52 protein-coding genes, 1 pseudogene and 1 riboswitch (1 of these 54 only partly in view) are annotated in these 56838 nt (G+C 62.0%); of the genes and pseudogenes, 23 read left to right on the forward strand and 30 right to left on the reverse strand.

Annotated features, from left to right (window positions below; genetic code table 11):
• Window positions 1-963 precede the first annotated feature (963 nt).
• The 11 genes from ACVW0Y_RS10870 to ACVW0Y_RS10920 all read left to right on the forward strand — a co-directional run bounded on the left by ACVW0Y_RS10870 (window position 964) and on the right by ACVW0Y_RS10920 (window position 11735).
• Window positions 964-1632: a trypsin-like serine protease gene (locus ACVW0Y_RS10870; protein ID WP_457438478.1), complete on the forward strand. Its 669-nt coding sequence runs from the start codon at window positions 964-966 to the stop codon at window positions 1630-1632.
• 293 nt (window positions 1633-1925) lie between these two features.
• Window positions 1926-2141, forward strand: a riboswitch (cobalamin riboswitch).
• 252 nt (window positions 2142-2393) lie between these two features.
• Entirely contained in the window at window positions 2394-3005 is a 612-nt protein-coding gene (gene cobO / locus ACVW0Y_RS10875) for a cob(I)yrinic acid a,c-diamide adenosyltransferase (RefSeq protein WP_457438208.1), read from the forward strand.
• A complete protein-coding gene (locus ACVW0Y_RS10880; RefSeq protein WP_457438210.1) occupies window positions 3002-4360 on the forward strand; it encodes a cobyrinate a,c-diamide synthase in 1359 nt (452 codons plus the stop codon). The genes cobO and ACVW0Y_RS10880 overlap by 4 nt, the downstream gene beginning before the upstream one ends.
• Window positions 4357-5007, forward strand: coding sequence for a 5,6-dimethylbenzimidazole synthase (gene bluB / locus ACVW0Y_RS10885; protein WP_457438212.1), 651 nt, complete (start codon window positions 4357-4359; stop codon window positions 5005-5007). Before ACVW0Y_RS10880 ends, bluB begins: the two co-directional genes overlap by 4 nt.
• A complete protein-coding gene (gene cbiB / locus ACVW0Y_RS10890) occupies window positions 5004-5936 on the forward strand; it encodes an adenosylcobinamide-phosphate synthase CbiB (RefSeq protein ID WP_457438214.1) in 933 nt (310 codons plus the stop codon). Before bluB ends, cbiB begins: the two co-directional genes overlap by 4 nt.
• Complete coding sequence (gene cobD / locus ACVW0Y_RS10895) at window positions 5929-6942, forward strand: threonine-phosphate decarboxylase CobD (RefSeq protein ID WP_457438216.1); 1014 nt, start codon at window positions 5929-5931, stop codon at window positions 6940-6942. The genes cbiB and cobD overlap by 8 nt, the downstream gene beginning before the upstream one ends.
• Window positions 6939-8390, forward strand: coding sequence for a cobyric acid synthase (locus tag ACVW0Y_RS10900; RefSeq protein ID WP_457438218.1), 1452 nt, complete (start codon window positions 6939-6941; stop codon window positions 8388-8390). Before cobD ends, ACVW0Y_RS10900 begins: the two co-directional genes overlap by 4 nt.
• A gap of 471 nt (window positions 8391-8861) precedes the next feature.
• Window positions 8862-9383, forward strand: coding sequence for a bifunctional adenosylcobinamide kinase/adenosylcobinamide-phosphate guanylyltransferase (cobU, locus tag ACVW0Y_RS10905; protein ID WP_457438220.1), 522 nt, complete (start codon window positions 8862-8864; stop codon window positions 9381-9383).
• Entirely contained in the window at window positions 9380-10435 is a 1056-nt protein-coding gene (cobT, locus tag ACVW0Y_RS10910) for a nicotinate-nucleotide--dimethylbenzimidazole phosphoribosyltransferase (protein WP_457438221.1), read from the forward strand. The genes cobU and cobT overlap by 4 nt, the downstream gene beginning before the upstream one ends.
• Window positions 10432-11004, forward strand: a complete 573-nt coding sequence (gene cobC, locus ACVW0Y_RS10915) for an alpha-ribazole phosphatase family protein (RefSeq protein WP_457438222.1) — start codon at window positions 10432-10434, stop codon at window positions 11002-11004. The genes cobT and cobC overlap by 4 nt, the downstream gene beginning before the upstream one ends.
• Window positions 11004-11735 (forward strand): adenosylcobinamide-GDP ribazoletransferase, encoded by a 732-nt coding sequence (locus ACVW0Y_RS10920; RefSeq protein WP_457438223.1) that lies wholly within the window; start codon window positions 11004-11006, stop codon window positions 11733-11735. The genes cobC and ACVW0Y_RS10920 overlap by 1 nt, the downstream gene beginning before the upstream one ends.
• Before the next feature lie 137 nt (window positions 11736-11872).
• Here ACVW0Y_RS10920 and ACVW0Y_RS10925 read toward each other — a convergent pair whose 3' ends face one another.
• Window positions 11873-12271 carry a helix-turn-helix domain-containing protein gene (locus tag ACVW0Y_RS10925; RefSeq protein ID WP_457438479.1) on the reverse strand — a complete coding sequence of 133 codons (399 nt, stop codon included), beginning with the start codon at window positions 12269-12271 and terminating at the stop codon, window positions 11873-11875.
• A 140-nt stretch (window positions 12272-12411) separates the two neighbouring features.
• Window positions 12412-13362 carry a GlxA family transcriptional regulator gene (locus ACVW0Y_RS10930; protein ID WP_457438225.1) on the reverse strand — a complete coding sequence of 317 codons (951 nt, stop codon included), beginning with the start codon at window positions 13360-13362 and terminating at the stop codon, window positions 12412-12414.
• A 218-nt stretch (window positions 13363-13580) separates the two neighbouring features.
• Here ACVW0Y_RS10930 and ACVW0Y_RS10935 point away from each other — a divergent pair, with 218 nt between their 5' ends.
• A complete protein-coding gene (locus tag ACVW0Y_RS10935; protein ID WP_457438227.1) occupies window positions 13581-13811 on the forward strand; it encodes a hypothetical protein in 231 nt (76 codons plus the stop codon).
• A 9-nt stretch (window positions 13812-13820) separates the two neighbouring features.
• Here the strand turns inward: ACVW0Y_RS10935 and ACVW0Y_RS10940 are convergent, their stop codons facing one another.
• The 16 genes from ACVW0Y_RS10940 to ACVW0Y_RS11015 form a co-directional block, all read right to left on the reverse strand.
• Window positions 13821-14540: a S1 family peptidase gene (locus ACVW0Y_RS10940; protein ID WP_457438228.1), complete on the reverse strand. Its 720-nt coding sequence runs from the start codon at window positions 14538-14540 to the stop codon at window positions 13821-13823.
• A gap of 117 nt (window positions 14541-14657) precedes the next feature.
• Window positions 14658-15284, reverse strand: a complete 627-nt coding sequence (locus ACVW0Y_RS10945) for a flavin reductase family protein (RefSeq protein ID WP_457438230.1) — start codon at window positions 15282-15284, stop codon at window positions 14658-14660.
• Between the two features lie 61 nt (window positions 15285-15345).
• Window positions 15346-16722: a nucleotide 5'-monophosphate nucleosidase PpnN gene (ppnN, locus tag ACVW0Y_RS10950; protein WP_457438231.1), complete on the reverse strand. Its 1377-nt coding sequence runs from the start codon at window positions 16720-16722 to the stop codon at window positions 15346-15348.
• 241 nt (window positions 16723-16963) lie between these two features.
• Complete coding sequence (locus ACVW0Y_RS10955; protein ID WP_457438232.1) at window positions 16964-18346, reverse strand: heavy metal sensor histidine kinase; 1383 nt, start codon at window positions 18344-18346, stop codon at window positions 16964-16966.
• The gene (locus ACVW0Y_RS10960; RefSeq protein ID WP_457438234.1) at window positions 18336-19016 is read right to left on the reverse strand and encodes a heavy metal response regulator transcription factor; all 681 of its coding nucleotides are present in this window, start codon (window positions 19014-19016) and stop codon (window positions 18336-18338) included. The genes ACVW0Y_RS10955 and ACVW0Y_RS10960 overlap by 11 nt, the downstream gene beginning before the upstream one ends.
• 9 nt (window positions 19017-19025) lie before the next feature.
• Entirely contained in the window at window positions 19026-22121 is a 3096-nt protein-coding gene (locus ACVW0Y_RS10965; RefSeq protein WP_457438236.1) for a multidrug efflux RND transporter permease subunit, read from the reverse strand.
• The gene (locus tag ACVW0Y_RS10970; RefSeq protein WP_457438237.1) at window positions 22118-23290 is read right to left on the reverse strand and encodes an efflux RND transporter periplasmic adaptor subunit; all 1173 of its coding nucleotides are present in this window, start codon (window positions 23288-23290) and stop codon (window positions 22118-22120) included. The genes ACVW0Y_RS10965 and ACVW0Y_RS10970 overlap by 4 nt, the downstream gene beginning before the upstream one ends.
• Window positions 23291-23496: 206 nt before the next feature.
• Window positions 23497-24291: an ABC transporter ATP-binding protein gene (locus tag ACVW0Y_RS10975; protein ID WP_457438239.1), complete on the reverse strand. Its 795-nt coding sequence runs from the start codon at window positions 24289-24291 to the stop codon at window positions 23497-23499.
• 9 nt (window positions 24292-24300) lie between these two features.
• Entirely contained in the window at window positions 24301-25071 is a 771-nt protein-coding gene (locus tag ACVW0Y_RS10980; RefSeq protein ID WP_457438240.1) for an ABC transporter permease, read from the reverse strand.
• A gap of 9 nt (window positions 25072-25080) precedes the next feature.
• Entirely contained in the window at window positions 25081-25848 is a 768-nt protein-coding gene (locus tag ACVW0Y_RS10985; RefSeq protein WP_457438242.1) for an ABC transporter permease, read from the reverse strand.
• A gap of 1 nt (window position 25849) precedes the next feature.
• Window positions 25850-27040: an MFS transporter gene (locus ACVW0Y_RS10990; protein WP_457438243.1), complete on the reverse strand. Its 1191-nt coding sequence runs from the start codon at window positions 27038-27040 to the stop codon at window positions 25850-25852.
• Window positions 27041-27043: 3 nt separating this feature from the next.
• Complete coding sequence (gene msuE, locus ACVW0Y_RS10995; protein WP_457438244.1) at window positions 27044-27619, reverse strand: FMN reductase; 576 nt, start codon at window positions 27617-27619, stop codon at window positions 27044-27046.
• A 372-nt stretch (window positions 27620-27991) separates the two neighbouring features.
• The gene (locus ACVW0Y_RS11000; RefSeq protein WP_457438245.1) at window positions 27992-30262 is read right to left on the reverse strand and encodes a TonB-dependent receptor; all 2271 of its coding nucleotides are present in this window, start codon (window positions 30260-30262) and stop codon (window positions 27992-27994) included.
• Window positions 30263-30613: 351 nt separating this feature from the next.
• Window positions 30614-31669 carry an ABC transporter substrate-binding protein gene (locus ACVW0Y_RS11005; protein ID WP_457438247.1) on the reverse strand — a complete coding sequence of 352 codons (1056 nt, stop codon included), beginning with the start codon at window positions 31667-31669 and terminating at the stop codon, window positions 30614-30616.
• Between the two features lie 26 nt (window positions 31670-31695).
• Window positions 31696-32760 carry an ABC transporter substrate-binding protein gene (locus ACVW0Y_RS11010; RefSeq protein ID WP_457438249.1) on the reverse strand — a complete coding sequence of 355 codons (1065 nt, stop codon included), beginning with the start codon at window positions 32758-32760 and terminating at the stop codon, window positions 31696-31698.
• A 23-nt stretch (window positions 32761-32783) separates the two neighbouring features.
• The gene (locus tag ACVW0Y_RS11015; protein ID WP_457438251.1) at window positions 32784-33950 is read right to left on the reverse strand and encodes an LLM class flavin-dependent oxidoreductase; all 1167 of its coding nucleotides are present in this window, start codon (window positions 33948-33950) and stop codon (window positions 32784-32786) included.
• Between the two features lie 299 nt (window positions 33951-34249).
• Here ACVW0Y_RS11015 and ACVW0Y_RS11020 point away from each other — a divergent pair, with 299 nt between their 5' ends.
• From ACVW0Y_RS11020 to ACVW0Y_RS11030, 3 genes are all read left to right on the forward strand, one after another.
• On the forward strand, window positions 34250-34990 hold the full coding sequence (locus ACVW0Y_RS11020) for a class II aldolase/adducin family protein (RefSeq protein ID WP_457438253.1): 741 nt from the start codon (window positions 34250-34252) through the stop codon (window positions 34988-34990).
• A gap of 310 nt (window positions 34991-35300) precedes the next feature.
• Entirely contained in the window at window positions 35301-35477 is a 177-nt protein-coding gene (locus tag ACVW0Y_RS11025; protein ID WP_457438255.1) for a type II toxin-antitoxin system HicA family toxin, read from the forward strand.
• A 49-nt stretch (window positions 35478-35526) separates the two neighbouring features.
• The gene (locus ACVW0Y_RS11030; RefSeq protein ID WP_457438257.1) at window positions 35527-35931 is read left to right on the forward strand and encodes a type II toxin-antitoxin system HicB family antitoxin; all 405 of its coding nucleotides are present in this window, start codon (window positions 35527-35529) and stop codon (window positions 35929-35931) included.
• Between the two features lie 64 nt (window positions 35932-35995).
• Here ACVW0Y_RS11030 and ACVW0Y_RS11035 read toward each other — a convergent pair whose 3' ends face one another.
• Window positions 35996-37240, reverse strand: coding sequence for an acyl-CoA dehydrogenase family protein (locus ACVW0Y_RS11035; protein WP_457438259.1), 1245 nt, complete (start codon window positions 37238-37240; stop codon window positions 35996-35998).
• Between the two features lie 296 nt (window positions 37241-37536).
• On the opposite strand from ACVW0Y_RS11035, the gene ACVW0Y_RS11040 reads away from it, so the two are divergent.
• A complete protein-coding gene (locus ACVW0Y_RS11040) occupies window positions 37537-38586 on the forward strand; it encodes an ABC transporter substrate-binding protein (protein WP_457438261.1) in 1050 nt (349 codons plus the stop codon).
• Window positions 38587-38701: 115 nt separating this feature from the next.
• On the opposite strand, the gene ACVW0Y_RS11045 is transcribed toward ACVW0Y_RS11040, so the two are convergent.
• The 7 genes from ACVW0Y_RS11045 to ACVW0Y_RS11075 all read right to left on the reverse strand — a co-directional run bounded on the left by ACVW0Y_RS11045 (window position 38702) and on the right by ACVW0Y_RS11075 (window position 46762).
• Entirely contained in the window at window positions 38702-41671 is a 2970-nt protein-coding gene (locus ACVW0Y_RS11045) for an HD domain-containing phosphohydrolase (protein WP_457438262.1), read from the reverse strand.
• 170 nt (window positions 41672-41841) lie between these two features.
• The gene (locus ACVW0Y_RS11050; protein ID WP_457438264.1) at window positions 41842-42927 is read right to left on the reverse strand and encodes an FUSC family protein; all 1086 of its coding nucleotides are present in this window, start codon (window positions 42925-42927) and stop codon (window positions 41842-41844) included.
• Window positions 42928-42949: 22 nt separating this feature from the next.
• Complete coding sequence (locus ACVW0Y_RS11055) at window positions 42950-44281, reverse strand: deoxyguanosinetriphosphate triphosphohydrolase (protein ID WP_457438266.1); 1332 nt, start codon at window positions 44279-44281, stop codon at window positions 42950-42952.
• A gap of 171 nt (window positions 44282-44452) precedes the next feature.
• Complete coding sequence (locus tag ACVW0Y_RS11060) at window positions 44453-45616, reverse strand: EAL domain-containing protein (protein ID WP_457438267.1); 1164 nt, start codon at window positions 45614-45616, stop codon at window positions 44453-44455.
• Between the two features lie 122 nt (window positions 45617-45738).
• Window positions 45739-46050: a hypothetical protein gene (locus tag ACVW0Y_RS11065; RefSeq protein ID WP_457438268.1), complete on the reverse strand. Its 312-nt coding sequence runs from the start codon at window positions 46048-46050 to the stop codon at window positions 45739-45741.
• Window positions 46047-46433: a phage holin family protein gene (locus ACVW0Y_RS11070; protein ID WP_457438269.1), complete on the reverse strand. Its 387-nt coding sequence runs from the start codon at window positions 46431-46433 to the stop codon at window positions 46047-46049. Before ACVW0Y_RS11070 ends, ACVW0Y_RS11065 begins: the two co-directional genes overlap by 4 nt.
• Before the next feature lie 14 nt (window positions 46434-46447).
• A complete protein-coding gene (locus tag ACVW0Y_RS11075) occupies window positions 46448-46762 on the reverse strand; it encodes a DUF883 family protein (protein ID WP_457438271.1) in 315 nt (104 codons plus the stop codon).
• 373 nt (window positions 46763-47135) lie between these two features.
• Here ACVW0Y_RS11075 and ACVW0Y_RS11080 point away from each other — a divergent pair, with 373 nt between their 5' ends.
• A complete protein-coding gene (locus tag ACVW0Y_RS11080; RefSeq protein ID WP_457438273.1) occupies window positions 47136-48344 on the forward strand; it encodes an ammonium transporter in 1209 nt (402 codons plus the stop codon).
• Window positions 48345-48425: 81 nt separating this feature from the next.
• On the opposite strand, the gene ACVW0Y_RS11085 is transcribed toward ACVW0Y_RS11080, so the two are convergent.
• From ACVW0Y_RS11085 to ACVW0Y_RS11095, 3 genes and pseudogenes are all read right to left on the reverse strand, one after another.
• Complete coding sequence (locus tag ACVW0Y_RS11085) at window positions 48426-49040, reverse strand: hypothetical protein (protein WP_457438274.1); 615 nt, start codon at window positions 49038-49040, stop codon at window positions 48426-48428.
• 7 nt (window positions 49041-49047) lie between these two features.
• The gene (locus ACVW0Y_RS11090) at window positions 49048-49878 is read right to left on the reverse strand and encodes a methyl-accepting chemotaxis protein (RefSeq protein ID WP_457438480.1); all 831 of its coding nucleotides are present in this window, start codon (window positions 49876-49878) and stop codon (window positions 49048-49050) included.
• A 27-nt stretch (window positions 49879-49905) separates the two neighbouring features.
• Window positions 49906-50682, reverse strand: a pseudogene (locus ACVW0Y_RS11095) (cache domain-containing protein); the annotation flags it as partial.
• 261 nt (window positions 50683-50943) lie between these two features.
• Between ACVW0Y_RS11095 and ACVW0Y_RS11100 the strand changes: the two are divergent.
• The 6 genes from ACVW0Y_RS11100 (at window position 50944) to ACVW0Y_RS11125 (ending at window position 56559) form a co-directional block, all read left to right on the forward strand.
• Window positions 50944-51774 (forward strand): undecaprenyl-diphosphate phosphatase, encoded by an 831-nt coding sequence (locus ACVW0Y_RS11100; RefSeq protein WP_457438276.1) that lies wholly within the window; start codon window positions 50944-50946, stop codon window positions 51772-51774.
• A 42-nt stretch (window positions 51775-51816) separates the two neighbouring features.
• Complete coding sequence (locus ACVW0Y_RS11105) at window positions 51817-52698, forward strand: helix-turn-helix domain-containing protein (protein ID WP_457438278.1); 882 nt, start codon at window positions 51817-51819, stop codon at window positions 52696-52698.
• Window positions 52699-52747: 49 nt separating this feature from the next.
• A complete protein-coding gene (locus ACVW0Y_RS11110; RefSeq protein ID WP_457438280.1) occupies window positions 52748-54157 on the forward strand; it encodes an NAD(P)/FAD-dependent oxidoreductase in 1410 nt (469 codons plus the stop codon).
• A 63-nt stretch (window positions 54158-54220) separates the two neighbouring features.
• Window positions 54221-54565, forward strand: a complete 345-nt coding sequence (locus ACVW0Y_RS11115) for a cupin domain-containing protein (RefSeq protein ID WP_457438282.1) — start codon at window positions 54221-54223, stop codon at window positions 54563-54565.
• Between the two features lie 81 nt (window positions 54566-54646).
• Window positions 54647-55720, forward strand: a complete 1074-nt coding sequence (locus ACVW0Y_RS11120) for a polyamine ABC transporter substrate-binding protein (RefSeq protein WP_457438283.1) — start codon at window positions 54647-54649, stop codon at window positions 55718-55720.
• A gap of 137 nt (window positions 55721-55857) precedes the next feature.
• Window positions 55858-56559: a DUF1294 domain-containing protein gene (locus ACVW0Y_RS11125; RefSeq protein ID WP_457438285.1), complete on the forward strand. Its 702-nt coding sequence runs from the start codon at window positions 55858-55860 to the stop codon at window positions 56557-56559.
• A gap of 37 nt (window positions 56560-56596) precedes the next feature.
• Here ACVW0Y_RS11125 and ACVW0Y_RS11130 read toward each other — a convergent pair whose 3' ends face one another.
• Window positions 56597-56838: the final stretch of a carbonic anhydrase gene (locus ACVW0Y_RS11130; protein ID WP_457438287.1), read on the reverse strand. It continues 505 nt past the right edge of the window; the window shows 242 of its 747 coding nt (coding positions 506-747); its start codon lies beyond the right edge, outside the window — the gene reads right to left on this strand; it ends in the stop codon at window positions 56597-56599.

A 56838-nucleotide genomic window follows, 5' to 3' on the forward strand; every position in this document is an offset into this window, starting at 1 on the left:
TGGTGGTGTTGAGCGCGCCAGCGTCTGAGGAGTGGTTGGCCATGAAACCGCCAGGCTTTAACCCCCGTCATTAACCCCATCATCCGTCGTCCCAGGAAGGCTGGGACCCAGAATGCGGCGTCGTGCGTATTTCCCTGAGCCAGCCTGGATCCCAGCCTGCGCTGGGATGACGATGCTTGCTGGGATGCTGGTGGTGTTGAGCGCGCCAGCGTCTGAGGAGTGGTTGGCCATGAAACCGCCAGGCTTTAACCCCCGTCATTAACCCCATCATCCGTCGTCCCAGCGAAGGCTGGGACCCAGAATGCTGCGTCATGCGTATTTCCCTGAGCCAGCCTGGATCCCAGCCTGCGCTGGGATGACAGTGCTTGCTGGGGGGCGGTGGTGTTGCGCGAGCCAGCGTCCGTGGTCGGGGTCGACGATGCCTTCTCGTACGGCGCAACCCCAACCCCGCCACAGCATTCAACGCCTGGTGCAGTTCGTCGGTTGCGGCGTCCTTTTGTGGATAACCGCGTGCGCCTTTTTTCATGGCGACGAAAGTCGGAATACCACATCGTCTACATATGAAGCTTTATGTTTAGCAGGCCTGAAAAGCAATTGTTTTAGGTGTTTTCCTTGCCAAATTTAAGTGGTCCTAAATTTAATAATTTATTTTGCTGATTAGTAGGTGTGGAGTAATAATTTTTGCTCGTAGGTTGCTTCTGAATGCACTGAAATTGTATTGATTATTTAACTGTGTTGGTTAAGTTTTGGTCGTCGGTGTTATGAGTGGGTCGTGAGCGAAGTTTGGATCAGGTCAGGAAAGATCGATAAAAACTCCAATGCAAAGTCAGACACGAGGTTTACGCGATGACGTCATTAATAAATTTTCGGCAGGGGTGGGTGCTTGCAATAGATAACTTGCCTAGGTCGTATCCGATCACGTGGTTAAGGCTGCGCGAGAACTTGCAGAGCAGGCTCTTGGCCGTGCTGACCAGCGCATTGTCGATTGTGGCATTGCTGGCTTGCAACGATGCGCTGGCCATCCGTGGAGGTTCGCCTTCAGCGCAGTCATGGGTCGTGCGGGTGATCAATGTGGTCGATAACCAACAAACGGAAGGGTGCACAGGCGCAGCCGTCACACCGCAGATCGTCGTTACTGCTCAGCATTGCAACGCTAAAGCAGTTGTTTTTAAGGAGCGCTCCGTCTTGCTTGAGAGCGTCCACGATGTTCCTGGGACCCAAGCGAGACTGTTGGTGTTGGCTACACCGATAGCGCTTGATCAATACGCCCGATTGGGGCGCAACTTTATGGCAGCGGGGGCCACCGTCGGCGCTAACACGATAGGCATCGCTTACGGGTATGGCCCGCGAGCGGATGGGGTACAGCGAAGTATTGGTGTGAAGGTACGGTCTCATCGCAACACTAAAGATGGGGAGGTTTTTAATGTGGCGTCTATTGACGGGGCATTTGAGCGCGGCGATTCAGGTGGGCCATTAATTATCGACGGAGAGGTTGTAGGTGTTTTGTGGGGGGCTGAAGCCGGTGGCGATGCTACTTCAGTTATCTTTGACGGTCTCTCATTGGCCCTGGAACCAATTGTTGCTATGGGTCTTAATATCCGGGCGCAAGCTTTTATTGCTTCGGAACTGTGAGTAGAAGTGCATGCGCTGCATGCTGGCTGTATTAATAGAGGGCTACATCACCCTGAGGTGAAAGGCGGTTATAAGCCTGGCTGGCGATGGCAAGAGTTGCAAAGTCAAAAGTAGGTTTAACTACGATTTGAGCGGAATTCAAGGTTCAGCGCACAGTAAGCCAACACAGGCGAGATTCCCGGCAAGGTTCAAGTCCGGGGAACTTTAGGGAGGGGGCAGAGCGGAAAATCGGGGTGCCCCGATAAAGTTTTGCTGAGCGCTGTCGATTTGACGCTCAACCCCCAACCCTCTACCCTGCCTGCCTTGCTTCAGGTGGCCTTTTTTAGGCTGAAACTGGGAAGTCGGTTAAAGCACTTCAGGTGCCTCCAATCCGACGCTGCCCCCGCAACGGTAATTGAGCTGAAAACCCGCAACGCCACTGTGACCTGTCATGGGAAGGCGCGATTTTCTGTTGGCCGCATCCGGCCACGCTCATAAGCCCGGAGACCGGCCTGTCGCAGTTCCATGGCATTGCGGAGGGCTTTGCTTGGCGTCGGGTGGTTCTTCCTATCCCCGTGCGTCCGCCATTCTCCGCTAGCCTCAACCAAACCGTGTGAAAACTACTGCGCTCGGCTAAGCGGCGTTAAAAACAGACTCACAATGCTCATTGGCTACAGCCAACTCCGCTTGTTCGCCTGTCTTTGATATTGAAAGCGCCTTGCCTATCCTTCGCTCGCTACGTTTTCAAACGGTTTGGATCAACCGAGTTGCCGAGGTAAGCAATGAGCGAATCCGCAGAGCGCGACGCCCGCCACAAAGCGCGCATGGCCCGCAAAAAAGCCTTGATCGATGAAAAGATCGCCCTAGCCCAGGACGAATACGGTCTGCTGCTGGTGCACACCGGCAATGGCAAGGGTAAAAGCAGCTCGGCATTCGGCATGGTCGCCCGGGCCCTGGGTCACGGCATGAAGGTCGGCGTAGTGCAGTTCATCAAAGGTGCCGCGAGCACGGGTGAGGAAAAGTTCTTCCGCCGCTTTCCTGAAGAAGTCAGCTACCACGTGATGGGCGAGGGCTACACCTGGGATACCCAGGACCGCCAGCGCGATATCGACAAAGCCGTGGCCGCCTGGGCGGTGGCCAAGCAGTTGCTCAATGACCCGGGCATTGGCCTGGTGGTGCTCGATGAGCTGAATATCGCCCTCAAACACAACTACCTCGACCTCGACAGCGTACTTGCCGATATCGGCGGTCGTCCCGAGTTTCAGCATGTGGTCGCCACCGGCCGTGGCGCGCCGCCTGCGCTGATTGACGCGGCCGATACCGTCACCGAAATGGGCATGCTCAAGCACGCGTTCAAATCCGGCGTCAAAGCCCAGGCCGGGGTGGAGTTTTGAGCCACGCCACTGCCCATGCCTGCCCGGCGCTGTTGATTGCCGCGCCAGCCTCCGGCCAGGGCAAAACCACGGTCACCGCCGCCCTGGCGCGCTTGCATAGCCGCCAAGGCAAACGGGTGCGGGTATTCAAATGCGGGCCGGATTTTCTCGACCCGATGATTCTCGCCCGCGCCAGCGCTGCGCCGGTGTACCAACTGGATCTGTGGATGGTTGGTGCCGAGGAAAGCCGTCGTCTGCTCTGGGAAGCGGCGGCCGAGGCTGATCTGATTCTGATCGAGGGGGTGATGGGCCTGTTTGACGGCACGCCGTCGGCGGCCGATCTGGCGCGGCATTTCGGTGTGCCGGTGCTGGCCCTGATCGATGGCTCGGGCATGGCCCAGACCTTCGGTGCCATGGCCCATGGCATGGCCACCTACCAGGCCGACCTGCCATTCTCCGGGGTGTTGGCCAACCGCACCGGCAGCGCCCGCCATGGCGAAATCCTGCGTGATTGCCTGCCGGCCAGCATCCGCTGGTATGGCGCCTTGCCGCGCAGCGCCAGCATTGAACTGCCGAGCCGCCATCTGGGCCTGGTGCAGGCTGAAGAGCTGGAGGATCTGGATGCCCGTCTGGATGCCGCCGCCGACGCCCTGGCCGCCAGCGCCGATACCCGCCTGCCGCCGCCAGTCAGCTTTGCCGCGCCGGAGCAGAGCCGGCAGATTCCGCCGTTGCTGGCCGGCATCCGCATCGGTGTGGCCCGCGACACCTCGTTTGCCTTTCTCTACCAGGCCAACCTCGACCTGCTGCGCGAGCTGGGTGCCGAGCTGATCGAGTTTTCGCCCCTGCGCGACAGCGTGCTGCCGCAAGTCGACAGCCTGTACCTGCCCGGCGGTTACCCCGAGCTGCATCTGGCACCGCTGCAGGCCAACCAGGCGATGCGCGCCGCCGTTCACGCCCACCACGCGGCCGGCAAACCGATCCACGCCGAATGCGGCGGCATGCTCTATCTGCTCGACGCGCTGAGCGACAAGGAGGGCACCCGTGGCGAATTGCTCGGCCTGCTGCCGGGTAGCGCGCAGATGCACAAGAAGCTCAAGGCCCTGGCCTTGCAGGAAGTCGACCTGCCGGAAGGGCGGCTGCGTGGCCACACCTATCACTACTCGGAGCTGGACTGCGCCCTCGCGCCCCTGGCCCGTGGTGTCTGCCCGACCTACCAGCGCACCGCGGAAGCGGTGTACCGCATCGGCCGTCTGACGGCTTCGTATATCCACCTGTATATGCCGTCCAATCCGCAGGCCGCCGCTGCTTTGTTTGTACCCGGCGCGGCGTCGCTGGCCGCGCTTGCTAATACCAGCGGGGAAGCGCAACCGGCATGAGCGAGCACGCTTACAGTTGCGCCGAGCGCGCGGCGATCTACCGCGCCATCGCCGAGCGCCGCGATATGCGCCATTTCAGCGGCGGCACGGTGGCACCCGAGGTACTCGTGCGCTTGCTGGAAGCCGCGCATCACGCCCCCAGTGTCGGTTTGATGCAGCCGTGGCGGTTTATCCGCATCACCCGTGGCGAGCTGCGCGAGGCCATCCATGGCCTGGTGGAAGAGGAGCGGGTACGCACCGCCGAGGCCCTGGGCGAACGGGCCGATGAGTTTATGCGCCTGAAGGTCGAGGGCATTCGTGACTGCGCCGAACTGTTGGTGATCGCCCTCGCTGACGGCCGCGAGGCTCATGTGTTTGGCCGCCGCACCTTGCCGGAGATGGACCTGGCCTCGGTGTCGTGCGCTATTCAAAACCTCTGGCTGGCGGCCCGCGCCGAAGGCCTGGGGGTGGGCTGGGTGTCGTTGTTCGAGCCGCAGGCGCTGGCCGCTCTGCTGCACTTGCCGCTCGGTGCCAAACCGGTGGCGGTGCTGTGCCTGGGCCCGGTGCCGGAGTTTTACCCGACGCCCATGCTGCAACAGCAAGGCTGGGCCACACCGCGCCCCTTGGCAGAACTGCTGTTCACCGACACCTGGGAGGCGCAGCCATGAGCATCGCCTTGCTGAGCGTCGCTGGCGTTGCCCTGGACGCCATTTTCGCTGAGCCGAAACGTTGGCATCCGCTGGTCGGTTTTGGCCGCCTGGCCAATGCCCTGGAGCGCCGCTTCAACCGTCCTTACAGCGCCGCCGCAGACGACAGCGGCCGCGGCTGGCGCAGCCACGGCGTTACCGCCTGGGTGCTGGCGGTGCTGCCGCTAACCCTGGCCGCCTGGTTACTGAGCCTGTTGCCATATGTTGGCTGGCTGGTGGAGATCGTTGCGCTGTATCTGGCATTGGGCCTGCAAAGCCTCACCGAGCATGCCCAGCCGATTAGCCAGGCGCTGCGCGACGGTGAGCTGGCCAAGGCCCGCGAGCGGGTCGGCTATATCGTCAGCCGTGATACCTCGGCGCTGGACGAGCAGGGCGTGGCCCTGGCCGCCACCGAGTCGGTGCTGGAAAACGGCAGTGACGCGGTATTTGCCGCGCTGTTCTGGTTCGTTGTGCTCGGCGCTCCCGGTGTGGTGCTGTACCGCCTGAGCAACACCCTGGACGCCATGTGGGGCTACCGCAATGCGCGTTTCGAGCGCTTTGGCTGGGCGGCTGCGCGCATTGACGACGTGCTCAACCTGATTCCGGCACGGCTGGTGGCGCTGACCTACGCGTTGCTCGGCAATACTCGTCTGGCCCTGCGTTGCTGGTGGCGCCAGGGGTTTACCTGGTACAGCCCGAACGCCGGTCCTGTAATGGCCGCTGGTGCCGGTGCCCTGGGCGTCGCGCTGGGGCGTCCAGCCATGTACCACGGTGCCCTGCGGCAACGCCCGCCATTGGGCGAAGGCCCGCCCGCCGACGCCGAGGCCATCGAGCGTGCGCTACGCCTGGTGCGTCGCGGTGTACTGCTGTGGTTGTTGGTTTTGTTGCTGGGAGGACGCCTGTTTGCGTGAACCCATCGAAGGCGGCTTGCCGCATGGCGGGCGTTTGCAGCAGGCAGCGCGCGACTATGACATCGCCCTGGGCGACTGGTTGGACCTGTCCACCGGCATCGCCCCCTGGCCCTTTGCACTGCCGCCGATTCCCCTGAGTGCCTGGGCGCGTTTGCCGGAACCCGGCGACGCTCTGCATGCCGCCGCGTGCGGCTATTACGGGGTCAGCCAGCTATTGCCCGTGGCTGGCTCGCAGGCGGCGATTCAGCTGTTGCCACGGCTGCGTCAACACAGCCGGGTGGGCGTGTTGTCGCCTTGTTACGCCGAGCATGCGCACGCCTGGCACCAGGCCGGGCATTCTGTGGTGGAGATAACCGACGCCGAGCTCGAGGCGCAGTTACCCGGTCTGGACGTGCTGGTGGTGGTCAACCCGAACAACCCCACCGGCCGCCTGTGCAGCCGCGAGCAGTTGCTGGCCTGGCATGCACTGCTGGCCGAGCGCGGCGGTTGGTTGCTGGTGGATGAAGCCTTTATCGACATCACCCCGGAGCACAGCCTGGCAACCGAAAGCGCGCGCGAAGGGCTGATTGTGCTGCGCTCGTTCGGCAAGTTCTTTGGCCTGGCCGGGGCGCGGCTGGGCTATGTGCTGGCGGCGACACCGCTGTTGCAGGCGCTGGCTGACCGGCTCGGGCCATGGACCATCAATGGCCCGACACGCACGGTGGCGGCACACTGCTTTGCCGACATGGCGGCGCAACAACAGCAACGCCAACGCGTCCTGCAAGCCAGCGCACGCCTGGCTCAATTGTTGACGGATCATGGCCTGCAACCCACCGGTGGCTGTGGCCTGTTTCAGTGGTGGCAAGGCGAAGATGCCAGTCTGCTATACGATTTTTTCGCCTGCCAAGGCGTCTTGCTGCGCCTGTTTACGGCGACCAGCAGTCTGCGTTTCGGTCTGCCCGCCGATGAGGGTGAATGGCAGCGTTTAACCTGGGTATTGCAGGACTGGATGGAGCTTGGGCAATGAGTAGTCTGATGGTGCAAGGCACCACGTCGGATGCCGGTAAAAGCACCCTGGTCGCCGCGTTGTGCCGCTGGTTGCATCGCCAGGGCGTGGCCGTGGTGCCGTTCAAACCGCAGAACATGGCGCTCAACAGCGCGGTGACGGTGGACGGCGGCGAAATCGGCCGCGCCCAGGCCGTGCAGGCCCAGGCCTGTGGTTTGCCGGCACATACCGATATGAACCCGGTGCTGCTCAAACCCAATAGCGACACCGGTGCCCAGGTGATCATCCATGGCCGCGCCGTCACCAGCATGGAGGCGGCGCAGTACCACGACTATAAAAAGGTCGCCATGCAGGCGGTGCTGCAGTCGCACCAGCGGCTCAGCGATGCCTACCAAGTGGTGATGGTGGAGGGGGCCGGCTCGCCCGCAGAGATCAATCTGCGTGCCGGCGATATCGCCAATATGGGCTTTGCCGAGGCGGTGGATTGCCCGGTGATCCTGATCGCCGACATCGACCGCGGCGGGGTGTTTGCCCATCTGGTGGGGACCTTGGAACTGCTATCCGAAAGCGAGCAGGCGCGGGTCAAAGGTTTTGTCATCAACCGCTTTCGCGGTGCCCTGAGCCTGCTGCAACCGGGCCTCGACTGGCTGGAGCAGCGCACCGGCAAACCGGTGCTGGGGGTGTTGCCGTACCTCACCGACCTGCACCTGGAAGCCGAAGACGCCATCGACACCCGGCAGATCGCCAAAGCTGCCCAGGTGCTCAAGGTGGTGGTGCCGGTGCTGCCGCGCATCAGCAACCACACCGACTTCGACCCGCTGCGCCTGCACCCCCAGGTCGATCTGCAATTTATCGGCCCCGGCCAAGCCATTCCGCCCACCGATCTGATTATTTTGCCGGGCTCGAAAAGCACCCGTGGCGACCTCAAGGTACTGCGCAGCAATGGTTGGGAGGCCGCTATCAACAAACACCTGCGTTACGGCGGCAAGCTGCTCGGCGTCTGCGGTGGACTGCAGATGCTCGGCACCCAACTGCATGACCCGCTGGGGTTGGAAGGTGCCGCCGGGTCCAGCCCGGGCCTGGGCCTGCTGGACTTCGCCACCGTACTGGCCGAACACAAACAACTGCGCAATGTGCAGGGGCGCCTGTGGCTGGAAGAGGCTGCCATCAGCGGCTATGAAATTCATGCCGGGGTCAGCACGGGTCCGGCCCTGGAACAGTTCGCCGTGCAGCTCGACGATGGCCGCTGTGATGGCGTGCGCAGTGACGATGGGCAGATTCTCGGCACCTACCTGCATGGCCTGTTCGAAAGCCCCTCGGCTTGTAGTGCGTTACTGCGTTGGGCCGGGGTGCAAGAGGTGCAAGAGGTGGATTACCACGCGCTTCGTGAGCGGGATCTGGAGCGCTTGGCGGATTTGGTCGAACAGCATTTGGATGTGCATAAATTGAAGGGGATGTGCGGGTTATGACAGCGAGCGCGTCGTCCTGGCAGATTCTGGACCCCAGCCTGCGCTGGGATGACGGAGTTGTTAGCGCCAGCACCGTCCTGGCCACAGTTGAAGGGGATGTGCGGGTTATGACAGCGAGCGCGTCGTCCTGGCAGATTCTGGATCCCAGCCTGCGCTGGCATGACGGAGTTGTTAGCGCCAGCACCGTCCTGGCCACAATTGAAGGGGATGTGCGGGTTATGACAGCGAGCGCGTCGTCCTGGCAGATTCTGGATCCCAGCCTGCGCTGGGATGACGGAGTTGTTAGCGCCAGCACCGTCCTGGCCACAGTTGAAGGGGATGTTCGGGTTATGACAGCGAGCGCGTCGTCCTGGCAGATTCTGGGTCCCAGCCTGCGCTGGGATGACGGAGTTGTGAGTACCACCACCGTCGTCCCAGCGCAGGCTGGGACCCAGAATTTCCCGCCGTACATCAGGCTCAAAGGCACCCCCCATGCATGAACTGATTCTCGGCGGTGCCCGTTCCGGCAAAAGCCGTCTGGCCGAGCGCCTGGCCACGGAAAGCGGCTGGCCCGTCACCTATATCGCCACCTCGGAACCCCGGGATGGCGAAATGAGCGAGCGTATCCGCCAGCACCGCGAACGCCGCCCAGCCCATTGGAGCCTGGTGGAAGAACCGATTTATCTGGCCGACGCGCTGCAGGCCCACGCCGCCCCCGAACACTGCCTGCTGGTGGACTGCCTGACGCTGTGGCTGACCAACCTGCTGATGCTCGACGATCCTCAGCGCCTGGCCGCCGAACGCGAGGCGCTGCTGGCCTGCCTGGACGCGTTGCCAGGGCGTCTGCTGTTGGTCAGCAATGAAACCGGTATGGGGGTGGTGCCGCTCGGCGAGCTCACCCGCCGTTATGTCGATGAAGCCGGCTGGTTGCACCAGGCCCTGGCTGAGCGTTGCCAGCGGGTGATTTTCACCGTGGCTGGCTTACCGATGATTCTCAAAGGAGTGCCGTTATGAGTTTGTCCTGGTGGGCTGCGCCCAGTCAGCCGCTCGACTGCGTAGCCAAAAGCAAGGCCCAGGCGCGTCAGCAGATTTTGACCAAGCCCGCCGGCTCGCTGGCGGTGCTGGAACAGGTGGCCATCGACCTGGCGGCCATGCAGGGTCGCGAACGGCCGGTAATCGACAGCCTGTGGATCGCCATTTTCGCCGCCGACCATGGCGTGGTCGCCGAAGGGGTGTCGGCCTATCCGCAGGAAGTCACCGGGCAAATGCTGCGCAACTTTATCAACGGTGGTGCCGCCATCAGCGTATTGGCCCGCCACCTGGACGCGGCGCTTGAGGTGATCGACCTCGGCACCGCCGTGCCGCTGGAGCCGCTGCGCAATGTGCGGCACCTGAACCTGGGTGCAGGCACCTTCAACTTCGCCCAGGGCCCGGCGATGACCCAGACCCAGCTGTATATCGCCCTCGAAGCCGGGCGTGACAGCGTGCGCCGGGCCAAGGCCAGTGGTGCCCAGCTGTATATCGGTGGCGAGATGGGCATTGGCAACACCACCTCGGCCAGCGCCCTGGCCGCCGCGTTGCTGGGGTGCCCGACCAGGCTGATCGTCGGCCCCGGTACCGGCCTCAACGCCGCGGGCGTGGCCCATAAGGTGACGGTGATCGAGGCGGCGCTGCAGCTGCATGCGGCGCACCTGGCCGACCCCCTGGCGTTGTTGCAGCACCTCGGTGGTTTCGAGATCGCGGCCCTGGTCGGTGCCTATATCGCTTGCGCCCAGGAGGGCCTGACGGTGCTGGTGGACGGCTTTATCTGCACGGTCGCCGCCTTGCTCGCCGTGCGCCTGAATGCTGATTGCCGACCGTGGCTGCTGTTTGCCCATCAAGGTGCCGAGCCGGGTCATCACGCTGTGCTGGAAGCCCTGCAAGCTCAGCCGTTACTGCAACTCGGCCTGCGCCTGGGCGAGGGCAGTGGTGCGGCGCTGGCGGTACCGCTGCTGCAAATGGCCTGCTGCCTGCACAGCGATATGGCCACCTTTGCCGAAGCGGCCGTGGCCGACCGCCCAGCGTGACCCTGCACCTGAGCCTGCTGCGCCATGGTGCCACTGAACTGGCCGGCGGCTTTCGCGGCAGCATCGACGATGCCCTCACTTCCGAGGGTTGGGCGCAGATGCGTGCTGCGGTAGTCGAAGCCGGCCCCTGGGATCTGATCGTCAGTTCACCGCTGCAACGCTGTGCTGCCTTTGCCCAGGAACTCGCCGCTGACCGGGGTGTGCCGCTGCTACTGGAGCCCGATCTGCGCGAACTGCACTTCGGTGCCTGGGAAGGCCGCACGGCGCTGGCGTTGATGGCGGATCAGGAAACCGAGCTGGGGCTGTTCTGGAACGACCCATATGCTTTTACTCCACCAGCTGGTGAGCCGGTGCAGGTCTTCGCCCAGCGGGTGCTGGGTGCCATCGAAGGGCTGGCCGCCGACCACGACGGCAAGCGCGTGTTACTGATCAGCCATGGCGGGGTGATGCGCCTGCTGCTGGCCCAGGCGCGCGGTTTGCCCCGTGAGCACTTGCTGCAAGTGGAGGTGCAACACGCCAGCCTGCATCACCTGAACGTGCAGGTGCCTTGCCTGCTGACGGAGGCCTGATGATTCCGCTGTTGATCGCGGTGCAGTTTCTGACCAGTTTGCCGGTGCGTTTGCCGGGGATGCGCAGTCCGCAGGAGATGGGACGCTCGTTGCTGTGGTACCCAGCGGTGGGGTTGCTGATCGGGCTGCTGTTGTATGGGGTGGATGCCGTGCTCGGCGGTGCGCCGCTGTTGTTGCATGCGGCGTTGTTGTTGGCGGTGTGGGTTGCGCTCAGTGGGGCGCTGCACCTGGATGGTTTGGCCGACAGTGCCGATGCCTGGCTCGGCGGCTTTGGCGACCGCGAGCGCACCCTGAGCATCATGAAAGACCCGCGCAGTGGGCCGATTGCGGTGGTGGTGTTGGTGGTGGTGTTGCTGCTCAAGTTCGCCGCTTTGGTGGCGCTGGTGGAGCAGGGGCATTCGAGTGTGTTGCTGCTGGCACCCTGGTTGGCGCGGGGTTTGTTGCCGGTGCTGTTTATGACTACGCCCTATGTGCGCGCCGGTGGCTTGGGGCAGGCGCTTGCGGAACACCTGCCGCGGGAGCGGTTGCCGGTGGTGCTTGGGTTGCATGGGTTGGCGATGTTGCTGTTTGGCTGGAGCGCCGTGCTGATGTTGCTGGGTGGGGGATTGCTGTTTGTCTGGTTGCGCAGAGTGATGGTGGCGCGGCTGGGAGGGACCACTGGGGATACGGCTGGGGCTATGGTCGAGCTGGTTGAGTGTGCGGTTTTGGTGTTGGTGCTATGGGGCGGGTAGATCAACAGCCAGATCAGGATCAAAAGCCAGCCCTCAATCCCCGGTAGGAGCGGCTTCAGCCGCGAAAAACTCGCGGCTGAAGCCGCTCCTACAGGGATTGAGGTTGTTGTGGGAGGCTTCAGCCTCGCTGCTGGTGCTTAGCTGTTGCCACTCGCTGCCCTGTTGCGCCACACCATCGGGTTGATCCCTTCGGTTTTGGTGAAGGTGCGGGAGAAGTGGGCTTGGTCGCAGAAGCCGCATTCGGCGCTGATTTGCGTCAGGGTCATGGTGGACTCCTGGATCAGGCGTTTGGCTTGGGCGATGCGTTGGCGGTGGATCCAGTCTTGCGGGGACATACCGGTGCTGCGTTTGAAGGCGCGGGAGAAGTGGCTGCGGGACAGGGCGCAGGCTTGGGCCAGTTGCGGGACGGTGATCTTTTCGCCAAGCAGGGTGTGGATGAGGTTTTTCGCCAGGCGTTCGCGCCAGGGGGTCAAACCGCCAGTGACCAGGGTTTCAGCATCGTTCTCGTCATGGGTGTTGGCGGCGCAACGGGGCATCCATTGGAAACTGGTCATGGCTCTTCCTCTGTTCAAAGCTGCCATTGATTCTGGCAGGCGTTGAACAGCGAAGCGGCGTCAATGAAGGCCCGTGGCGGCCAACGAAGTGCGCAATACGGACACCCTCCAGGATGGCCGTTCTAGCCAAATTGCTGGCGGTATTGTATTGGCGTCAGGCCGAGCTTTTCGCTGAATAGAAAACGCATATGGCGGGTGCTGCCCAGGCCCGCGCGGTAGGCCACGGTTTTCAGCGGCAGGTCGGTGCTTTCCAGCAGGCTGCGGGCGCGGTCGATGCGCGCGTGCTGGAGGAACTCCATGGGCGTCATCTGCACTTCACGGTTGAACACCCGGGCGAAATGCCGTGCGCTCATGCCGGCCAGGCTGGCCATGCGCTCGACGGAGAAGTCTTCGTCCAGGTGCGCCAGCACGTATGTCTGCACTTTGTTGACCGGTGAATCCTTCTCGGCCAGTGCCGCCAGCATAGGGCTGAACTGCGCCTGCCCACCTTGGCGCTTCATTGCCACCAGCAGCACCTTGGCGACATCCACGGCAATGGCCTTGCCATGGTCTTCGGCGACTACCGCCAGGGCCATGTCGATACCCGCGGTGACGCCGCCGGAGGTCAGCAAGCGGCGGTCTTTGATATAGATCTGGTCGGTGCCGATGCGCGCCTTGGGGTAACGCTTGGCCAGGCGCTCGGTGTAGTTCCAGTGGGTGGTTACCTGGTGGTTATCCAGCAGGCCGGCCTCGCCGAGGATAAATGCCCCGGTGCAGATCGAGCCGTACAGCGGGCAGCGTTGCACTGCTGTTTTCAGCCAACGGGTGACCGCCGGATAACGCTCGTTGTAGGCACCGGGGCCGCCGGGAACCAGCAACAGGTCATAGGGTTCGCAGCCGTCATCAATGGACAGGTGGGTTTGCACCGTCACGCCATTGGAGGCGCGGATCTGCCGCTGTTCACTGCCGATGGTCAGCAACTGATACCAGTCGTTTTCCGGCAGATAGCGGTTGGCCACTGAAAACACTTCGAAGGGGCCTGCCATATCGAGCAACAAAAAGTCGGGGAACAACACGATTGCCACGGTTTTCATTGATTAACTCGTTGGGTAGTTAATTGCTAGAGTGCCCTGATATCGCTTGAAACCAATTGTTTTTAAACAGAAAAGTTCACCGGTGCAAGCTCTTCTGCACAGCGCTGTGTGCAGCTTGGCAGCGGGGGAAGGGAGGGAGTGCCGTGGTGGCGGATAAAGGCGCGCATACTCGACCTCTGTGCTGGCGCTTCGTCAGCGCGTGACACAAGGAACATCCCATGAGTCAGCGCACCTTTGCCCATCACCTGGTCTGGAACGCGGCGAAGCTGGTCGGTAAGGAACCCCAGGCGTTTTTGGCCATCCGCCGCCAGAGCGGCGGCAGCGACGCGGTGTATCACCGCATTCTGGCGGACCAGCGTTTCGAGTACAAAATCGATGCCGAAACCGCAGCGCTGGGCGAGCTGGCGAAGGTGGTCAGCATCGACAAAGACGACAATCCGGTGTTTTGAGCGGGCGAGTTACTCGCTCAGCGTCATCAAAATATCCGAATACCAGGCGCAGTTCAGGCCCAGGGCTTCGTCGATCTCAAGGTCGCGGTTCACGTCCAGGCGCGACGAGTGCACGCCGAGCAGCAGCCACGGCAGCTCGCGTTTGTCGTCGGCCGGCAGGCGCATCACGATTGGCGCGCCGCTGGAGCCACGGTGGGTGCGGGCGTCGGTAAGAAAGTAACCCTCGCCCTTGAAGCGCAGGCCAAAGGCCGAGGCGATGCTGGCCTGCCGTGCGACCGGCATATGGTGCAGGGTGTCGTGAAAGCCCAGAGGGAAGCCCACCACCAGCAAGGCGCTGCCGATTTCGATGCTCTTGGTGATGTCCGCCAGGTGCTCGGGGGTGAAGGCCTGGTACAGGGTGGTTTCTGGCAGGGCGCTACGGTCGATTTCGATCAGCGCGATATCGATCTCGCCGCCCGAATCGGTGCCCTGGCGCCACAGGCTTTTGCCATCTTCGAACAACGGAATGGAGAACCCGGTGGACTCGGCCAGGTTGTCTTCGTTGGTGTGCAGTTCGATTTGCAGATGGCTGGGGTGGTGGTCGGTAGGTTCGTCGATCACCACGTGGCGGCTGGTGACCAGAAACAGGCGCTCATCTCGGGCGAAGAAAAACCCGCTGGCATTGGTCAGCGGCCGCTCGAGATCGAAAGTGGAAACGCGGGTGGCGGCAAGCAGTAGGGGTTCCAGCATGATGCGATACGTCCTGTAAGGGGGCGGCGGTGTTAGTTAAGAAGGCCGCGCCAGCTGGAAGGTTCTAGAGATATTTTTGTGGCGGCTGATGGGTAGAGCGTAGCGAAACCCATGCTGTCACTTATCCACTACCGGCCGGTGCATATGGAACCGCTGGCTTTCGCTGATGCTGAAGTAGTCGGTGGGACCGCCGCCGCGCATGATCGGCTGGGCCAGTACGGTGTTGTACACACCGTCCTCCAGCACCGCGGTATCGATATGCACGGCCACCACTTCACCCAGTACCAGCCAGGTATTGATCAGCCCGCCATCGGCGTTTTGCAGCTGCACGATATCGCTGAGTCGGCATTCGAATGACACCGGGCTGGCCAGCACCCGCGGCGGTTTCACCAGGCGCGACGGCGCGGTGGCCAGGCCAGCCAATTCAAATTCATCGACCTCCGGTGCCACCAGTGCCGAGCTGGTGTTCATCTGCTCAGCCAGCGGCCGGCTGGCCAGATTCCAGACGAACTCTTTGCTGGCGGCAATATTGCGCACGCTGTCCTTCCAGCCAATGCTGGAAAAACCAATGATCGGCGGCGTGTAGTTGAAGGCATTGAAGAAGCTGTAGGGCGCGAGATTCAGCACCCCCTCAGGGCTTTGCGAGGAGATCCAGCCAATCGGCCGCGGGGCGACGATGGAGTTCAGCGGGTCGTGTTTCAGGCCGTGGCCGAGCTTGGGTTCGTAGAAATGGAATTCACGCATCAAAAGGCCTCATGCAGGTCACCCGTAGGAGCGCCGGACCGGCCGCTCCTACGAGATGGAGTTAGCTGTTAATCACCCGATAACACGGTACATACGCCGCGCCACCGGGCAACTTCATCCGGTGCTGTTCGACAAAGGCCTGCAGCAAATGGTCCAGCGGCTCCATGATTTGCGGGTCGCCATGGATTTCATACGGGCCGAACTCTTCGATCAGGCGAATGCCGGTGGCCTTCACGTTGCCGGCGACGATGCCGGAAAACGCTCGGCGCAGGTTGGCCGCCAGTTCATGCGGGGCCACGTGGCGGTTCAGTTGCAGAGCGGCCATATTGGCGTGGGTTGGCTCGAACGGACGTTGGAAACCTTCGTCGATTTTCAGCAGCCAGTTGAAGTGGAAGGCGTCCGCGCGCTCGCGGCGGAACTGTTTCACTTCCTTCAGACCCTGGGTCATCTGCCGCGCCACTTCGGCCGGGTTGTCCATGATGATCTGATAATGCGCCTGCGCGGTTTCACCCAGGGTGGCACCGATAAATGCATGCAACTGGTCGAAGTAGGGCTTGGCGCTTTTCGGCCCGGTAAGGATCACCGGGAACGGCAGATCCTGGTTGTCCGGGTGCATCAGAATGCCCAGCAGGTACAGGAACTCTTCGGCGGTGCCGGCACCGCCGGGGAAGATGATGATGCCGTGGCCCACGCGGACAAAGGCCTCCAGGCGTTTCTCGATATCCGGAAGAATCACCAGCTCATTGACGATCGGGTTCGGCGCTTCGGCGGCGATGATGCCCGGCTCGGTCAGCCCCAGGTACCGGCTGCCGGTGATGCGTTGCTTGGCATGGCTGATGGTGGCGCCTTTCATCGGCCCCTTCATTACCCCGGGACCGCAGCCGGTGCAGACGTCCAGGCTGCGCAGGCCCAGCTCGTGGCCGACCTTCTTGGTGTACTTGTATTCCTCGGTGCTGATCGAGTGGCCACCCCAGCACACGACGATTTTCGGCTCCACGCCGGGGCGCAGGGTGCGGGCGTTGCGCAGCAGATGGAAGACGTAATCGGTGATGCCCTGGGAGGTTTCCAGGTCGATGCGTTGGCTATCGAGTTCGTTCTCGGTGTAGACGATGTCGCGCAGGGCGCTGAACAGCATCTCGCGGGTGCTGGCGATCATTTCGCCATCGACAAAGGCGTCGGCCGGAGCGTTCAGCAGTTCCAGGCGTACGCCGCGGTCTTGCTGGTGAATCTTCACTTCGAAGTCTTTGTAGGCGTCGAGGATGGTTTTGGCGTTATCGATGTGCGCGCCAGTGTTGAGAATGGCCAGGGCGCACTGGCGGAAAAGGTCGTAGATGCTGCCGGAACCGGCTTCGCTGAGTTGCTGCACTTCGCGTTGGGACAATGTCTCCAGGCTACCTTTGGGGCTGACTGAGGCGTTGATTACTTGTCTGTGGCGCATTCTGAATTCCATGAATGAGGTGCGATGGGCCGCTGAGCAGCGGCACCGTAGTGAGGGGGTAGTGTGCCGTGTGGAAGGGGGCAATGTCACAACGGATTGTGTACGGGGCAAGGCTACAGACAGATGTGCAATGGGGTTGTTCCGTCACATGTGGCAGCCGGTGACAGGCATGCACAGGTGTTCTTCGGCAGATTCTGGATCTCAGCTGCGGCGATGCTGATCCCGTTCACCGTCGGGCTTGCTACGCCGGCAGGTACATCCCAAACGTATTGACGCCATCGCGGCTATCCACAAACACCTCACCGCCATGCATCAGCGCAATCGCCTTGACGATGGCCAAGCCCAATCCATGGTTGGCACCGCTATTGGTGCGTGCCGCATCCACCCGGTAGAAGCGTTCGAAGAGGCGCGGCAGGTGTTCGCTGACGATGATTTCGCCGGGGTTGGCCACACCGATGCTGACGCGCTGTTCCAGGCGGTTGATATGCACGTTGATGGTTTGCCCGGCCGCAGTGTGTTGCACGGCGTTGTTGAGCAGGTTGATCAGGGCCCGGCGAAAGTGCGCGCGTTCGATCAGTACCTGGGCGTCGCCATGCACCTGCACCTGCACGCCGGCGTCTTCGAGGATAAAGTCCAGGTAGTCCACGGCGGTGGCGACTTCAGCCGCCAGCGAGGTGCTGGTTAGTTGCGTGGCTTTATCGCCTTGGTCGGCGCGGGCCAGGAACAGCATGTCGTTGATGATCGAGCGCAGCCGCTCAAGTTCTTCCAGGTTGGATTGCAGCACTTCGAAGTAATGCTCGGCCGAGCGGCCGCGGGTCAGGGCTACCTGGGTCTGGCCAATCAGGTTGGTCAGTGGCGAACGCAGCTCGTGGGCGACGTCGGCGTTGAAGGATTCCAGCCGCGTGTAGGCCTGTTCGACGCGGCCCAGGGTGGTGTTGAAGGCGCTGGCGAATTGCTGCAGTTCCGGCGGCAGGGACGACAGTTGCAGGCGACCGGACAAGCGCGGTGGGGTGAGTTTTTCCGCTTCGGCGGAGAGTTTGATCAGCGGCCGCAGGCCGATGCGCGCCACCCAGTAGCCGAGTGCCGAGGCCAGCAGCACGCCGATCACCGCCAGGCTGATCAGGGCGATCAGCAGGTGGTGTTGGGTTTGCCAGAAGGTCTCGGTGTCGATGGCGATCAGAAAGCGCAGGGGCGGGCGGCCGTCTTTGGCCTGGAACTGGCTGATCAGCACTTTTTGCGGATAGGCGCGGTCTTCGATATCCAGGTCGCGGATACCCAGCGGACCGCCGGCGAACTGGCGGATGTTGGCGTCGGGGTTGCCGAATTCGAAGTGCGGGTCACCGCTCACTATCCAGAAGCGGATGCGTTTGTCTTCTTCACTGAGCAGCCGCAGTTTGTTGGTGATCTTCAGCCAATGCTCTTCGGTGCCAAAGCGGTCGATGGCCGATTCCAGCACGCTGTAACGGGCGTCCAGTTCGGCTTCGGGGAGCATGTTCATGCCCTTGTCCACTTGCTGGTAGAGGGCACCGCCAATCAGCAGAAACACCAGCAACGCCACCAGGGTGAACAGCGCGCTCATGCGCAGGGCGATGGATTTGCTCAGCGCGGCCGGTTCACTCGCCATGGCGGTTCTCCAGCACATAACCCATGCCGCGGATGGTGTGCAGCAGCTTGCCGGCAAAGGGGCCGTCGAGCTTGGCACGCAGGCGTTTGATTGCCACTTCCACGACGTTGGCGTCGCTGTCGAAATTCACGTCCCAGACCATTTCCGCCAAGGCGGTTTTCGAGAGGATTTCACCCTGGTGCCGGGCCAGGGCGCTGAGCAGGGAAAACTCCTTGGCGGTCAGGTCCAGGCGTTGTCCCGCGCGGCTGGCTTTGCGGCTGATCAGATCGACGGCCAGATCGGCGATGGCGATCTGCACCGGCTCCTGGGCGGCGCCGCTGCGGCGGGTCAGGGCCTGCAGGCGGGCCACCAGTTCGAGGAAGGAAAAGGGTTTGCCCAGATAGTCGTCAGCGCCTTCGCGCAGGCCGCGGATGCGGTCTTCCACCCGTTCACGGGCGGTAAGCATGATCACCGGGGTTTGCTTGCGGGCGCGTAAAGCGCGCAGTACGGCAAAGCCGTCGAGGCCCGGCAGCATGACGTCGAGGACGATCACCGCATAGTCGTTTTCCAGCGCCAGGTGCAGGCCTTCGATGCCGTCGCGGGCCACGTCCACCGCGTAGCCCTGTTCAGTGAGGCCACGGTGCAGGTAGTCGGCGGTCTTTTCTTCGTCTTCGATAATCAGAATGCGCATGGGCCGGTCTCAATGGTCAGTGGCGGCGTGCAACGCGGGCTGGCGTCGGTGCAACCAGCGCTCCAGGGCCAAGTATATGACCGGCGTGGTGAACAGCGTCAGCGCCTGGCTGACCAGCAGGCCGCCAACCACGGCAATCCCCAGGGGCTGGCGCAGCTCGGCGCCGGTGCCGAAACCGAGCATCAGCGGCAGGGCACCGAGCAGAGCGGCGAGGGTGGTCATGATGATCGGCCGGAAGCGGGTGATACAGGCTTGATAAATCGCCTCTTGCGGCGACAGCCCTCGTTGGCGCTGGGCTTCGAGGGCGAAGTCAATCATCAGGATGCCGTTCTTTTTGACGATACCGATCAGCAGCACCAGGCCGATCAGCGCCATGATCGAGAAATCCTGGCCGCACAGCCAGAGCATGATCAACGCACCCAGGCCCGCCGAGGGCAGGGTGGAAATAATGGTCAGCGGGTGCACAAAGCTCTCGTAGAGCACGCCGAGAATGATGTACACCGCCACCAGCGCCGCCAGGATCAGCCACGGCTGGCTGGCCAGCGAGCTCTGGAAGGCCTGCGCCGCTCCCTGGAAGTTGCCAGCGATTTCCGCCGGCATGCCGATGTCCAGTTTGGCCTGGTTCAGCGCCCGCACGGCATCGCCCAGGGCCACACCGGGGGCCAGGTTGAACGACAGGTTGGCGGCCGGAAACATGCCGTCATGGGCGATGGACAGCGGCCCGCTGGTGGGCGCATCGACTTTGGCCAGGGCCGACAGTGGCACCATTTCGTTGCTCAGCGGCGAGCGCAGGTAGAAGTAATTCAGGCTCTCGGCCTTGCCGCGTTGCTGCTCGTTGAGTTCGAGGATCACCTTGTACTGGTTGGTCTCGGTCTGGAACTCACTGATCTGCCGCTGGCCAAAGGCGTCGTACAGGGCCTGGTCGACATCGCTGGTGGTCAGGCCGAAACGCGCAGCGGCGCTGCGGTCGATGCTGATATGGGTGATGCTGCCGCCCAGTTGCAGGTCGTTGGACATATCGCGGAAGGCCGGGTCGGCGCGCAGCTTTTCGGTCAGGCGCTGGGTCCAGAGGTTGAGGCTGGGACCGTCGTTGCTTTTCAGCGTGTATTGATACTGGCTACGGCTGGGGCCGGCGCTGAGGTTGATGTCCTGCCCGGCGCGCAGGTACAGAACGATGCCCGGTACTGCCATCAGTTTCGGGCGTAGGCGGTCAATAAATTCACTGGCCGATACATCCCGCTCGCCGCGGGGTTTGAGGGTGATCCAGAAGCGCCCGTTGGCGATGGTCTGGTTGTTGCCGCTGACGCCGACCGAGTGGGAGAACACGCTGACAGCCGGGTCGGCGGCGACGATCCTGGCCAGTTCCTTGTGCTTGGCCAGCATGTCCGGGAAGGAGATATCTGCCGCCGCTTCAGTGGTGCCCTGAACAAAACCGGTGTCCTGTACCGGGAAGAAGCCCTTGGGAATAAACACGTAACCGATAATGGCCAGCACCAGGGTGGCGCAAAACAAACCGAGCATCAGCCGCTGATGATTGAGGGCCCGCCGCAGGCCATGGTCGTAGCGGCTGAGCAGCCAGTCGCCAAAGCCTTTGCGCGGTTCGCCGTGATGGGCCTGCACCTTCATGAACAGGGCGGCCAGGGTAGGTGCCAGGGTCAGGGAAACCACCACGGAAATCAGAATGGTCGAGGTGGCCGTCAGGGCGAATTCCTTGAACAGGCGGCCCACCACACCGCCCATAAACAGCAGCGGAATAAACGCGGCGACCAGCGAGAAGCTGATGGAGACCACGGTAAAACCGATCTCCCCGGCACCCTTGATCGCCGCTTCGCGCATACCGTCGCCGGCTTCCAGATGACGGTGGATGTTTTCCACCACCACGATGGCGTCGTCCACCACAAAGCCCACGGCGACGACGATGGCCACCAGGGTCAGGTTGTTCAGGCTGAAACCCAGCACATACATCAGAGCAAAGCTGGCAATCAGCGACACGCCGAGCACGCTGGTCACGATCAGGGTCGCCGACCACTGGCGCAAAAACAGCGCCATCACCGCCACCACTAGAATCACGGCGATCAGCAGGGTGATTTCCACTTCATGCAGGGAGGCGCGAATGGTTTGCGTACGGTCGTTGAGCACGGTGATATCGATCGACGCCGAGAGCATGGCCTGCAGGCGCGGCAGCTCGCTCTGAATGCGGTCTACGGTTTCGACAATGTTGGCGCCGGGCTGGCGGAAGATCACCAGGTTGAGCCCCGGCCGCTCATTGGAAAACGCCTGCACATAGGCGTTTTCCGAACCGTTGATGACCCGCGCGACATCGTGCACATGCACCGGCGCGCCATCTTTGTAGGAGACGATCAGTTGGCCATATTCTTCGGGCTGGAACAGTTGGTCGTTGGTCGACAGGGTGGAAATGCTCGAGTCACCGTACAGCGCGCCTTTGGCCAGGTTGAGGCTGGTTTGCTGCAGTGCGGTGCGCAAGTCCGCCAGCGTCAGACCGAGGGCGGCCAGTTTGTCCGGCGAAGCCTGCACGCGAATGGCCGGGCGCTGCTGGCCGGAGATATTGATCAAGCCGACGCCATCGATCTGGCTGAGCTGGCGGGCGAGGATGGTTTCCGCCTGGTCACTGAGTTCGGTGCCGGGCATCTGGTCAGAGCTGACGGTAAGGATCAGCACCGGGCTATCGGCCGGGTTGACCTTGCGCCAGGTCGGCAGGTTGGGCATGTCCTGGGGCAGCTTGCCAGCGGCGGTGTTGATCGCTGCCTGCACTTCCTGAGCCGCGCTGTCGATGCTCTTGTCCAGGGTGAACTGCAGGATCAGCTGGGTCGAGCCCAGGGCACTGGTGGAGGTCATCTGGGTCATGCCGGGGATGGCACTGAACTGCACCTCCAGTGGCGTGGCCACCGAGGAGGCCATGGTGTCCGGGCTGGCACCGGGTAATTGCGCGCTGACCTGAATGGTCGGGAATTCCGCCTCCGGCAGCGGTGCCAGGGGCAGCTGCGGAAAGGCGATGGCACCCAACAACACCAAGGCAAAGGTCAGCAGCAGCGTGGCGACGGGGTGGTCGACGCACCAGGCTGAAATCGAGCCGCGGCCCTTCACGGGGTCACCTGCGCGGTGGCGGTGGGGGGCGGATCATCGCTGAGCACTTCAATTTTTGCGCCCGGTTTCAGGCGCGACTGACCATCACGAATCAGCACCGTGCCGAGCTGAATGGCCTCGGCCGGCACGCCCTGAATAATGTTCAGCTCGCTGTCCTGATAGAGCAGCTTGACCGGCACGCTTTCCACCACGTCGCCCTTTACCCGGTAGACGAAATATTGCTCCAGCCCGCGTTGCACCACCTGTGGCGGTACCACCAGGGCGGCCTTGTCGACGGCGGTCTGCACCTTCACCGTGACCAATTGGCCCGGCCACAGGCTTTGCCCGGCGTTGGCGAACTCGGCCTTGGCGCGCAAAGTGCCGGTGGTGGCGCTGACCTGGTTGTCGATCAGGCGCAATTGGCCCTGGGCCAGCAGGGTGCCGCTTTGTTCGTGGTCGCTGAGGTAGGCATCGACCCGCGCCGGGGTGGGTGCGCTGAGCAATTGCTGCAAAGTCGGCAGCAGGTTTTGCGGCAGGGAGAACTCGACGGCAATCGGGTCGATCTGGGTGACGCTGAACAGCCCCTGGGCATCGCTCACGCGCAGGAAGTTGCCTGGGTCGACGGTGCGAATACCCACGCGGCCGGACACCGGTGAACGGATTTGCGTATAGGACAGCTGCACCTGCGCGGCGGCGATGGCCGCCTGGTTGCCCAGCACCGTGGCTTTCAGTTGGTCGTACAACGCCTGCTGTTGGTCGAGGGTCTGCTTGGAAACGCCGTCATCGACGCTCAGCACTTTGTAGCGTTTGAGGTCCACCTCGGCGACATGCAACTGCGCCTGGCTTTGTCCAAGCTGCGCCTTGGCCTGATCGAGGCTGGCACGAATGGCGCGGTCATCGATTTGCGCCATCAGGTCGCCGGCCTTTACCCATTGGCCTTCCTTGACCAGCAACTGGGTCAACACGCCATCGATCTGGGTGCGCACCACCACGCTATGCAGCGACAACACGGTGCCGATGCCGCTGATATAACGCGGCACGTCCTGCTGTTTGACCGCCACCACATGTACCGGAACAGCCACCGGGCCGGTGGTTTTGCCAGCGGCGGATTTGGGCAAAAAGCTTTTTACCGCAACGGCAAGAACCACCAGAACAACAACGGAAACCAGAAGTTTGCTGCGAGTGCGCATGCCGATGACGCCAGACCAGGAGATAGGGAAAAGCTAGCGTTCCCTTATACCTGTTCAAGACGGTCATCAGGGTGACGGCTAAATGACCGGATTGTCAGTTTCGTGGGAGCAGTGTTTGCAGGGTCGGCCAATCGCGGCTAAAGCCGCTCCTCCGGATTGTGCGATTTCGTAGGAGCGGCTTCAGCCGCGATTCCTGGAAAAGGCCATTAATGCCCGGTCAGCTCACTCAACAACTCATCCTTCAAACGCTGCAACACCGGCGAAGCGCGGTCACGCGGATGCGGCAGGTCCACGCGGATTTCGTGTTTGATCCGCCCCGGGTAAGAGTCGAGCACGATCACCCGGTCGCCCAGGTACAGCGCTTCTTCCACATCGTGGGTGACCATGATCATGGTGCTGCGCTGCTGCACCCAGATGCGTTGCAGTTCGCCCTGCAGGTGTACGCGGGTCAGGGCATCCAGCGCGCCCAGCGGTTCATCGAGGAGGAGGATTTTCGGCTGGGTGATCAGCGCCCGGGCAATTGCTGCCCGTTGCGCCATGCCGCCGGAGAGCTGGTGCGGGTAGGCCTGTTCGAAGCCTTTGAGGCCCACCAGAGCAATATGCTCGGCCACCAGGCGTTGTTTTTCCGCTTTGGCGATGGGCTGGTTTTTCAGCGCCAGGGTGATGTTTTTCTCCACCGTCATCCACGGGAACAGCCGGTGGTCCTGGAACACGATGCCGCGTTCCAGGCTGGTGGCGGTAATGCGCTGGCCGTCGAGCAGGATGTCGCCGTCGTAGTCGTCGTCGAGACCGACGATCAGGCGCAGCAGGGTGGATTTACCGCAGCCGCTGGCACCGATGATGCTGACGAACTCGCCCGGGTTGACGTTCAGGTTGATGTTTTGCAGCACCTGCAGGGGTTGCCCCTCGATCTGGTACTGCTTGGACAGGCCCTGAATCTGCAGGGCACCTGGCAATGCCAGGCTGCTGGCCAGCGGGGCGTCTTTGAGTTGTGCGTTCACAGGGTTCACCTATCCACGAATATTGCGCCAGCGCAGCAGGTAGCGGCTCAGGCGGGAAAACAGCAGGTTCATCAGGTAGCCACACAGGCCGATGCACAGCACGCAGACCACAATGATCTCCATGCGCGCACTGGCCTCGGCGTTCATCATCAGGTTGCCCAGGCCGGCACCGGAGGACAGAAACAGCTCACTGCCCACCGCTGTCACCCAGGCAAAGGCCAGGGCATGCAACACGCCATTGGCGATGCTTGGCAGCGCAGCCGGCAGCAGCACATGGCGAAACTGTTGCGCACCGCTGAGTTCCAGCACGCGACCGACTTCGCGGTAGCGTTTGTCGACCCCGGTAAAGCCCTCGTAGGTGTTGAGCACCATGGGGTAAAAGGCGGCGAGGGTGACGATCAGTACCTTGGAGGTTTCACCGTTGCCGAACCACATGGCGATCAGCGGAATCCAGCCAAGCATCGGCACCTGGCGAAGCGAGTGAAACAGCGGGCCAACCAGGCGGTCGGCGACCTTCGACAGCGCCATCAACACACCGACGCTGACCCCAAACACAATGCCCAGGGCCAGGCCGCTACTGGTACGCGCCAGGCTGGCGAGCAGGTTGGTCAGCAATTCGCCATTGCCGAGCAGCTCGACAAAGGCCGCACGGATGGTGCTGACCGGCACCAGGGCATAGGCCCAGGTGGCACCCTGACGCGACACTGCATCCCATAACAACACCAACGCTATCGGTAGCACCAAGCCACGCAAAGGCTTGAGGCGAGCGAACAGATTCATCGCCATCTCCTAACGTGCCTGCCAGCGGAACAAACGACGTTCCAGCAAGCGAAAGCCAAAATCCAGGGCGAAGCCGATCACCCCGGTGACCACCACGCCGACCATCACGATATCGATACGCAGCATCTGCCGGCCCATCTCGATCATCTGCCCCAGGCCACTGTCGGCTGCCAATAGCTCGGCGGCCACCAGCACCACCCAGGCACGGGTCAGGCTGATGCGCAGGCCGGTGATGATCGGTGGCGCGGCGGCGGGGAAGGCGATGTCCTTGACCAGGGTCGGCCAAGGCAGGCGGAACACATTGGCTACCTCGAAATAACTGCGCGGAATGGCCTTCACCCCTTCGCTGGCGGCCAGGGCCACCGGAAAGAACGCGGCCTTGGCGACGATCACGATCTTGAAGGTTTCCTCGATGCCGAAGAACAGCACGAACATCGGGATCAGGGCGATGCTCGGCACCTGGCGAATGCCATGGAACAGCGGCCCGCAATACACCTGCACGGTTTTCGACAGCGCCATCAGCACGCCAAAGGCCAGGCCCGCCAGCGAGCCCAGCACAAAACCGATGCCCAGGCGGCTGAGGCTGTTGCTCAAGTGTTCCTGCAACTCGCCATTGGCCAGCAATTCCTGGAAGGCCTGCAGCACATACAGCGGTGGAATCAGCAGGGTTTTCGGGAACAGGCCAACGCTGGTGGCCCAGCTCCAGAGGGCCAACAGCGCCAGGGGCGAAATCAGCCAGGTGAGCTTCCCTGCATAGCGTTTCAATTCAAGGGTCATCTCACACCTCGCTCAACAAAACAGGCGGGGCCTGCCGGCGTACCGCACGCACCCGACAGACCAGGGCCATCACCAGCACCAGCGGAATCCAGCAGAGAAACAGATTGGCCAGGCCGACGTAGTGGCTCAGCACGCCACCGAGGATCGCGCCGCTGAAACCGCCGACCATGCTGGCCAGATTGAACAGCCCGGAGATCTTGCTTTTGTCCATGGCGTGCTCGCTCATCTGGGTCATGTTCACCAGATGAATCAGCGCGGTGCCGGTGCTCAGCAATACGCCGCCAAGGGCCAGCAGCCAGTAACTCTGGGCAAAGCCGAGAAGCGCCAGGGCAGTCAGCGCGGCGCTCAAACTGACGATATAAGCGAAGGCGCGGCCGCTGCGTTGCAGCACATAGCCGAGGCTGAACAGCGCCGTCACCGAGGCCAGGCCCTGCACCATCACCAGGCTCACCGCCTGGGTCTGGCTGAGCTTGGCGACATCCATGGCCAGCAGAATGATAAAAGTGCCGAACAGCGAACCGGTGGCACTGCCCACCAGCTCGATCAGGCAGCTTTCGGCGATCTCGACATTGGCCACCATGGCCCGGATATCGGCCAACATCCCCAGCGCCGGCCCCTGAGTCAGCTCCGCCACCGGCGCATCGCTCCAGAAACCCAGGCTGTAAGCCGCCATGGCACCAAACGCCAGACCGATCACCACAAAGCCAAAGGTGAAACTGGTACTGGAACTCAGCCAATTGCCCAGCAGTGGCCCGATCAGCCCCATGCCCACCGTCAGTGCGCCGCGATACCAACCGGCCTTGCTGCTGCCGATATGCCGCAGCTGCTGCAAGAACGCGCTGTTCATCGACACGATACGAAAGGGAATACACAGCCCGATCAGCAGCCGCGCCGCCGCCAGCCACAGCCAATGGCCAAACAACGGAATGGCCAGATTGAGCAGCATCGGCCCCAGGCTCGCGAGGAAATACACCCGCCGTGCGCCATACCGAGCGATCACGAAGCCGGCCGGCAGGGTGAGGAAAATCATGCCCAGCGACTCCATGGCCGAGATGATCCCCACCTGCATGGAATTGGCCCCCAGGTGCAGGGCATAGAGCGTGGTGACGATCTTGGCCATGCCGATGGTGGCGCCACTGAAGGCCGCCAGCAGCATGAAATTGAGCAAAAAGCTGGTGCGGGTTTTGTCCACGAATCAGGCCGTCTTCAACAGGGCAGACGGTCGCGCTGCAAACAGGGGGACGGCGCGCTCGGCGGCCAATTGAATACGCGCTTGCAACAGCTCGCTAGTGATCTGGTAGTGGGTGCCCTCGGTCCTGAAATCAGCTTCGCTGGCATACACGCCGATGGGTAGCGTCAACGCCTGGAAGAACGAAAACAGCGGGCGCAGCTGATGGTCGATCACCAGCGCATGGCGCTCGCTGCCACCGGTGGCAGCGAGCAGTACCGGGGTGTCGATCAGGGCGTTCATATCGATCAGATCGAACAGGTGCTTGAACTGCCCGGGGTAGGTGCCGCGGTATACCGGGGTGGCAACCAGCAGCAGATCGGCCTGCTCGATGCGTTGCAGGTGCTGTTCGATATCGGCGCTCAGCTCACTGCGACTTAACGCGCCGCCGACCTGCCGGGCGATGCTGCCGAACTCGATGATATGACTGGTGATCGGCAGCTGGTTACCCAGCTCGGCGACAATGGCCTGGGTCAGCACCAGCGTGCGCGAGGGGCTGAATGTGCTGGCGGCAATGGCGACCACATTGATGGGTTTGGGCATGGGGGTGTTCCTTGGTTTTTTCTGCTAGTACAGGGCTAGAGCAAGAGCTGTACCAAGGGCCGCAGGCCAGGTGTGGCGCGGGGTTGCCGGGTGGGTGTTGGTGGGCGGGCAGGGTGGGTGCTGGTGGGGTGTTGCTGGGGCAGCAGTTTTTTGCTCTGGCGAGTGTTTGGTTTTCCGCGTGTGTGGCACCTGCTCGATCTGCTTTTGTGGGAGGGGCGGCCGGCGCTCCGGTTTAGCCGCGAGCTCTTCAGATCAAAAGCTCGCGGCTAAAGCCCCTTCCACATACATCAAGAGCAGGCGCCGCGTTTCGGCTTTCGATCTTGAAAAAAAACGGAGCGATCTCTCGCTCCGTTTTTGTGTAGCAGACGCCGATCAGAACCGGCTGGTAACGCTCACCCCAACAGTCCGAGGATCGCCATAGGTAATCACGTATTGGCCGCTGCCCACGGCACCGTTGGGCCGGCCATGCACTTGATATTTGCGGTCTGTCAGGTTGTTCACAAACCCTGTCACGCTCAGTTTCTCGTCATGGTTGAACCAGCTCAGCCGCGCATTCGCCAGGGTGTAATGGTCCTGACTGAGGGTGTCTTCATCCTGCCGGTCAGCCAGGAAATACTCCTTGCCGCGGTAGCTGGCATCTGCGCCTGCCACCAGCTTGCCGGCACCGCCCAGCGGAATGGTGTAGTCGGCTCCCAGGGAGATCACCTGCTCCGGAGAGCGGACGAAACGGTTGCCGCTGTAATCGCCGGTGACTGCACCGGTATTGGGGTTGATGTTTTTGAAGTCGGTGTATTCGGTATCCAGGTGCGACAGCGCAGCACGCAGGTGCAGGTAGTCGGTGGCCTGGGCTTCGAGTTCCAGTTCGGCGCCTTTCACTGTGCCTTCGGCACCGTTGGTAAGGGCGGTGGTGAGGATGCCGTTGCTGACGGTCAGCAGGTTCACCTGGATATCGGTGTAGTCGTAATAGAACGCGGTGGCGTTGGCGATGATGCGGCCGTTGAGCCACTCCGACTTCAGGCCGATTTCGTAGGAATCCAGCTCTTCCGGGTCCACCGTGGTCAGGCCCGACAAGCCACCTGACAGCCCAGTGTTGTAGCCGCCGGAACGGAAGCCATGGGCGTAGCGGAAGAACACCCGCAGGTTGTCGTTGATGCGGTATTCCGGGGTCAGGTCGTAGGTCCAGGCTTCCCAGTCGTCGCCTTTTTTCGAGTTGCCGTTGTTGTCGGCACCCAGCACTGGCGAACGCACGCCAGCCACGCTGCGCAGTTGCACCAGGTTGAGGTCGATGTCTTTGTATTCTTTGGTCCAGCGCAGGCCACCGGTAACGGTGAGGTTCTCGGTGAAGTCGTAGGTGAGGTTGCCGAACAGCGCGTAGCTGTCGGTTTTGTGGTCGTAGTTGAGGTCGCGGTAGACGGTGCCGGTCTGGTTGCTGGCAGCGCCGGTGGCGGCCGGGCCGGGCACTACGTTGCGCACGGCGGAGCTGTCCAGGTCTTCGTGGAAGATATGCGCGCCGCCCAGCCAGCGCAGGGTTTCCTGCTGTGGCGAGGCCAGGCGGAATTCCTGGCTGTATTGCTTGTATTCGTTGTCGGTGTCGGTACGCCCGGCCACTTCATAAGGAGCGTAGTCGGCGTCGATCAGCGACTGGTTGCGCAGGTAGTCGTAGGCGGTGATCGAGGTCAGCTTGTAGTCGCTGAGATCCCAGTTAAGGGTCAGCGAGGTGCCGTCATGGTCGAGCTTGTAGTCTTCGTTGACGTTCAGCTCGATCTTGCGGCCGTCGGGGCGCTGGTAGTTGGTCGGCGGGTAGTAGGTGCCGACCGGCAAGGAGCCGCTGCTGCCGTCGCCTTTGAACTGGCGGCCGTGGACCTTCCACAGGGCTTCGAAATTGTCGCCGAACTTGCCCAGCAGCTGCGCGCGGAAGGCCTTCTTGTTGACGTCACCGTAGCTCTGGTTGGCGGTTTCATTGCGGGTGAAGCCGTCGCGCTCTTCGGAGTAGATCGATACTCGGCCGGCCAGTTTGTCGTCCACCAGGGCACCACCGATGGCACCGTTGACGATGCGTTCGTTCTTGGTGCCAGCGCCGATGGTGCCGTAGCCGTCGGTGTCGAAGGTGGGCTTCTTGGAGATCACGTTCACCGCACCGGCGGTGGTGTTTTTGCCGTACAGGGTGCCCTGCGGGCCACGGAGGATTTCGATGCGTTCGAGGTCGAACAGTGGTCCGCCGCCGGCCACTGGTGCATTCAGGTAAACGTCGTCGGCATAGATGCCCACCGGATAGACAGTGGCAGCGCCGGTATCACCCGTGCCCAGGCCACGGATATACCAGCGCGGACGGCCATCGCCGTCGGGGTTTTTCGCGGCGGCGTTGGGCACGAAGGTGGTGATATCGCCCATGGAACGCACGCCGTCGGCGGTGATGTTGCTGCCGTTGATGGCAGATACCGCCACCGGCACTTCCTGCAAGGTTTCTTCCTTGTGCTGGGCGGTAACGGTGACGGTTTTCAGGGTGGGTGTGTTGGCGCTTTCTGCACTGGTGCTGCTGTCGCTGGATGGTTGTTCCGCAGCCAGCAACTGACTGCTGGCAGACGCGCTGCTAAGCACCAGCGCCAGCCAGATACCTTTGGTAATGGGGTTGATCGATTGCATAGTTCCTCCCGGTCAAATTAAGGCGGCGTGGCACGCTTGGTTTATTGAGTGGTGCTTGGCCTGAACAACAAAAACGCAGTTCTAAGAGGGAGATAGCAGGGACTGTGCCAATAACTTTTGGCAGCGCTTAAGTGTTCGCTTTAAATTTATAAGTGACTGTAAATAAACGTTTTTATAAATAATAAAGAGCGCTCTGGAAATGAAAAAAGCAACGACGCGGCAGGGCGGAAAGTTTCTTTTGGAAAATTTCAACGCTGCCACGTAGTTGCTTGTAAATCCGGCAGCAAAAGTTGCTGCCGGGGTGCTTCTGGAGAAGCAGTCGGTTGCGATTGCTGCGTATGCAGCAGCGGTTTAAATCGCCCTGCGGCTGGTGGCGCTGATCACATGTTCCAGCACGCTGGTGTCGATCCAATCGCGTACATCGAAGTGACGGGGAATAAAGTCCCAGCGGTGCAGGAAGTCGGTGAAGTCTTGCAGGCAGTGAATCGAGCGTTCATCGAAGTTGGTGCGCAGACGGCGATGGGCATCTTCACCGTATGCCGCCGCCACCCAGTACTCGCTGGTGTTCAGTTCCTGGGCCAGAAAACGCCGGGTTTCATTCGGGTTGGCCCAGGCCCATTGCTCGGTGCGCAACACCGTATCGACAATCCGTACCGATGCATCGAAGTGCTGTTCCAGCAAGTTGATGTCTACGGTGAGGGTGCGCGGTGTGCCGTTGTTGGCGCGAATCAGCGGGTCGGGGTGCGAGCCGGTGTCCACCACCACGCGCAAGCCGAACTCGTTGGCCAGTTGCGCGGCATGGGCGCCCTTGAGAAAGATCGCGTCGATATCGCCGCGCAGCAGGCCGATCAGTTCATTGTTGCGGCGGCTGTGGCGGCCGTTGTTCAGGGCCACTTCCGAGCCGTACATATGGTGCTTCTGTTCGTCGCTGTAGGTGCCGCCGTAGGGGTAGTCCACCAGCTCGACGTCGCGCACTTCCAGGCCTTCCAGCTTCAGCGCGTTTTCCAGGCCGCGCAGGGCCTGGGCGCGGGTGAAGTCGATCTGCACATTGGCCCATTTCGGCACGCCGAAGCGGCGGTTCTTCAGGTCGCGGATGGTGCGCACGCCGCTGTCTTCGGTGGTCAGGATCAGCTGCACCTCATCGCTCCAGGACAACCCCAGCACGCGGGTTTCGACACCCGCGGAGTAGGCCCAGATCGCCGGGATATTGCCGCCATGGCGCACCGAGTTCTGCAGATGATGGTCGTAGTGGGCTTCCCGCACTTCGCGCTCGCTGGATTCACGCAGCGATTGAATGCTGGTGCCGAACGGGCGAAAGGCTTCGGCCAGGCGCCCGGATTGCGCAGCAATGCCCAGGCCGGTCGGCACGGGGCTGTGGGTGTACCAAAGGGTTTCCAATGAGCTCATGAAGTCGTCCAGTTGAGCCCGGCCGATCAGCCTGCCAGCGCCGTGTTGGCGCTGCGCAGGGTCTCTAGCGGTCGGGTATCGATCCAGTCGCGCACATCGAACTGCTGGGGAATGAAATTCCAGCGGTGGAGGAACGCGGTGAAGTCTTGCAGGGCGCCGATGGCGCTGTCGTCGAGCGCGGTTTTCAGCCGCAGGTGGGCATCTTCGCCATAGGCGACCCGCACCCAGTACTCGCTGCTGTTGGTTTCCCGCGCTAGGTAGCGGCGGGTTTCGTCCGGGTATTGCGAGGCCCAGTGTTCGGCGCGCAGCACGCTGTCGAGAATGGCTACGGCGACGTCGTGGTGTTGGTCCAGCAAATGCTGGTCGACGCTCAGGGTGCGTGGCGTACCGTTGTTCGAGCGAATCAGCGGTTCGGGGTGCGCGCCGGTGTCGATCACCGTGTACAGGTTGAGGTCGTGGGCCAGTTGCGCAGCGCTGGAGCCTTTGAGAAAGATCGCGTCTACCTCACCGCGCAGCAGCCCGAGCAGTTCGGCATTACGGCCTTCGGCGCGGTGGTGGGTGGGGGCGCCGGAAACCAGGGTGCCGGCCACATCCTGCACAGGGTTGTCGCTGAAGGTGCCGCCATAGCGGTAGTCCACCAGCTGCACATCACCCACTTCCAGGCCTTCCAGCTTCAGGGCGTTTTCCAGGCCACGCAGGGCCTGGGCGCGGGTGAAGTCGATCTGCGCATTGGCCCAGTCCGGCAGGCCGAAGGTACGGCCCTTGAGGTCCTTGACGGTTTTGATGCCGCTGTCCGGGCGGGTCAGGATCAGTTGCACTTCATCGGCCCAGGACAAGCCGATCACCCGCGTCTGCCGGCCCTGGGCGCGGGCCCAGATGGCGGGAATATTGCCGCCATGGCGGACTGAGTTCTGCAGGCTGTGATCGAAGTGCGATTCGCGCACCGTCTGATTGCTCGACTCACGTAGCGACTGCACCTGGGTACCGAGGGCACCGAGGGTGTCGTTCAGCCAGCCTTTTTGCACGGCAATGCCCAGCCCGGTTGGCACCGGGCAGCGGGTGTACCAGAGGGTTTCGAGCGGATGGCTCACGGCGGTTTCCTTGCTGGCGGGCATCAGGCGCTGGCCTGCAGATTGGTGTCTTTGCCGTTGCTCACGGCCGGGCGCTGATGCACCAGGGGTAGCACTTCCTGACCAATGCGCAGGGCCTCTTCCAGGTGCGGGTTGCCGGCCAGGATAAAGGTCGAGAAACCGGCGTCGCGGTACTCCACCAATCGTTCGGCAATGTTCTGGTGACTACCCACCAGGCCCACGGTCGGCCCCGGTTTGGCCTTGGCGAAACCGGCCCACAGATTAGGGCCGAGAATCAGGTCTTCAAAGCGGTCGACGTTCTGGTGGTAGGCGGTTTGGCGGGCGGCACCAACCGAGTCGGAGCCGCTGGTGAAGTTCTTCACCAGGGCGCTGCTTTTGCTGCTCAAGCGGTCGTACTGGGCCTTCAGGTCGCGCCAGGCGGCTTCTTCGGTTTCACGGGCGAACAGATCAACGCGCAGGCCGAAGCGCACGCTGCGCCCTTGTTTGTCAGCCAGTTCGCGCACGCGCTCGATATGCGGCTTGAGCTTGTCCACCGGCTCGGCCCAGTTCAGGTACACGTCGGCGTGTTTGGCCGCCACATCCAATGCCGCATCGGAGAAACCGGAGAAGTACACCCCCGGTTTGCGTTCGTTATGCAGACCGGGCGGCAGCGAGCCGTTATCGAGTTTGTAGATATCGCCTTCGTAGGAGAATTTGTCGTTCTCCCACAGGCCCTGAATGACATCGAGGAACTCGCCGGTACGCTTGTAGCGCAGGTCGTGTTCCAGGTAGTCGCCATTGGCGCGCTGGCTGGCCGGGTTGCCGCCGGTGATGATGTTCCAGTCCAGGCGGCCACGGCTTAAATTCTGCAGAATTGCCGCTTGCTGGGCAGCGTAGGCCGGCAGGGTCCAGGTGGCCTGAAAGGCGATCAGAAACCTGATTCGGCGGGTTTCGCGGGCCAGGGCCGCGGCCACTACCCATGGCTCCGGGCCGGTGGGCAACAACGCGCCTTCGAAGCCGGCCAGCTCGGCGGCTTTGGCTACCTGGGCGATGTAATCGATATAGGTGAAGTCATCCGGCTCGCCATTGGGCAAACGACCGGGGGCGATATTGCCTGGACGGTGGCTGTGGGCACCGCGGTTGTGGTTGTCGGTACTCAGTTGCGGGCCGTCGGTGCCCAGTGGCAAACGCCAGAAAAATTCAGTGCTCATTGCTGCTCCTAAGGGGGCGGTGGAAGCCGTGGCAGCAGGATTGCAACGCCCATGCCACGGCTTGCGACTGCGCTACAGGCCCCGTGGTCTCTGGCCTGGGCAGGTTCGGCCAGGGAGCTGGTGTTGGCGATTGCTGGTGGAGCAGCAGCCCAGCAGCACTTATCTGTCTGGCACGCAGCAGAGGGCTCGCGTTGCATCCCGAAAGCCCGCGTGTTCTGGGGCCTGCAGGCGCTGGCACAAGTTCTGCTCTGGGGCTTGTACGGCCACTAATCCAGTGGTGTCACCGACAGGACCCGACCATGAGCCAGACCTCCACCCTGACTGCCAGCCAGCTCGACTTCGTCGCCCAGGCCAAGCGCGATTTCGCCAAAGCCTTTCGCGTATTGCAGGAGACCCGCACCCTGACTGCCACCAACACTTTGCAGGCCTATGTGCGCGTGCCGGATACCGATCTGGTGATCGCCTTGGGCGCGCCGAGTGCATGGGCCGACGAGCCGAAAATCAGCTTGTCGGTGGTCAGCTATGACGGCGTGGTCCACCTCGACGAGTCGCTGCCGCCTGGCACACCGCTGAGCGAAAGCAAGGCTGCTTTCAGTGGCAAACGCTACGGTCCGGTGCTGCGGGAGCGCCCGGAGGTGAATGTGGTTTCCCATGTGCATACCCCATACCTGGGCGGCTGGGCCGGTGCCCATCGCACCCTGCCATTGCGCTACGCCGCTTCGCAGCGCGTGACCCTGGCGCGTGAGTTGCCGCTGTACCTCGACCGCACGCAAGCCGAGTCGGACTTTATCGTTGAAACCCTGAAGCGTGACGCGAATATCCCGGCGCTGCTGGAAGCCAATGGCGGCGCGACGTTCTGGGGAGAAAGCGTTCTGCAGGTGGCCAAACTGATTTTGCTGATCGAAGAGGGTGCCTACTTCCAGGCCCTGGCCGAGAACCTCGGTGGTTCTCAAGAGTTCGGTCCGGGCGTACTGGAGCAGCAATGGAAGATGACCGGCTTGTGGCCGCAGGGCAAAAAGCTGCTGGAGCAAGTGGCTTAACGAGCGTCACGCGGCAAGCAACCCTCTGTCGTCCCAGCGTAGGCTGGGACCCAGAATTTCCGATCGAACGGCGTTCCCTGAGAGACTCTGGGTCCCAGCCTCCGCTGGAACGACTGTGTTTGCATTTCTTCCTGCGCCGTTTCCCGCTGCAAAGTCCCTTCTCACATCACTAACGGAACCGCCCGCTGCAAAGCGTTGGGCGACGTACAGCTTTTGCCTCGCGAGTGTGTGCAGTGTGTATCCCTGGGTTGAATGTCGCTACAAAAGTGTGTGCGGTACACACTTGCGCGCAACCTGGCAGGAGGCAAGGATGCGCAGCCGCGAGGTTATCGAGCTGATCAAGGCTGATGGTTGGATTGCAGTCAAGGGTAGCCACCATCAGTTCAAACACCCGCGCAAGCGGGGGCGGGTCACCGTTCCTCACCCCAAGTCGGAAATTCCCATAGGGACATTTCACAGCATATTGAGATCGGCAGGGCTCAGGTGAGCAGCTCCCGACCTGCTCCGTGATCGTTGAATCTTTCGAGGTGATCAAGATGAAATTCCCAGTCGTGCTGCACAAAGACGCTGATTTGGCCTACGGTGTTTCGATACCCGATGTGCCGGGGTGCTTTTCTGCAGGTGCCACGGTGGCGCTGGCTTTGGACAATGCCCAGGAGGCCCTGGCGCTGCACTTCGAAGGCCTGGTGGCCGACGGCGAGGCGCTGCCACATGCGCAAGAGATCGACGTGCATATCGATAATCCCGACTATGCGGGTGGGGTCTGGGCGGTGGTCGTTTTTGACGTAACGCCGTACCTGGGCAAGGCGGTGCGGTTCAACGCCACCTTGCCGGAAAATTTGCTGCAGCGGATTGACGATCGCGTGACCAAAGATCGTCGTTACGCTTCCCGCTCCGGGTTTCTGGCCACCGCGGCGTTGCGCGAATTGTCGGTGGCGTAACGGTCAGTTGATGAAAAAAGGGCACCCTTAGCGGCGCCCTTGTTGTATTCCGGGTAACGGCGTTTTATTTGTTGGCCGCACCCTCGGCCTGCTTGGTGTTCAGAATCGCTGTGTATTCACCCGGGTCTACGCCGTTGAGGTAGTAGTTGCCGACGTGATGCAAACGCCAGCGGATCGGGTCGTGGGTGGTGTGGACCCGGGCGTTGCGCCAGAAGCGGTCAAGGTTCCATTTGGTCAGTGACGAGCTGGCACCCAGCAGCGAGAAAATATCGCTGGAGATCTTCAGCGAGGCGCTGTCCGAGTGGGCGCGGGCGGTGGCCACGCAGAGAATCAGTTCGTCCTGCAGCTCCTTGTTTTCCGGGTCTTGCTCATGCAGATCGAACACCCGCGCGGCGTCGCGCAGTAGCGACTCGGCAGCGCGCAGCGCAACGGCGTACTCGCCGATCTGCTTGATGATGTGCGGCTCCTCATTGGCGTGTTCGACACCACTTTCCACCCAGGGCCGGGCATGGTTGTTCAGGTAGTGCACGCCGGCCTCCAGGGCACCGGCGGCGATGCCGGTGTCGATGGCTGCGTGGAGAATCTGCGGGAAGGTCAGGCCGGTGCGTTTCATCGGGCCCTGGCGGTACACCACGTAGGCTTCATCCAGCTCGATCTGGTCGAAAATCACCGTGCCGCTGACCGAGTTCTTCTGCCCATAGGCCTCCCAGTCATCCACCAGGGTCAGGCCGGGCGTATTGCGGTTGACCAGCACGCCGACGCCGCCGTCATCGGAGGTGGCGGTGAGGGAAATCCATTCGGCCAGGTACGCACCGGTGGAGTAGAACTTGCTGCCATTGAGCACCAGCTTGCCGTCGGCGCGGCGCTCGACCCGGGTCTTCAGGGCGAATTTGTTCTTGCCGCCGACTTCGGCCAGGGCATTGCCAAAGCGTTTGCCGGCCAGCACATCAGCGATCAGGTGGTCGCGCACGGCGTCGCTGTAGCCGCTGAAAATGCCGCGCAACATGACGTTGTGAATCTGCAGCAACTGGCCGACGCCACCGTCGGCCACCGAGATAATGCGCACGGTCTCGACGATGGTCTGCACGGAGGCACCGAGACCACCAAACTGTTTCGGCACGCCAATCGCAGTCAACCCGCTGCTGGACAGCAGCTCGGCCTGGCGGCGTGGCAACTCGCCGTTCTGGCTGCTGTCGGCGGCGATGGCGGCGATCTCTTGGGCAATCTCCCTGGCCACGGCAATCGCCTGTTCCTCACTGATCAGCACCACGCTCGCCTGACTGGCGACGGTGCGTTGGGCCTCACTCATGTCTCACCTCAACTGACTGGCTGCCGGGTTCGGCAGGCTCCTGAACAGGGTGGGAGCAGGTTCTATGCCATGGGGCTGCAAGCCAGTAATGGCGAGGCTTTCGCTGTTATTTGTGCGGGCCTTTGTTGCTGACGCAGCAATGCCCGCCTGGTTGCTGCCTGTGCAGCAGCAAGGGTTGCTGGCGACGCAGCAGCAGCGCTTGCCGAATTTGCTAAAGCCCCGGCTGGCGCGGGCTGCAGCCGTTGGCATGGGCGCTGCACTGCAGCTGCCAATCAGCCATTGCCAGGAGTTCGTATATGTCCACTGCCGCTATTGCCACCGCTCAGAGCTTGCGTCTCGACAAGATCTGGTTCACCCGTTGCCCGGTGCCGACCGCCTCGGGTATTGCCTATAACCTCGGTTGGCTTGGGGAAGAATTTGCCGCCGATGGTCTGCCCGTGGAGACGCTGCAAGAAGCTCGGCAGCTGGGCCGTCACCATTACGATCACGACTTGCCGGGGCTGTTTCGCGAAGGCGGCAACGTCCCGGCGCTGGCAGCCCGTGCCGCCGGCGCGCCGAGCCGGTTGATCGGCCTGACCTGGATCGAAGAATGGCAAACCATTCTGGTCCGTCCCGACTCCGGTATTCGCAGCCCGGCCGACCTCAAAGGTAAACGCCTGGCTTTGCCCGCTTGGGCCGACAGCCGTGCCGGCAGCATCGCCCGGGCCATGAGTCTCCATGGCTATAAGGGTGCCTTGGCGCTGGCCGGGCTGGGTTTTGATGATGTGCAGCTGGTGGAGGTGGCGCTGACTGCACAGGAAGGCGCGCCGACGCCGCAGGAGAACCTGCAGCGGCTGTGGTCGGGGCTTGATCATCTGGTGCAGGGGCGCGTCGATGCCGTCTACGTCAAAGGTGCTTCGGCTGCTGATGCGGCCCGACGTTTAGGCCTGGTGGTGGGTATTGATCTGGACCTGATCGCCGAACCGCGCCAGCGCATCAACAACGGCACCCCGCGGCCGATCACCGTGCACCAGGACCTGCTCGACAACCACTTCGACCTGGTGGTGCGTTTTCTTGCCCAGACCCTGCGCGCGGCCAATTGGGCCAGTGATAACCGTGACGATCTGCTGGCGATTTTGCAGGCGGAAACCAAGGCTGGCAGTGAAGGGGTGGCCGAAGCCTATCGCGGTGATTTCCATCGCTCGCTGGCACCGAGCTTGTCGGCTGAGCGACTGGAATTTCTGCGCATCCAGAAGGACTTCCTCAACCTGCATGGTTTTCTCGAAGGTGACTTCGATATCGATGCCTGGGTCGATCCGCGGCCGCTGCAGGCGGCGCGGGAGTTGTTGGTAGCGCGGGGACGCTGAGCTATTCGCGCAGGTCGGTTGGGCTGAGCACCGCGAAGCCCAACGAGGAGCCCGAGGGGCTCCGCGTGCAGATCGCTGTTGGGCTTCGCTGCGCTCAACCCAACCTACGCCAGCCTTAACCGAGTTTGCCTAATAGCGCCTCGACATCAACCTCATCGATCTGCCCCGGCTGCAGGAAGCGCTGGGCGTATTGCATATGCACGTCGCTGCGCACGAACAGGGAAAACAGCTGCTGGTCGATGTGTGCGCCTTTGCACATGCCGATCATGATGTTCAGCGCCTCGGACAGGGTCTTGCCCCGTTTATAGGGACGGTCCACCGCAGTCAGGGCTTCGAAGATGTCGGCAATCGCCATCATCCGCGCCGGCAGGCTCATCTCTTCCTGGCGCAGGCGTTTCGGGTAGCCGCTGCCATCCATTTTCTCGTGATGCCCACCGGCGATCTCGGCGACATTGGCCAGGTGCGCGGGGAAGGGCAGGTGGTTGAGCATCAGGATGGTTTGCACAATGTGGTTGTTGATGATGTAGCGCTCTTCGGCGGTCAGGGTGCCGCGTGCTACGCCGAGGTTGTACAGCTCGCCGCGGTTGAATTTATAGATCGGTTCGTTGAGTTTGAAACCCCAGGGATTTTCCACCGGCATGCTGTCTTTGGCACCCCGTTCGAACAGGTGCTCGGGCTTGTCGGCCAGTAGCGATTCGCTGACCGGCAGCGCCGGTGCCGGAGTGCGGCTCTGGCGCTGGTTCTCTTCCCAGGACACGCCGAGGCGGTCGTCGAGGGTGCGCGTCCAGGTACGCATGCCGATCTGCCCAAGGCGTTCGATATCGGCCTCGGCCATGGCTTCGCCGCCCAGGTTACAGCGCGCGACAAAGGCGAATTCCTCGTCGAGGGCGGCCAGCAGTTCATCGCGCAGGGCGGCCAGTTGCCCTTCATTGCCGCCACCGGCGACACCTTGCCAGTAGCTGATCCAGGCATCGCGCTTGAGCACCTCGAAGCGCGTGCGCACTTCGTGGATACGGTCGTAGAGGGTTTCCAGTTTGGTGGCCTTGTCCACCACGTATTCGGGGGTGGTGACCTTGCCGCAGTCATGCAGCCAGGCGGCGATATGCAGTTCTTCCCACTGGTCCTCATTGGGTTGGTAGGCGGCAAATGGCGGCTCGTCGCTGTCGGCGGCGGCGCGGGCGAGCATCAGGGTCAGTTCCGGCACGCGCTGGCAGTGGCCGCCGGTATAGGGGCTCTTGGCGTCGATGGCACCGGCGATCAATTGGATAAAAGCATTCAGCAGTTTTTTCTGGTTCTCGAGCAGGCGCTGGCTTTCGATGCACAGCGCCGCCACGCCGGATACCGCTTCGACGAACGCAATGCGCTCAGGGCGCAACATGGCCTCGTCTTCCGGGTGCCCGGTGTCACGCTGCAATAGCACCAATACGCCGAGGGTCTGGCCCTGGCGGTTGTGCAGGCCGGTGGCGGCCAAGTGGATGCGCGGGCTGTCGAGGGTCAGGAGGATTTCACCGAGGCTGGCGGCCTGGTCGAAACCCAGGCTCTGGGTGGTACTGGCACCGCCCTTGGCCGGGCCCTCCAGCCAGAATGGCAGATCGTTGGCGTTGGCCTGATAGCTGGGCAGCTGGTATGGGTCGAGTTCACGGGTTTGTTTGTCGAGGATCAGCCCTTTGGGTTCCAGGCTGCCGCTGTCGGCATCGAACAGGTAGATCAAACCGCCCTGGGCACCACTGATGTCCACGGTTTCCTCCAGGACCCGGGCGAGCAGGGTGTCGAAACGGTTTTCCGCGGACAGGCTGGAGGCGATATTCAGGAAGCTGGAAATGGTTTCCTTCATACGCGCCATGGAGGTGGCCAGCTGGTCGATCTCCAGAATCGGCGAATGACCGCTGGCCGGGTGGCTGAAGTCGAAACGACGGATCGCTTCGGCTTCCAGCACCAGGCTGCGCAGCGGACGAATGATCAACCGTGAACTCAACCAGCCCAGCGGCAGGCACAGCAGCAGAATGGCCAGGGTAACCAGGGCACCTTGCCACCGGATGCGGTAGGCATCTGCCAGCAGCTCGTCCTCGGGCACCACCAGCGCCAGGTTAAGGCCCTGTGGGCCGCCTTCCTGCAGATGACTGCGCGAGACCACCCAGTTGCGTTGGCCCAGCTGCAGGTTGCCCTGTTGGGCATCGTTGAGGTCATGGTCGATCAGGGTAGCGAGCACCGGGCTGAGGTCGCGGGCCTTGGCCAACTGCGCCTTGTCGCTCTGCACGATCAGGCGGCTGCTGTCGGGGTAGGCGATGGCGTTGCCGCCGCCGTCGTAGAGCACCACTTCGCTGGAGGGGGTGATTTTGTGTTTGGCCAGGGTGGCAGACAGATCGGCCAGGGTCAGGTCGGCGGCGATCACTGCATGTTCGCCGCTGACGCGGGCCAGGGTGGTGCCGACATTGCCGGTGGAAAAGAACACATAGGGTGCCGTGGTGATCTGCTCGTCGCGCTTGTCAGTCTGACTGCGGGCGCTGGAATACCAGCTGCGGTTGCGCGGGTCGTAGCGCTCTTTGAGGTTCTGCCGGCGGGTGATCAGGTTCAGCCCGGCGTCGTAGTAGGCCGACTCCGATTGCACTGACTCGGTGAGTGCCGACTCGCCCATGCGGTCGATCGTCCAGACCTGATAGGCGGCATCTGTCGGTGCGTCGAATTTGTCCTTGAGGGCCTGGGTGGACAGCGGACGCACCATAAAAAAATCGCCGTCGTCATAACCCAGGTACAGCGAGGCCAGTTTCGGGTTGTCACGCAGTGCCTGAACGAAGGAGGGCAGCAACGCCATGCGCTGGTAGTGGTCGGCGGCCTGATTGCTTTCCTGCAGGGCCAGCAGGCTGAGCAGGTGGCGGATGGGTTGATAGGTATTGAGCAGGTCGTGCTGCACATCTTCCTGGATGCGGCTGAACAGTTCGTTGCTGCTGGAGAAGATCACCTGAGTGGTCTGCCGGTAGTTGAACAGCCCCAGCACCACACCGGTAATCAGCAGCAAGCAGGTGAACAGCACGCTGATATGGACGTGCAACGAATAGCGACGTTCGACGCGGGGAGACTTGGGCATTTGCGCATCACTCCTTGAACAGCGCAGGTAGAAGTCGAGCAGGTACAGGCTAGGGGCACACCAGGCAGGTGCAGTCCGGCGTGGGCATCGCTGCGCTCAACTCCTCGCCGAGACAAGAGCCAAGCATAGTGAACGAGCGCAATTTCTGCCGAGCAAAAAACGTGCGTGCGTCACTCTTGTAACGAGGAGGTTTGCGCGGGCTGGTCGGACGGTTTTTTAGCCGTCTGGCGCTGATCCAGATAGCGCCGGACCCCATGCATCAACAACGCCACCGCCAAGGCAATCACTACGCCGCTCAAGGTGTTGAGTACGCGCACCTGGCCCAGGTGCCAATCGTGGGAGAGACTTTCGGCAAGCAGCAGAAAACACAAGGTGGTCTGCAGCACGAACAGGCCATAGTGATTGGCCTGGAAGGCACGGCTCAAGGCAATCAGCGGCAGCATGACCGCCACCATCACCGGCGGGCTTTGCAGGCTATGGCCGAAGTAGATCAGCAAGGAGGCGGCAGCAAGGCTGGCCAGGCTGGCTTGCACTGCACGTACCAGGCTGCCCTGGAACTCCAACTGCAAGGTGGCGACCACGGCGATGGTCAGCCAGTAACCGCGCGGCAGCTCGGCCAGCTCGACGGTCAAGCCAGCGAGGGAAAATGCCAAGGTGCAGTTGATCGCGTGCAACAGCCATTGGCGCCGCGGTTGGCGTTGGGCATGCCGGCGCAGCACTTTCAGGATGCCCAGCAGGCGGGGCATCCGCGGCCACATGCGCAAGCCATGCACACCGCGCAAGGCAAAGGCCAGCAGGGTGACCCACAGACCACCGAGAATAAACAGCATGCCCACGGCATAGGGGTTGCTCAGGTTGCCCACGCCATGTTGCCCCTGACCCAGGCACAGACAGATCGCCAGACCGATACCGAGCTTGCCGGCCTCGGCACCAAAGCGTTGCAGCCAGGCCAGCAGAAAGCCGAACAGGGCGAACAGACCGAGGCTGATCAGCGGATGGTCGGCACCCCAGAAACCCAGCCCGGCGCTCCAGGCACCGAGGCCGATCAGCAGCAACATGCGCAGCATGCCGAAACGGTGCAGCGGGTTGGCCTTGGCGGCCTGGAACGCGCCCACCGAAGCCCAGAGAAAACCCGGGTGGCCACTGAACAGGCCGAGGATCAGCGGCAAGGCGCAACCGAGCATGGCCACCATCGCCGGCCCCCAGGCGGGTGGGCCGGACTGCCAACTGAACACTTGCCGCAAAAGCTTGCGCATACGCCTCTCTATCAACTTGCCGTTATACCGGGCTGGAGCGCCCGGTCATTTCCGCTGCCATTTCGGTAGCGTAGCTGTCGGTCATGCCGGCGATGAAATCGATCATGCGCAGGAACGAGCGGTGCAGCGTCCAGTCCGCCTTCGGGGTGTTGTAGCCGAGCAGATCGAGGATGCGCTGGTTCTTGAACGACAGGCTGTCACCCGAATGCAGTTCGAGGGCCGCGCCGCAGAAATTGTTCAGGAGAATTTCCAGGGTGGTGTAGGCACCGATCTCGTGCAGGGTTTTACGTTTGTCCTGGAAGATTTTTTCCCGCGCCATATTTTTCGCCCCCAGTACGCAGCGCTTGGCCTGGGCATCCATATGTTCCACCAGGTCGCCCTGCAGGGTGCCGGCCAGCAACGCCTCCTGCTGCTCGACAAAGGCATGGGCGGCGGCGTTGGTCAGGTGTTCGATGGCTTTGCCGCGCAAAATCGCCAGCTTGCGCCGTTGCGAGTCGCGCGGGCCGAGCAGGCGGTAGGTTTCCGGTAGGTCGTCGCCCACCAGGCCGAGCAACACGGCTTCCACTTCCGGGTAGTCGAGCAGGTCCATTTCCAGCCCGTCTTCCAGATCGATCAGGCCGTAGCAGATGTCGTCGGCCGCCTCCATCAGGTACACCAGCGGATGGCGCGCCCAGCGCTCGTTATCGATCTGCGGCAGGCCGAGTTTGCCGGCGATCTGTTCCAGCAGCGGCAGCTCGCTGCGGTAGCAGCCGAACTTGTGTTTTTTGTAGCCAAGCGCGTCGGCGTGTTGCGAGGTCCAGGGATATTTGAGGTAGGTGCCGAGGGTGGCGTAGGTCAGGCGCGTGCCGCCGTCGAACTGGTGGTATTCCAGCTGGGTGAGCACGCGAAAGCCCTGGGCGTTGCCTTCGAAATGCAGGAAGTCCTGGCGCTCCACGTCGCTCATGCTATCCAGCCAGCCGCGCCCGGCGGCCTGCCGGAACCAGTGGCGAATGGCGTCTTCGCCGGAATGGCCGTAGGGCGGGTTGCCGATGTCGTGGGCCAGGCAGGCCGACTGCACGATCATGCCCAGGTCATTGGGTTCGCACCAATCGGGCAGGGCATCGCGCAGCATCTCGCCCACCCGCATGCCCAGGGAACGGCCGACGCAGCTGACTTCCAGGGAATGGGTCAGGCGCGTATGGATATGGTCGTTGCTGGACACCGGATGCACCTGGGTCTTGCGTCCCAGGCGGCGAAAGGCACCGGAGAAGATGATGCGGTCGTGGTCTTTGTGAAATGGGCTGCGGCCCAGTTCGGCAGCGCTGTGGGTCGGCTTGCCGAGACGTTCGCGGTTGAGCAGTGTCTGCCAGTCCAAGGCCAGTCCTCGCCGTTCAGTGGCTGATGAGGGGGTAGCTTCCCGGTTCCGGGAGCGGGCTGCAAGGGCACAGGCTGGAATCTTCCCGTAGGAGCGGCTTCAGCCGCGATGCCTTTGCTCTTTTCAGCCTCAAGAGCATCGCGGCTGAAGCCACTCCTACGAGGGGTGGTGTTACAAACCGGCCACGTCGATATCCAACAGCAGCAAGCGCTGGCCATTGTCGATAAATTGCCCGGCGGTTAGGCAGTACTGGTTGCTGGTGGCATCGCGGTAGGTGGAAGACAGAATCAGCCGACGCTCATCCCAGCCTTCGGCCAGCAGTTGATAGAAGTACGGCCGCCACGACCAGTTATGGCCCAGGTAACGGCCATCTTCACGCCAGCCGCTACCCGTCCATTCCAGGTTGGGTGTCAGCTGGGTGCCGTTGGGGTCGCATTGATACACCCGCAGCAACCAGGGGTAGGCGGTGGGCGCGGGCAGGTTGGCCAGGGGCACGTCGGCTTCGGCCCAGGCCTTGAGGCTGTTCATCAGCCCGGTGAGCTGTTGACGCAAGGCCATCAGGCGGGCGCGCTCGGACAGTTTGTTGTGCACGTAACGGTTGCGCAGTTCGGCAAAACGCTCGACGAAAGCGTCAGCGGGGAAGAACTCACGCTCGGGTTTGGCGAACAGGTAGCCCTGCACATAACGCGAACCGCATTCGAGGGCAAAATCCAGCTCGGCTTCGGTTTCCACCCCTTCGGCGATGATCCAGCAGCCGGTTTTCTCGGCCATCTGCGCCAGGGCTTTCACCACTTCGCTGCTCGGGCCGCCGCGGGCCGCTTCCTGGAACAGGCGCATATCGAGTTTGAGAATGTCCGGCTGCAGCGCCAGTACGCGGTCGAGCTGCGAGTAACCGGCACCGAAGTCGTCGATGGCAATACGCGCACCGGCTTCGCGGTAGCGCGCGACCACTTCCGGTAAACGCAGGCTGCCGCCACCCAGCTCGGTGATTTCAAAGACGATCCGTTCAGGGGCGACGCCATGTTTTTCCAGCTGCTTAAGGCTGGGCAGCGGCTGATTCGGGCGCAGACGGCCGATCCAGCGCGGGGAGATATTGATGCTTAGAAACCAGTCGGCGGGTGCTGCGTGAAAACGTTGCAGGGCATCGGCGCGTACTTCCCGGTCGAGACGACGCAGGGCGGTCATGGGGAATTTGGGGTCAGCGAACAGCGGTCCTACCGAAGCCAGGCGGCCGTCGGCTTGTTGCAGGCGGCCCAGTGCTTCGATACCGGCGATACGGCCGGTGGCGGTATCAATAAACGGCTGGAAGCAGGCAAGCGGTTGCCCGTCGATCACAGTCACATCCTTAGTTACGGTTTGCGGTTCCGCCCGCGTAAAGCTGGGCGATGAACAGCGCAGGATTGCTGTTCATGCCGTTCCGTTTGCAAGAAGGTGGCCAGTTGTAAGACAGACGGTAGTCAGCGTGGTGGGCGGTTCTTCAACGCCACTGCCAACAGCGGATAGAGGCTCATGCCGATTTTCAGCCAGCGGCTGAGCTTTTTGCTTTTACCGCCGAAAAAACCCAGCAGGCTGACCCCGGCCACGCCCCACAGTGGGGCATGGCTGGTGCTCAGGCTGCTTTGCCAACTGCTGGCGGTACCACGCATTTTGCGCAGCGGTTGGAGCAGCTCCTGGGTTTCGTGACGCAACTCGTGGCGGTGCATTTCCATACGCAAGCGAACCAGCTGTTTGCGCAGTTCCTGACGGGTGGGTTTCGCTGTTTGGCTCATGGCATCAGGCGCTCACGGTCGCGGGCCAGCTCTTCGAGGGTGGCGCTGAAGGGGGAGTGTTCGTCGGTAACCTGGTTGCGCAGCAGCAAGGCGAAGACCAGCGTCGCCACGGCATAGAACACGCACAGGCCGACCACGCCAGCGATGCGGTAGCTGTCCCAGACCAGAATCAGCACCAGGGCGGACAGGCCCAATAGCAACAGCAGGGCAAACACCAGGGCCAAACCGGCAAACAGCAAGACGTTGAGGGTGCGGCTTTTCTGTTCTTGCAGCTCGATACCAAACAGCTCGATATGGCTGTGCAGCAAGCCGAGAAAGGCTGCACTCAAACGTTTGGGCGAGGGGCCGCGACCTTGCAGGGGCGGCGGGGGCAGGGCGTCCATTCCGTCACTCATGGTTAGCGACGCGAGGCCAGCAGGCCGAGCAGGAAGCCAACGCCGGCAGCGATGCCGACCGACTGCCATGGGTTCTGCTGCACATAGGCCTCGGCGCTGGCGACCGCTTCCTCGGCGCGTTCGCGTACTGAATGTTCGGTGAGTTGCAGGGTGTCGCGGGCGCGTTTGAGGCTGTCGTGGATGCTCAGACGCAATTCATCGGCTTCGGCACCGGCCAGGCTGGCGGTGTGGTCGAGGAGCTTTTCGGTGTCGGCAATCAGTGCCTGGAATTCGGCGACAAGCTCTTCCTGGGCGCGTTCGTTGGCCTTGCTAACCATAGTGAATCTCCTTGATTGAGGTCTTTGGGGTTCGAGTCGCCGGCCGGATGGATGGTTCCATCTACCGGTACCCGCGCGATCCAGCCTAGTGGCCTGGAACGCTTGGTATAGCGCTTGCATTCCGCTGGTGCGGAGTGGGCTGGATTTGCGCCGTAATCGCGCATTTCAGCCCTTGAACAAGGTGGCAACAGTGTTGCTCAACCGAATGAAAAATAAAGAAAAGAACTAACCGCTCAATTTTCCTGCCCGTTTCCCTGGTACTAAATCGGTTCGTGCCGCTGAGCAGAACTGGTGCGTTGCGGCGTCATCATGGTGCGTACATAGGAGCGTTGAGCTGCTTTGGTGCTTTTTCGCTGCCGGAGTCGCTTCATCGATGGAAAACCTCAACAGCGCCGTGCAAACCCTGATCTCGGGTTCCAACACGGTGTTCATTCTGCTTGGCGCGGTCATGGTGTTGGCCATGCATGCCGGGTTCGCTTTTCTGGAAGTTGGCACAGTCCGGCAAAAGAACCAAGTGAATGCCTTATCGAAGATCATTTCTGACTTCGCCATGTCGGCCCTGGCGTACTTTTTTGTCGGCTACTGGGTGGCCTATGGCGTGACCTTTCTGGTACCCACCAGCCAGTTGGCCGTTGAGCACGGCTACGCCCTGGTGAAGTTCTTTTTTCTGCTGACTTTTGCCGCGGCAATCCCGGCGATTATCTCCGGTGGCATTGCCGAGCGCGCCAAGTTCGGCCCGCAGCTGTGCGCCACGCTGCTGATCGTGGCCTTTATCTATCCGTTTTTCGAAGGCCTGATCTGGAACGGCAACTTTGGTCTGCAAGTCTGGTTGGCGAAGCGCTTTGGCGCCAGCTTCCATGATTTCGCCGGTTCCGTGGTGGTACATGCCATGGGCGGCTGGCTGGCCTTGGGTGCCGTGCTGCTGTTGGGCAAGCGCAATGGTCGCTACCGCGACGGCAAGCTGGTGGCCTTTGCCCCGTCGAATATCCCGTTCCTGGCCCTGGGCTCGTGGATTCTTATCGTCGGCTGGTTCGGCTTTAACGTAATGAGTGCGCAGGCCCTGCCAGGCGTCAGCGGCCTGGTGGCAGTGAATTCGCTGATGGCGATGGTCGGCGGCACGCTTGCGGCGCTGTTCGTCGGGCGTAACGACCCGGGCTTTTTGCACAATGGCCCCTTGGCGGGTCTGGTGGCGATCTGCGCCGGCTCTGACCTGATGCATCCGGTGGGCGCGCTGATCACCGGGCTGGTGGCCGGTGCCTTGTTTGTCTGGGCCTTTACCGCCACCCAGGTGAAATGGCGTATCGACGATGTGCTCGGCGTATGGCCATTGCATGGCCTGTGCGGTGTCTGGGGCGGGATTGCCTGCGGGGTCTTCGGCCAGCAGGCGCTCGGTGGCCTGGGCGGCGTGAGCCTGATCAGCCAGTTGATCGGCACTGGCCTGGGCGTGATCGTGGCGCTGCTCGGTGGCTTGCTGGTGTATGGCGTGCTGAAGGCGACGGCGGGGATTCGCTTGAACCAGGAAGATGAGTATTACGGAGCGGATCTGTCGATTCACAAGATTGGTGCGGTTAGCCAGGACTGATTAAAAGCATCGCGGCAAAAAGCCGCTCCTACAAGATCGCCCAGTCCGTAGGAGCGGCTTCAGCCGCGATGCTGTTGGGGCCTAACACACCAAACTATCCGCCTGCCGATACAGCATCAGCATCTTGCGGGTGATGGTCTGGTGGATATCGTCGCGTTCGAAGGTGGACAGGTGAGTGAGCTTGTTAACCTGCAAACGGTGCAGGTGGATATAGGGCATCTGCTGGTCGAACTCGCGCAAGTCACCCTTCATCATGATCGGCAAGAACACGTCGCCGAGCTTTTTCTGGCTGTTGATGATCTGCGCCAGTGCCGGTTTGAACGGCATGGTCTTGGGCGTACTGCCGTCGTCTTTCATTTCCGTGCTGAGGAGCAGCCCGGGCTTGCCCACCAACACCCCGGGCAGCACGCACAAGCCGGTTTTGCGCACCGCAGCGGCGTCGATGCCGTGCAGGGTGTCGTGGAAGGCGTAGGCATTGGGCAGCACCACCATCTTGCGGCCCAGATCGGTGGGGAAGTGCAGGGTGTAGTTGGTGTACAGCTGACGCACCGACTCGGAATACACGCAGAAGCGGTTCTCGAACAGGCGGATGAAGCGCTCGGCCAGCTCGCGGCGGGCCATGCTCTCCATATCCCAGATCAGATCCTGGTTTTCCGGCTGTTGGAGATTGATCTCCTGGTGTTCCATGTTCGTCATGCAGTCCTCATACGCGGAATTGGCGCAATAGCCGGTTCAATTCATCGGCCAGTTGATTCAGGTGTTGGCTGGCACTGCTCGATTGCTCGGCGGCCATCGCCGTGTTGTGCGCCAGACTGGCCGCGTCGGTGACGTTCTGATTGATGTCCTCGACCACATGCGCCTGCTGCAACGTGGCGCTGGCGATGGAGGCATTGAGGCTGGTCAGGTTGCGTAGCGACTGGCTGATCTGGTCCAGACTTTCCCCCGCCTGGCGCGCCTGTTCGACGGTCAGTTGCGAGGCCTTGCTGCTTTCGTTGATGACGTTTACGGCCGCTTCCGAATTGGTTTGCAGGCGTTCGATCATCACTTGGATTTCGGCGGTCGACTTCTGTGTACGCTGGGCCAGCAGGCGAACCTCATCGGCCACCACGGCGAACCCGCGCCCCTGTTCTCCGGCCCGCGCTGCTTCGATGGCGGCGTTCAGGGCGAGGAGGTTGGTCTGTTCGGCGATGGAGCGTATCACTTCCAGCACACCACCGATCTGGGTTGTTTCCTGAGCCAGGTTCCGGATCACTTCCACCGCTTCGCCAATGGTGCCAGAGAGCTTGTCGATCTGCTGCAGACTACGTTCGATATTGGCCTGCCCCTGCTGCGCATTGCTCTCGGCACCTTGTACTTCGGAGGAAGCCTGCTCGGCGTTTTTCGCCACATCCTGCACGGCGTATGTGACCTCATTAATAGCGGTGGCCACCTGTTCCATCTGCATGGCTTGTTGCTGGCTGTCCTGCTGGGATTTATCGGCCACGCCGCCAAGGGTGTCGGCGGACTGATTGAGCGCGGTGGCCGCTTGCAGCATCTGGCTGATGGTCAGGCGCAGTTTGCTGGTGAAGGTATTGAAGTGCTTGGCCAGGGCGGCCAGCTCATCCTGGCCGTCGCTGGTCAGGCTGCGCGTCAGGTCGCCTTCGCCACTGGCGATATTGGCCATGGCGCTGACCACCTCGCGCAGCGGGCGGGTGATGCTGCGGCTGATATACAGCACCAGCAGCGCCATCAACACGGCGATGCCGATGCCCAGCATGGAGGCGCGCATCGCCTGCTCACGGAACTCGGCCTGCATATCATCGATATACACCCCCGAGCCGACAATCCAGCCCCAGGGCTCGAACAGCTGCACATAGGAAATCTTCGGCACCGGCTCGCTGGCCCCCGGTTTCGGCCAGCGGTAAGCAACCATGCCGGCACCTTTGGCCTTGGCGATGGTGACCATCTCGTTGAACAGGAATTTGCCGTCCGGGTCTTTCAGGCCGCTGAGGTCCTGGCCTTCCAGTTTCGGATTGGTGGGGTGCATGACCATCTTCGGACCCAGGTCGTTGATCCAGAAGTAGTCATCCTTGGCATAGCGCAAACCGCGTACCGCTTCCATGGCCTGTTTCTGTGCCTGCTCGCGGGTGAGGGTGCCGGCGGTCTCCAGGCTGTGAAAATAAGTCAGCACGCCGGCGGCACTTTGCACCACATGTTGGGTCTTTTGAACCTTGGCGCTGTACAGGTCGTGGTTGATCTGCTGCAGCATCAGCAAGCCGAGGCTGACCAGCATGACCAGGGCGACGGCCAGAATCAGCCACAGCCGACTATGAATCGGTAGTTTGCGCAGGCTTTGCATGATGGGAAGCTCCAGGCATTTTTGTAGTTGTACTGCCTTGAAAGTAGGCGTTGCAGATGGCTTTGCAACACTACAGGGGAAATGTGCTTAAAGGCAGCAGCATCGCGGTAAGTTGTCTGCTACATTTCCGCGCCAAAGCGGCATTCCCAAGCGCTTGACGCTCTACCGACCGTGGTTGGTCTTGGTTTTTTTTCTGCCGACACCTTGTTCGTCGACAACATTTATCTGGCGATGCGGAGCATCGCCCATGGGGGAAGTTGCATGGATCTTTGGAGCGCTGCGCAGGCGTTGATTCTGGGTATTGTCGAAGGGCTCACCGAGTTCCTGCCGATTTCCAGTACCGGGCACCAGATTATCGTCGCCGACCTGCTGAACTTCGGTGGTGAGCGGGCCATGGCGTTCAATATCATCATCCAGCTCGGCGCCATCCTGGCGGTGGTCTGGGAGTTCCGCAAAAAGATCTTCGATGTGGTGTTGGGCTTGCCCAAGGATCGTCAGGCTCAGCGCTTTACCGGCAACCTGCTGATCGCGTTCTTCCCGGCGGTGATTCTCGGCGTGATCTTCGCCGACCTGATCCACCACTACCTGTTCAACCCCATCACCGTGGCTGCGGCCCTGGTGGTTGGCGGCGTGATCATGCTGTGGGCCGAGCGCCGCCAGCATGCGGTGCATGCCGAGACGGTGGATGAAATGACCTGGAAAGATGCCCTCAAGGTCGGCTTAGCCCAGTGCCTGGCGATGATCCCCGGTACCTCGCGTTCCGGTGCCACCATTATCGGCGGCCTGCTGTTCGGCCTGTCGCGCAAGACCGCCACCGAGTTCTCGTTCTTCCTGGCCATGCCGACCATGGTGGGTGCCGCGGTGTACTCGGGTTACAAGTACCGTGACCTGTTCCAGCAGAGCGACCTGCCGGTGTTCGCCATCGGTTTCGTCACTGCCTTTATCTTCGCCATGATCGCCGTGCGCGGTCTGCTGAAGTTTATCGCCAACCACAGCTACGCCATGTTTGCCTGGTACCGCATCGCGTTTGGTCTGCTGATTCTGGCCACCTGGCAATTCGGTTGGATAGATTGGAGCGCCGCCCAGCCGTAAGCTATCCGGCCCGTACCGGTGCCATGTAGTCAGGTAGAAGAAATGACCCGCAGCCCCAGCTTTCCGGTTTCGCCCACCGAGCGTTTCGACCGCCCGGAGCAAACCGAACTCACCCGTGACGTGGTGCTGCGCTACCACCTTTGCTGGAAGAACCGCGACCTGGAAGGGGTGCTGGCGCTCTATCACCCCGAGGTCGAATACCACGATTTCTTCCAGAACCGGGTGCTGCTGCTTGATGACCTGCGCGAGTACGTGCGCGCCACCATGCCCCGCGATCCGGAAGAAGCGCTGGAACACAGCGACCGCATTCGCGTGGACGGCGACACCGCCTTTATCCAATACCGCATCACCTTGCGCGGCGGCGAGGGCCTGGTGTCGTTTCGTACCAGCGAGGCGCTGACCGTGCGCGACGGGCTGATCTGGCAGGTCAACGAATACGCCTCGCTGATGCACGAAGCCAGCGACGCCAACCCGCAAGCTGGCGACTCGCGCCCGGCCATCAGCCGCCTGGGCCTGTCGGCGCGGCAACTGGGCTTTCTTGCCGACGACCTGCAGCACTATTTCCAGCAACACCAGCCCTATCTGGACGCTGAGCTGAACCTGCAACAGGTGGCCACGGCTACGGGCTACAGCCGCAACCAGATTTCCTACCTGCTCAACCAGGTGCTGGGGCAAAGCTTCTACCGATACGTCAACCAGGCGCGCCTGCAGCACTTGCTGGCGGCGGTGGAAACGGCCACGACGCCGGTGCGCATCGATGAACTGGCGTTCGCCGCCGGCTTCAATTCGCTGTCGGCTTTTTACAGCTGCTTCCGCCAGCACACCGGCCTTACCCCCAAGGCCTATCTGAAACAGAACGGCCAGCAACGGGCCTCCGCGCAAATTTCTGCGCGGGCCCGCGCGCAAGACAAGCCGGGAATCTAGCCTCTAGTCTCTGCGCCATTGGTTGGCGAAGACGAGACTGGAGCTGGGCATGAGCGCATGGCGCAACGTTAGTTTGTGGATGGATCAGCTCGACGAGCCGTTGATTGCGCGTGCGCCGCTGGTGGGTGCAGTGGACGCCGATGTGGCGATTATCGGTGCCGGCTACACCGCGTTGTGGACTGCCTATTACCTCAAGCGCCAGGCACCGGAGCTGCGCATCGTTCTGCTCGAAGCGGAGATTGCCGGCTTTGGTGCCTCCGGGCGTAATGGCGGCTGGCTGATGGGCAATCTGCTGGGCGAAGACCGTCTGCTTGCCGAGCTGACGCCGAGCACGCGGCGCGAGTCCCTCGACCTGCTGCACGGCATTCCCGATGAAGTCGGCCAGGTGCTGCAGCGTGAAGGCATCGATTGCGACTACCGCAAAGCCGGCATCCTCTATACCGCCGCGCGCTACCCAGAGCAGGAAACCAGTCTGCGTGGGCAATTGCGCAGCCTGCATCAGCAGGGCCTGACGGAGGCGGATTACCGCTGGCTGTCGGTCAACGAACTGAATGAGCAACTGCGCGTGGCCAGGCCCTACGGCGCCATCTACACCCCACATTGCGCCACCATCCAACCGGCCAAACTGGTACGCGGTCTGGCCCGTACCGTCGAGCGCATGGGCGTACAGATCTTCGAGCAAAGCCGCGTTCAGCATTGGCAACCCGGCCTGGTGCGTACCGCCCAGGGCGAGGTGCGGGCCAACTGGGTGGTGCCGGCGATTGAAGGGTATTCGGTGACATTGCCACCGCTGGGCAACCACCTGCTGCCCGTGCAAAGCCTGATCGTCGCCACCGCACCGCTGCCGGCGGCCACCTGGGCCGAGATCGGTCTGGAGCGTGGTCAGGCTTTCAGCGAAGCCAGCCGCCAGGTTACCTATGGTCAGCGCACCAAGGATGATCGCCTGGTGTTCGGTGCCCGTGGTGGCTACAAGTTCGGCGGTAAGCTGCGTGCGGACGCCAGCCTCAGCGAGGATGAAATCCAACTGCGGCGCTACCTGTTCGGCGAACTCTTCCCGATCCTGAAAAAAGTGCCCATCACCCATTCCTGGGGCGGCAACCTGGGCATGTCGCGCAGCTTCCATCCGCACATGATCTGCGACCGCAAGAATCAGGTGGCGCTGTCTGGTGGCTATGGCGGCGAGGGCGTCGGTGCCAGCAACCTGGGCGGGCGCACCCTGGCGCAGCTGATTCTTGGCGAAACCAGCGTGCTGACCCGCCAGCCCTGGGTGCAACTGGACAGCAGCATTCGCCAGGGCCTGCGTACCTGGGAACCCGAACCCTGCCGCTGGCTGGGCTACAACGCCATCATCAAAAGCTTCGTCAACGAAGACAAAGTTCTCGCCAACCCCAGCAGCGCGCCCTGGCGCCGTAGCTTTGCCAGTGGCCTGGCGCAGTTTATGGAAGGCTTTATGCACTGATGACCACCCACGGTCCTACGGGATGCGCTTCTGATATCAACCTACGAAACAACGAGTGCCGCTATGACCATCACCCACTTCAAAAACACCCCCGCCGCCGTGCTCGAAGAATCCTTCCCGGTCGCCGTACCGCTCAGTGAAGTCGTGGCAGTGGCCTCGACCACCAGCGTCGAGCGCGACGACGCGGTGGAAACCGGCATCTGGGAATGCACCCCAGGCGTCTGGCGTCGGCAGATCGTCGCGCAGGAGTTCTGCCACATTATCGCCGGGCGCTGCACCTTCACCCCCGATGGCGGTGAGCCCATGCAAATCAAGGCTGGCGATGCGCTGATGATGCCGGCCAATACCCTGGGTGTCTGGGATATCCAGGAAACCGTGCGCAAAACCTACGTACTGATCTTCAAGTGACAAAGCGCGCGGGGCGTCGATTCCGGCGGCCCGCTAGCCCTGCAACACACCTTCTAAAAACAAGAAACACAGAGAAACGTCATGCTTAAATTCTTTGCTCCGCTCCTGCTTGTCGCCTCGGTCAGCCAGGCTGCCGACACCGTGAAAATCTACAACTGGTCCGACTACATTGCGCCGGACACCCTGAAGAACTTCCAGGCCGCCAGCGGCATCACGCCGATCTACGACGTGTACGACAGCAACGAAACCCTCGACGGCAAATTGATGACCGGCAAATCCGGTTACGACGTGGTGTTTCCGTCCAACCACTTTATGGCCCGGCAGATCCAGGGCGGTGCGCTGAAGAAGCTCGACAAAAGCCAGCTGCCGAACTGGAACAACCTCAACCCGGTGCTGCTCAAGGCTCTGGAAACCAACGACCCGGGTAACGAACACGGCTTCCCGTACCTGTGGGGCAGCACCGGCATTGGCTATAACGTGGCCAAGGTCAAAGCCGTGCTCGGCGATGTACCGCTGGACTCCTGGGACCTGATTCTCAAACCCGAAAACATGAAAAAGCTCAGCCAGTGCGGCGTGGCGATTCTCGACAACGGCCCGGAAGTGTTGCCGATCACCCTGCATTACCTGGGCTTGCCACACCACAGCAAAGACCCGGCCGACTACAAGAAAGCCGAAGCCGTGCTGATGCAGATTCGCCCCTACGTGCGCTACTTCCATTCCTCCAAGTACGTCACCGATCTGGCCAATGGTGAAATCTGCGTAGCCGTCGGTTTCTCCGGCGACATCATGCAGGCCGCCAACCGCGCCAAAGAGGCCAACAATGGCGTGGACATCGGCTATGTGATCCCCAAAGAGGGCGCGCCGATGTGGTTCGATATGGTCTCCATGCCTGTCGACGCGCCGGATGAAAAAGCTGCTTACGCCTTTATGAACTACCTGCTGGACCCCAAGGTGATGGCGCAGATCAGCGACTACGTACGCTACGCCAACGGCAATGAAAAGGCCGACAGCCTGGTGAGTACCGACTTGAAAAACGACACCAAGGTCTACCCCAGCGCGGACACCCTGAAAACCATGTTCGCCCTGGAAGCCATGCCACTGGCCACCGACCGCATTCGCACGCGGCTGTGGAACAAGGTTAAATCCGGAAATTGATTGAGTCGCCACTCCCGTAGGAGTGGCCTCAGCCGCAATGCTTTTAAGATGGGGAGCATCGCGGCTGAAGCCGCTCCTACAGATACGCGACGATCTTGTAAGCTGCGCGGCTCAATGACCCGGCAGGAGCCAAAGGCATGGAGCTACGCGGCTCAATCAAAAGTTGGAACGATGACAAAGGCTTTGGCTTTGTCACCCCGGACGCCGGTGGCCCTGCGGTGTTCGTGCATATCAGCGCAATGCGCGGCGAGCGGCGTCCGCAGGCCGGCGATGCGGTGTTTTATATCGCCGGCAAGGATGAGCAAGGGCGGCTGTGCGCCTCGCATATGCGGTTGCAAGGCCTGAGCCTGGACCAGCCAGCCATCCGCATCAAACCCAGAAAACCAACGGTCAAGGCGGCGACACCAAAACGCCCGCGCCGCCCCTCGAACATGGCCGTGCCGCAGCAGCTGGGTTTCAAACTGGTGGTATTTGCCGTGCTCTGTGCAGCGCCCTTGCTCGGCGCGCTGCAACTCTTTGTTTACCACCACTGGATCTGGGCATTGGCCCTGTACCCGTCTGCCAGCCTGCTGGCCGTGGTTTTCTACGGTCACGACAAACAGCGCGCCATGGACGGCGGGCGGCGTACGCCGGAAAAAACCTTGCACCTGTTGGAGCTGCTCGGCGGCTGGCCGGGTGCCTTGTTGGCGCAACAGTTGTACCGACACAAGACACGCAAGGTCGATTACCAGCTGGTGTTCTGGGGGATTGTTCTGGGCCACCAACTGCTTTGGCTGGATTGGCTGCTGCTCAAGGGGCAATACCTGGGGTGGGCGATTCGGCTGGTGACGGGTTTTTAGGCCGGTGCGCAGGTGCTGAATGCAGGTGCGGCGGCAATCACTCGCTGACTTCAATCACACGGCCGTTCAGCGGTTGTACCGGACGGGCGTTCATCGGGAACAACGCGCGGAACGCGTCAATCTGCTCCCTGGATAGCTCCAGCGGTTGTTTAAGCACCTGCCAGCGCACACCGTCGCTGCATGGCGGGGTGGTCAGCGAACCGGTGAACCGGTAGTAGCCAGGGTCGTTGGGCAGCAGGGCACTGGGGGCGAACGCCGTCACCACGTGGTTTTTACCGG

Source organism: Pseudomonas sp. TE3786 (genome assembly GCF_054057335.1).

Coding starts and splice junctions, on each gene's coding strand:
- cobO (WP_457438208.1), top strand. CDS start 2,394: ATGAGCGAATCCGCAGAGCGCGACGCCCGCCACAAAGCGCGCATGGCC.
- bluB (WP_457438212.1), top strand. CDS start 4,357: ATGAGCGAGCACGCTTACAGTTGCGCCGAGCGCGCGGCGATCTACCGC.
- cbiB (WP_457438214.1), top strand. CDS start 5,004: ATGAGCATCGCCTTGCTGAGCGTCGCTGGCGTTGCCCTGGACGCCATT.
- ACVW0Y_RS10900 (WP_457438218.1), top strand. CDS start 6,939: ATGAGTAGTCTGATGGTGCAAGGCACCACGTCGGATGCCGGTAAAAGC.
- cobU (WP_457438220.1), top strand. CDS start 8,862: ATGCATGAACTGATTCTCGGCGGTGCCCGTTCCGGCAAAAGCCGTCTG.
- cobT (WP_457438221.1), top strand. CDS start 9,380: ATGAGTTTGTCCTGGTGGGCTGCGCCCAGTCAGCCGCTCGACTGCGTA.
- ACVW0Y_RS10920 (WP_457438223.1), top strand. CDS start 11,004: ATGATTCCGCTGTTGATCGCGGTGCAGTTTCTGACCAGTTTGCCGGTG.
- ACVW0Y_RS10925 (WP_457438479.1), bottom strand. CDS start 12,271: ATGCCCCGTTGCGCCGCCAACACCCATGACGAGAACGATGCTGAAACC.
- ACVW0Y_RS10930 (WP_457438225.1), bottom strand. CDS start 13,362: ATGAAAACCGTGGCAATCGTGTTGTTCCCCGACTTTTTGTTGCTCGAT.
- ACVW0Y_RS10935 (WP_457438227.1), top strand. CDS start 13,581: ATGAGTCAGCGCACCTTTGCCCATCACCTGGTCTGGAACGCGGCGAAG.
- ACVW0Y_RS10940 (WP_457438228.1), bottom strand. CDS start 14,540: ATGCTGGAACCCCTACTGCTTGCCGCCACCCGCGTTTCCACTTTCGAT.
- ACVW0Y_RS10945 (WP_457438230.1), bottom strand. CDS start 15,284: ATGCGTGAATTCCATTTCTACGAACCCAAGCTCGGCCACGGCCTGAAA.
- ppnN (WP_457438231.1), bottom strand. CDS start 16,722: ATGCGCCACAGACAAGTAATCAACGCCTCAGTCAGCCCCAAAGGTAGC.
- ACVW0Y_RS10955 (WP_457438232.1), bottom strand. CDS start 18,346: ATGGCGAGTGAACCGGCCGCGCTGAGCAAATCCATCGCCCTGCGCATG.
- ACVW0Y_RS10960 (WP_457438234.1), bottom strand. CDS start 19,016: ATGCGCATTCTGATTATCGAAGACGAAGAAAAGACCGCCGACTACCTG.
- ACVW0Y_RS10970 (WP_457438237.1), bottom strand. CDS start 23,290: ATGCGCACTCGCAGCAAACTTCTGGTTTCCGTTGTTGTTCTGGTGGTT.
- ACVW0Y_RS10980 (WP_457438240.1), bottom strand. CDS start 25,071: ATGAATCTGTTCGCTCGCCTCAAGCCTTTGCGTGGCTTGGTGCTACCG.
- ACVW0Y_RS10985 (WP_457438242.1), bottom strand. CDS start 25,848: ATGACCCTTGAATTGAAACGCTATGCAGGGAAGCTCACCTGGCTGATT.
- msuE (WP_457438244.1), bottom strand. CDS start 27,619: ATGCCCAAACCCATCAATGTGGTCGCCATTGCCGCCAGCACATTCAGC.
- ACVW0Y_RS11000 (WP_457438245.1), bottom strand. CDS start 30,262: ATGCAATCGATCAACCCCATTACCAAAGGTATCTGGCTGGCGCTGGTG.
- ACVW0Y_RS11005 (WP_457438247.1), bottom strand. CDS start 31,669: ATGAGCTCATTGGAAACCCTTTGGTACACCCACAGCCCCGTGCCGACC.
- ACVW0Y_RS11015 (WP_457438251.1), bottom strand. CDS start 33,950: ATGAGCACTGAATTTTTCTGGCGTTTGCCACTGGGCACCGACGGCCCG.
- ACVW0Y_RS11020 (WP_457438253.1), top strand. CDS start 34,250: ATGAGCCAGACCTCCACCCTGACTGCCAGCCAGCTCGACTTCGTCGCC.
- ACVW0Y_RS11025 (WP_457438255.1), top strand. CDS start 35,301: ATGCGCAGCCGCGAGGTTATCGAGCTGATCAAGGCTGATGGTTGGATT.
- ACVW0Y_RS11030 (WP_457438257.1), top strand. CDS start 35,527: ATGAAATTCCCAGTCGTGCTGCACAAAGACGCTGATTTGGCCTACGGT.
- ACVW0Y_RS11035 (WP_457438259.1), bottom strand. CDS start 37,240: ATGAGTGAGGCCCAACGCACCGTCGCCAGTCAGGCGAGCGTGGTGCTG.
- ACVW0Y_RS11040 (WP_457438261.1), top strand. CDS start 37,537: ATGTCCACTGCCGCTATTGCCACCGCTCAGAGCTTGCGTCTCGACAAG.
- ACVW0Y_RS11045 (WP_457438262.1), bottom strand. CDS start 41,671: ATGCCCAAGTCTCCCCGCGTCGAACGTCGCTATTCGTTGCACGTCCAT.
- ACVW0Y_RS11050 (WP_457438264.1), bottom strand. CDS start 42,927: ATGCGCAAGCTTTTGCGGCAAGTGTTCAGTTGGCAGTCCGGCCCACCC.
- ACVW0Y_RS11065 (WP_457438268.1), bottom strand. CDS start 46,050: ATGAGCCAAACAGCGAAACCCACCCGTCAGGAACTGCGCAAACAGCTG.
- ACVW0Y_RS11070 (WP_457438269.1), bottom strand. CDS start 46,433: ATGGACGCCCTGCCCCCGCCGCCCCTGCAAGGTCGCGGCCCCTCGCCC.
- ACVW0Y_RS11075 (WP_457438271.1), bottom strand. CDS start 46,762: ATGGTTAGCAAGGCCAACGAACGCGCCCAGGAAGAGCTTGTCGCCGAA.
- ACVW0Y_RS11080 (WP_457438273.1), top strand. CDS start 47,136: ATGGAAAACCTCAACAGCGCCGTGCAAACCCTGATCTCGGGTTCCAAC.
- ACVW0Y_RS11085 (WP_457438274.1), bottom strand. CDS start 49,040: ATGACGAACATGGAACACCAGGAGATCAATCTCCAACAGCCGGAAAAC.
- ACVW0Y_RS11090 (WP_457438480.1), bottom strand. CDS start 49,878: ATGCTGCAAGCGGCCACCGCGCTCAATCAGTCCGCCGACACCCTTGGC.
- ACVW0Y_RS11100 (WP_457438276.1), top strand. CDS start 50,944: ATGGATCTTTGGAGCGCTGCGCAGGCGTTGATTCTGGGTATTGTCGAA.
- ACVW0Y_RS11105 (WP_457438278.1), top strand. CDS start 51,817: ATGACCCGCAGCCCCAGCTTTCCGGTTTCGCCCACCGAGCGTTTCGAC.
- ACVW0Y_RS11110 (WP_457438280.1), top strand. CDS start 52,748: ATGAGCGCATGGCGCAACGTTAGTTTGTGGATGGATCAGCTCGACGAG.
- ACVW0Y_RS11115 (WP_457438282.1), top strand. CDS start 54,221: ATGACCATCACCCACTTCAAAAACACCCCCGCCGCCGTGCTCGAAGAA.
- ACVW0Y_RS11120 (WP_457438283.1), top strand. CDS start 54,647: ATGCTTAAATTCTTTGCTCCGCTCCTGCTTGTCGCCTCGGTCAGCCAG.
- ACVW0Y_RS11125 (WP_457438285.1), top strand. CDS start 55,858: ATGGAGCTACGCGGCTCAATCAAAAGTTGGAACGATGACAAAGGCTTT.